We start from the raw sequence: 56,271 nt of genomic DNA, 5'->3' as shown, positions 1-56,271 counted from the left end.
CCAGCTCCGCGCCGCCGTGGACGAGCAGCGCCGGCACGCCGGCTTGGCGCCGCTCGCCGACGCCACGTGCGCCCGCGCTGCAGCCGAGCAGCGCGCCGACCTGCTGATCGGGCAGCGGCTGGAGCACGCGCCGCTCGACGACGTGCGGCAGGCCTGCCCGCAGGCGGTCGCGGTGCGGGAGAACCTCAGCCGTGCCGCCGAGCGCCCGGTCGCCGTGGTGACCACCTGGATGGCGTCCACACGGCAGCGTGCGGACATCCTCGACCGGACGATCACGGGGACCGCCGTGGCCTGCACGCACGACGGCGACCAGATGCTCTGCGTCCAGCTGCTGCTCGGCGGGAGCTGAGCAGCAGCCGGTCAGGGCCTGCCGAGCGCCCGGTAGGTCCAGCCCGCCGCGCGCCACCGCGCGGGGTCCAGCACGTTCCGCCCGTCGAGGATCCGCTTGTGCGCCACCACCGCACCGAGCTCGTCCGGGTCGAGGTCGCGGTACTCCGCCCACTCCGTCGCCAGCAGCACCACGTCGGCCTCGGCGGCCGCCTCGAGCGGGTCGGCGGCGAACCGCAGGTCCGGCCACTTGGCCCGGGCGTTCTCGATGGCCTGCGGGTCGGTCACGGTGACGTGCGCACCCTGCAGCTGCATCTGCGCCGCGACGCTCAGCGCCGGTGAGTCCCGCACGTCGTCGGAGTCGGGCTTGAAGGCGGCACCCAGCACCGCGACCGTCCGGCCGACGATCGAGCCGTGGCAGACCTCGCGTGCGAGGTCCACCACGCGCACCCGGCGGCGCATGTTGATCGAGTCGATCTCGCGGAGGAAGCCCAGCGCGTCGGACACGCCCAGCTCACCGGCGCGCGCCATGAAGGCACGGATGTCCTTGGGCAGGCAGCCACCGCCGAAGCCGAGGCCTGCGTTGAGGAACTTCCGGCCGATCCGGGGGTCGTAGCCGATCGCGTCGGCCAGCCGAGTGACGTCGGCACCCGTCGCCTCGCACAGCTCGGCCATCGCGTTGATGAAGCTGATCTTGGTGGCGAGGAACGAGTTGGCCGCCACCTTGACCAGCTGGGCGGTGGCCAGGTCGGTCACCACCAGCGGGGTGCCGTCCGCCAGGGGCTTCGCGTAGACCTCGTCGAGCACCGCGCGCGCCTTCTCCCCCGCGGCGGTGGCGACGCCCTCGTCGTCCGTCGGCAGGCCGTAGACCAGGCGGTCCGGGTGCAGCGTGTCCTGCACCGCGAAACCCTCCCGCAGGAACTCCGGGTTCCAGACGAGCACGGCGCCGGACGGTGCCAGCACGCGAGCCACCCGTTCCGCGGTCCCGACGGGGACCGTGGACTTGCCGGCGACCACGTCGCCCGCCCGCAGGTAGGGCGCCAGCGCGGTGACGGCGGCGTCGACGTAGGTGAGGTCGGCCCGGAACTCGCCGTGCATCTGCGGCGTGCCCACGCAGATGAAGTGCACGTCGGCGCCGGACGCGTCGGACATCGACGTGCTGAACGTCAGCCTGCCCGTGCCCTCCGCCTGCGCGAGCAGCTCGGGCAGACCGGGCTCGAAGAAGGGTGCGCGACCGGCCCGCAGCGCCTCGACCTTGGCCTCGTCGACGTCGATGCCCACCACCTCGTGGCCGAGCACGGTCATGCACGCGGCGTGCACCGCGCCCAGGTAGCCGCAGCCGATGACACTGATGCGCACGCCGGTCTCCTTGCTCGTCAGGGGCTCCTCACCCTAACCAGCGGGCTGTCGGCCGCATCGCGGGAAAGCGGGCGAAACGCCCCGGCGCGCAGTGGCACGACGGGGTGGCACGACGGGGTGGCACGACGGGGCGGCACGACGCGGCGGCACGACGCGGCGGCACCACGGCACCCGGACGGCGAGACGCCACGGGCCGGACCCCCTCGAGGGAGTCCGGCCCGTGGGTGGAGCAGGTGCGGTCAGCCGATCCAGGTCTGGAGCGGCCCGCGGATGAAGTACAGGACGAACAGCACCGTGATCAGCCACATCAGCGGGTGGATCTTGCGGGCCTTGCCCACCACCGCCTGCAGGATCACGTACATGATCACGCCCGCGCCGATGCCCGCGGTGATCGAGTAGGTGAACGGCATCAGGATCATCGTGAAGAACGCCGGGATGGCGACCTCGAAGGACTTCCAGTCGATGTCGAGCACCTGCGTCACCATGAGGAAGCCGACGACGACGAGCGCCGGGGCGGCAGCCTCCGACGGGATAACCGCGACCAGGGGCGCGAGGAACGTCGACAGCAGGAACGCGATGCCGGTGACGATCGCCGCCAGCCCGGTGCGTGCACCGTCACCGACGCCGGACGCCGACTCGATGTAGGCCGTGTTGCTCGAGACGCCGCCCATGCCACCGGCGACGGCGGCGAGGGAGTCGACGATCAGGATCTCGCGGGTCTTCGGCGGGTTGCCGTTCTCGTCGTTCAGGCCGGCCTCCGCGCCGATGGCCACCATCGTGCCCATGGTGTCGAAGAAGTCAGACAGCAGCAGGGAGAACACCAGGACGATCGCCGTGATGGCGCCGATCTTGGTGAACGCCCCGAACAGCGAGAAGTGGCCCAGCAGCGAGAAGTTGGGCGCGTCGACGATCGTCTTGGGGAACGACGGGACCGTCGACTTCCAGCCGCCGGGGTTCTTGTCGGTGCCGAAGCCGAGCTTGGCGACGGCCTCGACGACGATCGCCAGCACCGTGGTGCCGAGGATCGAGATGAGGATGGCGCCGCGCACCTTCTTCACCAGCAGGATCACCATCGCCACCAGGCCGATGACGAACACCAGGACCGGCCACGTCGACAGGGAGCCGAACTGGCCGAGCTCCACGGGGGTGGCCGCACCCGGCGGGACGCGGACGAAGCCGGAGTCCACGACGCCGATGAAGGCGATGAACAGGCCGATGCCCACGCTGATGGCCGTCTTCAGCCACGTCGGCACCGCGTTGAACACGGCCTGCCGGAACCCGGTGAGCACCAGGACCGTGATGATGATGCCCTCGAGGACGACGATGCCCATCGCGTCCTGCCAGGCCATCTTCGGCAGCACCGCGATGGAGAAGGCCACCACGGCGTTGATGCCGAGGCCCGTGGCCAGGGCCAGCGGGAAGTTGGCCCACACGCCCATGAGGATGGTCATGACGCCGGCCACCAGGGCCGTCGTCGCCGCGATGGTGGCCGGAGCGGCCAGTGCCTGACCCGTGGCGTCCTTGCCACCGAGGATGATCGGGTTGAGCACGATGATGTAGGCCATCGTGAAGAAGGTCACCAGACCGCCGCGGATCTCGGTGCCGATGGTCGAGCCGCGCTCCGTGATGTGGAAGAAGCGGTCGAGGGGGTTGAGGGGCTTCTCGCTACGCGTCGGCGCCTCGTCGGTGGTACGGGGGGATGCCATGGGCGAAGTGTGGCAGAAGTGTGCGCACCGTCCCGTGGGTGTCCGAGAGGGTTCACGCAGCCGTAACACGAGCACGGCGGCATAGGGTCGGACGGTGCCGACCGAGCAGCCCGCGCAGCCTGTGCACCCGTCGGCGCCGACCCGGCCGCTCGAGGTGGACCTCGCCCGGGTGGCGCTCGGCGGGATGGTGCTGTGGGCGGCCGGGCTGCTGGTCACCCTCGTGCTCGCCGTCCTCGGGCGCACCGGGTGGACGCCGGTCGCAGTGTGCGTCACGGGGCTGGTGCTCGGCGTGGCCGGCCGGGCGTGGGCCGGGCGGCACGACGCGCTGGGCCGGCGGATGCGGCGCGAGCAGGGCTGATCCGGCCGGGCGGAGGGCCCCGGTCGTCAGGCCGGGTCCGACTCCGACGCCTCGCCGAGGCGCACCTCGGCCGCCCGTCCCGGTTCGGTCAGCACGGTCTCCAGCGCCCATCGCCGTGACCACCGGCCGCTGGCCTGCGCCAGCGCGGCGGCCAGACCGGCCAGCGTGGTCGCGTGCAGACCGCCGTCGGCGTCCACCCACCAGTCCACCGCCGCACCGTCGACGCGCAGGTCCTCGTGCTCCCACCACGTGGTGGGCCCGTCCACCAGCGCCCGCGCCGCGACGGGGACGGGCTGCTCGACCGCGTCGTCCCGGTCCACGTCCCCGGGGGTCAGGTCCGAGGCGAGCGGCAGGTCCAGCAGGCCGGCCAGCGCCAGGGCCTGGGTCGGCGGGACCGGGACCATCGCGGCGACGTCCACCCGCTGCAGCCACTGCGGCGAGTCCGCCACGGCGGCGTCCTCGACGTGGACGGCCGCCACCCGGTCGGCCGCCACCAGTGCCGGCACCCGTTCCGGTGCCACGGGCGGCCCGTCGGCCTCGGCGAGTGCCGCGAGCGCCCGCCACACCGCCACGGCGACCGCCGGGTCGACCCCACGACCGCTCGGCAGGCCGTCGAGCACCGTCACCCAGCCGTCGGCGTCGAGCTCGGCGAGGGCGGCCACCCCGCCGAGCACGCGGAGCACGGCGGTGTCCACCTCGGCCAGCGCCTCCGGGACCGGTGGGAGCAGCGTGCGCACCGCGTCCTCGACCGCGGTGGCCGACGGTGCCGACGGTCCGGTGCCGTCCGGCTCGAGGCTCGTCGCCGCCGTGCCCTCGTCGGCGCCCGACGGCAGCGCGAACGGGCCGCCGGTTACCAGCCCGCTGCGCGTCCGCAGCCACCAGGCGGTGTAGGGCTCTGCGCGGCGGCCGTGCTCGTCCCGCACCGGGTCGAGCAGCGCCGCGCGCAGCGCCGGTTCGCCGGCGAGGCGGTCCAGCACCGCCGGCCAGGAGTCGTCGGCGACCGCGTCGAGATCGGCCACGGCCACCAGGTCGCCCACGTACGCGCCCGGACCCAGGTTCTCGCCCAGGTGCGCGAGGTAGTCGGGCCAGGCGTCCAGCGACTGGGCGGCGAGGGTCGCCGCGTCCGTCGCCTCGGGGTCGAGCGCGGCGGGATCGGCCAGCACGCCGTCGACCGGGACCAGCACCAGGTCGGCACGGACACCGACCGCGGTGAGGACCTCCGCGCCCCAGCGCTCGACCGTCGCCACGGCGACCGGGGCCAGCACGCGGTCGTCGAGCAGGCGCGCCGCCGTCGAGCCCGGCAGCACCAGGCCGTGGGCGGGGGTCGGCTCACCGTCGGCGGCGGGCAGCGTCAGCAGGCCGAGCCACGGGGCCGTCGGCGGGCGGCCACCGTCGGCCAGCACCGCGCCGACCAGGTCGAGCACGGCGTCGGTCACCTCGTCCGCGACGTCGAGGTCGTCGTCGTCGGCCTGCGCCAGCACCGCCAGCCGAACGGCGTCGTGCGCCAGGAGACCTGCCAGGTCCGGCGCGGCGGCGCCGAGGCGCTCGAGCAGCGGATGCGCAGCGGCGGGATCCACCACGCGCAGGCCCCAGCGCGCCAGCGACTCCAGCGTGGTCGGCTCCAGCCGGTCGGCCGCCCCGGCGGGCAGCAGCACCGCACCGCGGGCGCCCCGCACGACTCGCCCGTCGGCCAGCGGCACCGGCAGCCCTGCGAGCGCCTCCCGCGTCCGGCCGTCCGACGCCACGGCGTCCAGGCCGGTGTACACCGCCGCCCAGTCGGCGTCGCGCAGCGCCGGTAGCCCCTCGACCAGGTCGGACAGCGGCACGACGTCCACACCGAGGGTCCGCGCCTGGGCCGCCAGCCCGACGGGCACGGTCACCAGGCCGGGCACCAGCCGCCCGAGCGCCGTCTCCACGCCCGGCGGCCCGTCGACCGCGACGGCGGAGTCCGGCGCCACCAGTCGCGTGCCACCCGCCGAACGCAGCAGCGGGGTGCCGGTCAGCCGGGCCACCAGGTGCTGGTGCAGGCCGGAGTCGAGCGCACCGGCGGGCAGGCCGACCGGTACCAGCGCCAGCGGCTCGTGACCGTCCTGCGCGAGCAGCTCGGCGAGCCGGGCGTAGGCGTCGGCGGCGTGCTCGAGGACCGCGTCGGCGAGCGGCCCCAGCGCGACGTGCCGACGGGTCGGGTCCAGCGGCAGGGTGGCGACCAGCAGCGCCGGCACGGTGATCGGATCGTCCGTCGCGGTCGGTGCATGCACCACGTGCCGCCATGTCACCGACCGCTGCGGACCGCCGGAGCCGGCGGCGCGCGGCACCCCCCACGTCACCCGCCACGACCGTGCCGACCGCTCCTCGACCGGCCGGTCGGCCACCAGCGCGAGCGGCACCTCGCCCTCGGCGCTCGACAGCACCCACCGGTCCGTCACGTCCGCGATGCGCCGCGGGGCGGCGTCCGGCACCTCGACGAGGATCTCGACGAGCCCCGGCAGGGCGATCAGCAGGGCGTCGTCCACCTCGTCCAGCCGGCCACGCACCTCGTCGGCCGCGACCTCGTCACGCAGGTGCAGCACCACCGCCGTGTCGTAGCCGAGCGGCGGACGGCCCTCCGCCGGCCACGGCAGCCGCAGCGCGGGCAGCGACCCGTCCCGACGACGGACCTCCTGCGCCAGCTCGGGCAGCGCCTGCGCCGCGGTGGTCAGCGCCGAGCGCGTGTCGGCCAACGAGAACCGGACGCCGCCGCTGGTGGACAGCACGTCCACGTCGTCGGACACCGCCCGCACCGCGGCGAATCCCACACCGAACCGTCCGACCACCCCGGTGTGCGCGAGACCGGCCTCCGGACGTTTGGCCGACGCGCGCATCGAGGACAGGGACGCGACACCGGCGGCGTCCAGCGGAGCGCCCGTGTTGGCCGCGACCAGCACCGCCGTGCCGTCGTCCGCGTGGTCGAGCCGCAGCAGCAGCCGGCCCGGCACGCCCGCGCGCGTCGCGGCGTCCGCCGCGTTCTGCGCCAGCTCGACGACGACGCGGTCGCGGTAGTAGCCGCGGGCGTGGTCCTCCTCGGTGTTGGCGTCCTCCCGCAGACGGGCCGGTGAGGAGCGCCACGCGCTGAGCACCGCCGCCCGCAGGCGCGCGGTGTCGAAGGCGTCGACGGTCATGACGAGGACGCCGGGGCGGTCAGGACTCGGGCTCGGTCACCGGCTCCGGGTCCGTGACGGGCTCGGGCGGCGTCGCCGGCTCGGGCTCCGTCTCCGGTTCCGGCTCGGTCACGGGTGCGGGCTCGGGCTCGGGCTCGGGCTCGGGCTCGGGCTCGGGCTCGGGCTCGGGCTCGGGCTCGGGGCCAGGCTCCGGCTCCGGCACGACCGCAGCCTGCGGCGCTGCGACGGGCGTGCGCACCAGCTCCATGACCTCGAGCGCCGACTCGTCGATGAGCGGGTCCGGCGCCGGCCACTCGCTCGGCGGCTGCTCCACATCCGTCTCCGAGTGGGCACCGCAGCCGTGGTCGAGGCTGACGACGCGCCCGTCGTCGGGCGACCACTCGTTGGCGCAGACGGCGAACACCTGACCGAGCGCACCCTGCACCGGCACCATGAACCCGCAGGTCGCGCAGGCTGCCGCCGAGGCGAGCGCACCCGGTGACGTCGGTCCGCGGCTGCCGCGGTACCACCGCTCGGCGGCCTCCTCGCGGCCCATCGGCGAGAGGACCCGCACGCGGGCCAGCGCCAGCTCGTCGATCGCGACGCCGTCCTGCTCGTCGTCACCCGTGGGAGTCCACCCGGGCTCCAGCCGCGGGTCGTCCGGCCGGAAGGGCAGCACGTCACCCGGGCCGACGTCGCCGGGACGCAGCCGCTGCGACCACGGCACCCACGCCTTGGCCAGGATCGCGTCGGCACCCGGCAGGAGCTCCGCCTCGCACACCGTCGCCACCCGGCCGCGCGGCACGCGTGCCACGGTGACCGTCCACTCCCAGCCGCGGTAGCCGCGCGCCAGGCTGGCGAACCGGTGCGCGACGAGGCGTTCCGCCTCGTGCACCGCGCCGAGGTACTCGCCGACGTCTGCCGGGTCCTCCGCGAGCTCGACCGCGACCTCGCGCGCGAGGTCGACCGCGCGCTCGAGGACGGCGTCCTTGGTGGCCGCCACGTCAGGCCTCGAGGTCGTCGGCGACCGCCCGGAGCAGCTGCGCGTACTTCGTGGCGCGCTCCTTCTCGGGATAACGGCCGCGGCGCAGGTCGTTGCCGACCTTGTCGAGCACCTTGATCAGGTCCTCGACCACCACGGCCATCTCGTCGGCCGGCCGACGCCGGGCCTTGACCACGGACGGGACCGGGTCGAGCAGCGTCACGGACAGGGCCTGCGGGCCACGACGCCCGTCGGCCACGCCGAAGTCCACCTTGGTGCCGGGCTTGGGTGCGGTGACACCCGCGGGCAGCGCGGAGGCGTGCAGGAACACCTCACCGCCGTCATCGCTGGCGATGAAACCGAAACCACGCTCGGCGTCGAACCACTTGACCTTGCCGGTGGGCACGGAACACCCCTTGCCTCGTAAGAACACAGACGAGCTCAGGCTACCGGCCGCACCCCAGGGTTTTCGCCTGGGGCCGTGACCAGGCTCGCCGGAGCCGCCGGCACGGGCACCGACGGTGGCGGCGTGCTGTGCTGGGTCGATGAGCACGCCGACGGGTCGGGGCTGGTCCAGCGCCGAGGCGCGGGGTCGGCTGCTCGCGCTCCGCGGCGCCGTCGAGGCGCGGCTGGCCGGGGTGACGACGAGCCGGTCCGACGTGGTTGATGCCGCGCGCGGCGCGAACGTCGACGACGAGCACGACCCCGAAGGCGCGACGATCGCGTTCGAACGAGCGCAGCTCGAGGCGCTGGCCGGCGACGCCCGGGTCGCCCTGGCCGAGGTCGATGCCGCGCTGGCGCGGCTGGACGACGGCACCTACGGCATCTGCGCGGTCGGCGGTGAGCCGATCCAGGCCGAGCGGCTGGCCGTGCGGCCCACCGCCACGACGTGCGTGCAGCACGCCGGCCGCTGAGCGGCCCTACCCGTCAGCCCTGCGCCAGGCGGTCCATCGCCAGCGCGGCCAGGATCGCCGGGCCGACGGCGAGCGCCGCGTCGTCGAACCGGGCCTGCGGCGAGTGGTTGTAGGGAGCCGTCACCGGGTCGACGCCGCGGGGTGTCGCGCCCAGGCCGAGGAACGCCCCCGGCACCTGCTCCAGCACGTAGGAGAAGTCCTCCGACCCCGGGATGGGCTGCGGTGCGACCGCGAACCCGGCATCGCCGACCAGCCCGCGCGCCAGCTCGGACGCCCGGTCGAACTCCAGCGGGTCGTTGATGGTCACCGGGTAGCCGGCCAGCCACTCGACGCGTGCGGTCATGCCGTGCGCGGCGGCCACGTGCTCGCACAGCCGCCGGATCGACTCCTCGGCACGCGCGCGGCTGACGGTGGAGAAGGAGCGCACGGTCGCCGCGATCGTCGCCGTGTCGGGGATGACGTTGTTCACCATGCCGGCCTCGAGGCGACCGACGCTGAGCACCACCGGGTCGAACACGTCGAACTGCCGGGTCACCATCGCCTGCAGGCCCAGCACCAGCTCGGCGGCGACGGGCACCGGATCGGCGGCCAGGTGCGGCATCGAGCCGTGACCGCCGCGGCCCAGCACGGTGATCCGGACCTCGTCGGCGGCCGCCAGGATCGGCCCGGGTCGGCTGACCAGCCCGCCCGCCGGCACCAACGACGCCATCACGTGCAGGCCGTAGGCGCCCACCACCCGCGGGCCCGCGGCGTCGAGCACGCCCTCCTCGATCATGATCCGCGCGCCGCCGTCGCCCTCCTCCCCCGGCTGGAACATCAGCACCACGCTCCCGGGGAGGTCCGCGCGGCGGGCGGCCAGCAGGCGTGCGGCCCCGACCAGGCCGGCGACGTGCAGGTCGTGGCCGCAGGCGTGCATCACCCCGGGATGCTGCGAGGTGAACTCCTCGCCGGTGTCCTCGGTCACCGGCAGCGCGTCCATGTCGCCGCGCAGCAGCACCGCCGGGCCCGGACGGCCGCCACGCAGCACCGCCACCACGGAGTCGAGGGCCGTGCCGGTGGTGATCTCCAGGTCAAGGCCGGCGAGCGCGTCGAGCACCAGCTGCTGCGTCTTCGGCAGGCGCAGCCCCAGCTCGGGGACGCGGTGCAGGGAGTGCCGCAGCGCGACGACGTCCGGCAGCTGGGCGGCCGCCTCGGTGCGCAGGGTGGTGAGGGTGGTCCTGTCGAGGGTCATGCCAGCTCCTCCGTCGTCGTCACCGGTGCCGTCGTCGGGCGCTGCTCCGCGCGCTCCCGCGCGAGCGTGCCCGCCAACGTGTCCACCGGGTACATCAGCCGCTCGTGCACCAGCCAGGAGCCGACCGCCGAGAGGGTCAGCCCGATCCCGGCGTACACCGGAACCCAGCCCAACGCGCCGTGGTCGATCAACCACTCGGCGACGTACAGGAACGTGCCGCCGAACAGGGCGATCGCGGTGCCGGCCGGCACGCCGAGCGCGACCGCCCGGATCGGCACGGGGAACAGCCGCGCGCCCGCCACCGGGGTCACACCCAGCTGAAGCCCGACCCCGGCCGTGAAGAGAGGTCCAGCCACGGCGTAGGGGACCCAGCCGTGGGCCAGCCCGAGCATGAGGGGCACGACGAGCACCGCGGCGGCCGTGAACCCGGCGCGGATCACGGGTAGCGGGCCGAACCGGTCGGCGAGGAACCCCGACGCGATCATCGCCAGCACCAGCGCCACCAGGGCGATGGGCTGCACGGCCGTGGCCTGGTCGGCCGTGTACCGGCCCGTGTGCTGAGCGAACTCCGGCAGGTACACCGATCCGAAGTAGACGCCCATGGTCGAGCCGATGGTGAGCATGAAGGCCAGCAGCATCCGCCCGCGGTGTGCCCGCAGCAGGGGACGCACCGGCACGGGGCCGGCGGCGCGGGCCTGCTCGAACACGGGCGTCTCCGGCACGCCGGTGCGGATCCACAGCGCCAGCAGCCCGCACGCGGCGGCCACGCCGAAGGCGATCCGCCACCCACCCGACTGCACGCCGGACACGCCGAGCGCCCCGACCAGCACCGCCAGCACGATGGTGCCGGCGAGCGTGCCGAACGCGTCACCGGAGTAGGCGAAGGCGCCGTAGCGGTGCCGCCGCTCGGGCGGTGCGGACTCGACGACGAAGGTCGCGGCGGTGGCCACCTCACCGCCCATCGCGATGCCCTGCAGCAGCCGGGCGGCGACGACGATCACCGCGGACCACGCACCGATCGCCGCGTGGGTGGGCACCAGCGCGATGACCGCCGAGCCGAGGGCGATCAGGGACACCGACGCGAGCAGACCCGCACGCCGGCCCCGGGTGTCCGTGATCCGCCCCATGAGGAAGGACCCGAGCGGGCGGGCGACGAACCCGGCCGCGAAGACGAGATAGGCCCCGAGCACCTGTGTCACGCGGTCGGCGCCCGGGAACACCTGGCCGGCGAAGTACGGCGCCAGCAACCCGTAGATGGTCCAGTCCAGCGACTCGACGAAGATCCCGGCGGTGCTGGCCACCACCACCCGCGTACGGCTCGCCGCCATGACGTCCTCCCGTGCCCGACCCTGCGGCGGAGCGGACGTCCACCCGTCGCCGATCATGCTCGACGCCGGGCTCCGACGGCAGGGGGCAGGGCCGTCGAGCGGCGGGTCCGGCCCCGTCCCGCGGCGACGGCCGGCCGACGGCCGACCACCACGACGTGCGTATCGTGGTGCGGATGTCCACGTTCACCGACCAGCTGCGCGCGCGCACCGACGACGAGCTCGTCACGCTGCTGCGCCTGCGGCCGGACCTGGGCAGCCCGTCACCGGCGACACTGGCGTCGCTGGCCGTGCGGGCCACCTCGCGCATGAGCCTGGAACGGGCGCTCGCCGCCGTCGACGCCGCGGTGCTGCAGGCGCTCGAGGCGGTCGTCGCGCTGGCGGCCGAGGAGCCGCCGACGCGGGACGAGGTGCTCACGGCGGTCGCGGGGCCGGCGGTCGCCTCATCGGTCGCGGGTCCGGCGCCGGCCGGGTCGGCTGTCACCGACGGTACGGAGGACGTCGTCGCGCCCGACTCCACCGCCTCCGCAGCGGCCGACCGCGCGCTCGTCGGACGCGCCCTGGACGACGCCGTCGCGCGCGCGCTCGTCTGGACCGACGACGCCGGCCGCCTGCACCCGAGCCCCGGGCTCGCCGAGGTGCTCGGTCCCTACCCCGCGGGCCTCGCCGCTCCCGCGGTGACGCCCACCCGTCCCGGCGTGCCTCCGCCGCCGGCGGACGTGCACGCGCTGCTCGCCGAGGCACCGGCCGGAGCACGCGCCGTCCTCGAGGCACTGACGTGGGGACCTCCGGTCGGGATCGCCCCCGAACCGTCGACGGCGGCGGGCCGCACCGTCGCGTGGCTGGTGCGGCGGGGCGCCCTCCGGGCGACGGACGCCCGGCACGTCGTCCTGCCGCGCACCGTCGCCCTCGCGCTGCGCGGCGGTCGGACGCACCCGGAGGTCGCGCGGGAGCCGATGCCCTCGGTGGGCCGCCGCTGGCCGGCGTCCCTGGTCGGAGCGGAGTCGGCAGCGGCCGCGGAGCGGACGGTGCGCCTGGTCGGGGCGCTGGTCGACGCGTGGGGCCGCACGCCCCCGGCGGTGCTGCGCGCCGGTGGCCTCGGCGTGCGCGACCTGCGTCGGCTGGCGCAGCGGCTCGAGGTGGACGAGGACGAGGCGGCGTTCGTCGCCGAGCTGGCGGCCGCGGCCGGCCTGGTGGTGGACGACGGCGGCGACCCACCGGCGTTCGTGCCGACCGACCTCGTCGACGGCTGGGCGGCGCGCAGCCTGCCCGAGCGGTGGGCCGCGCTCGCCACGGCCTGGCGGGACACGATGCGCACGCCGTGGCTGGTGGGGACCCGCGACGACCGTGGCGCCGTCCGGTCGGCCCTGGACCCCGAGCTGCACCGCCGGTGGGCGCCGCGCGTGCGGCGAACGGTGCTCGAGGTGCTGGCGTCGGCCCCGGAGGGGCTCGGTCCGGGCGCGGGCGGGGTGCTCGACGTGCTCCGCTGGCGGGCGCCGCGGTCGGTGCCCCCCGAGGCGGTGGTCCGCGGGCTGCTGACCGAGGCGGCGCGCCTGGGTGTCACCGGTGCCGGTGCGCTGTCCCCGGCGGGGCGGGCGCTGCTGACCGAGGACCCCGCGGCGCCGGCCGCCGCCCTCACCGCCGACCTGCCGGAGACGGTGGACGAGCTGGTGCTCCAGGCGGACCTGACCGGCATCGTGCCGGGACGGCCGTCGCCGAACCTCGAGGCACTGCTGGCCCGGACGGCGACCGTGGAGTCCCGCGGGGGCGCGCTGACCGTCCGATTCACCCCCGAGTCGCTGCGCGTGGGGCTGGACGCCGGCGCGACGGCCGACGACCTGCTCCGCGAGCTGGCCGCGGTGTCCCGCGGGCACGTGCCGCAGCCCCTGGAGTACCTGGTGCGGGACGCGGCCCGCCGGCACGGCCGCCTGCGGGCGGGCGCGGCGCTGGCCTACCTGCGCGCCGACGACCCCGCGCTGCTGGCAGGTCTGCCGGACGACCCCCGGTTCGCCTCGCTCGGCCTGGTGCTGCTGGCGCCGACCGTGCTCGCCGCGTCCGTGCCGCCCGCCGAGCTGGTGGAGGCGCTGCGCGAACGTGGGCTCGCGCCGGTGCTCGAGGGGCCGGACGGCTCCGTCGTGCACGCGCAGGCCGCACCGCTGCGGGTGCGGGTGCGGCCGTCGCGCGCGCAGGCGCAGCCGGCGTCCGACGACGAGCATTCGGCCCTCGCCCGCGCGACCGCCCTGGTCCCACGCCTGCGGAGGGCCGAGGAGGCCGTCCCGCAGCTCGCCGCCGACCTGCCGGCGCTCGAGCCGGCGAGCCCGGAGGTCGCCGCACCGCCGGCGCCGGCAGCGGGTGCGGCGAGGCCCGACGAGCCCGAGGCCGGCACCGCCGCACCGGTGCACGTGCGGACCGCCGCGCCGGTACCGGACCGCGCGGACGTGCCCGATGGAACAGCCGACCCGGCGCTGGCGTTGCTGCTGCTGCGCGAGGCGGCCGACGAGCGCACCCCGGTGTGGGTGGAGCTGGTCGGCGCCCGTGGCGAGCTGGACCGCCGGCTGCTGGTCCCGGTTCGGGTCGACGGGGGGCGCCTGCGCGCCGTGGACCCCGCCCGTGAGGCCGAGCTGACCGTGGCGGTGCACCGGATCGCCTCGGTGCACCGCGCCCGGCCGTCGGCCGCGCAGCACGCACCCGACGCAGCACCAGAAGCGGCACCCGAAGCCGCACCCGAAGGAGCGCAGTGACAGACGGCCCCCTGATCGTGCAGAGCGACAAGACGCTGCTGCTCGAGGTCGACCACGACCTCGCCGACGCCTGCCGTCGGGCCATCGCCCCGTTCGCGGAGCTGGAGCGCGCGCCGGAGCACGTGCACACCTACCGGCTGACGCCGCTCGGCCTGTGGAACGCGCGGGCCGCGGGCCACGACGCCGAGCAGGTGATCGACACCCTGCTGCTGTACAGCCGCTACCCGGTGCCGCACGCGCTCCTGGTCGACGTCGCCGAGACGATGTCCCGCTACGGCCGCCTGCAGCTGGTGTCCGACCCGGTGCACGGCCTGGTGCTGCACGCCCTGGACCGGGCGGTGCTGGCGGAGGTGATGCGGTCCAAGCGGACCGCCGGCCTGTTCGGCGCCCGGCTGGACGAGACCGACGTGGTGGTGCACGCCTCCGAGCGGGGTCACCTCAAGCAGGTGCTGGTCAAGCTCGGCTGGCCGGCGGAGGACCTCGCGGGGTACGTCGACGGCGAGAAGCACGACATCGGGCTGCTGGAGGACGACTGGTCGCTGCGGCCGTACCAGCAGCAGGCGATCGACGGGTTCTTCCACGGCGGGTCCGGCGTGGTGGTGCTGCCCTGCGGTGCCGGCAAGACGCTGGTCGGTGCCGGCGCGATGGCCCGGTCGTCGACCACGACGCTGATCCTGGTCACCAACACGGTCAGTGCGCGGCAGTGGCGCGACGAGCTGGTGGCCCGCACCACGCTGACCGAGGACGAGATCGGCGAGTACTCCGGCTCCCGCAAGGAGATCCGGCCCGTCACCATCGCCACCTACCAGGTGCTCACCACCAAGCGGAAGGGCGTCTACAGCCACCTCGAGCTGCTCGACGCCCGCGACTGGGGCCTGATCGTCTACGACGAGGTGCACCTGCTCCCGGCCCCGGTGTTCCGGATGACGGCGGACCTGCAGGCCCGTCGCCGCCTCGGCCTCACCGCCACCCTGGTGCGCGAGGACGGCCGCGAGGACGAGGTGTTCTCCCTGATCGGCCCCAAGCGGTTCGACGCGCCGTGGAAGGACATCGAGTCCCAGGGCTACATCGCCCCCGCCCTGTGCACCGAGGTCCGGCTGACCCTCCCCGACCACGAGCGGATGACCTACGCCACCGCCGAGCCGGAGGACAAGTACCGCCTCGCGGCGACCGCCGGCGGCAAGAACGGCGTCGTCGACCGCATCGTGCGCCGGCACGCGGGTGAGCAGACGCTCGTCATCGGCCAGTACCTGGACCAGCTGCACGAGCTGGCCGAGCACCTGGACGCCCCGCTGATCACCGGCGAGACGACCGTCCGCGAGCGCCAGCGGCTGTTCGGCGCCTTCCGCACCGGCGAGCTGTCCACGCTCGTCGTCAGCAAGGTGGCCAACTTCTCCATCGACCTGCCGGAGGCGTCCGTCGCCATCCAGGTGTCGGGGTCGTTCGGGTCCCGCCAGGAGGAGGCCCAGCGCCTCGGCCGGATCATGCGGCCCAAGGGCGACGGGCGCACCGCGCACTTCTACGCGGTCGTGGCGCGGGACACCGTGGACCAGGAGTTCGCCGCCCACCGCCAGCGGTTCCTGGCGGAGCAGGGCTACTCCTACACGATCGTCGACGCCGAGGACCTGGACCAGGCGCCCGACCCGGCCTGACCCTGCCCCCCCATCCACCGGCCGACCACCCGGCCCGCACCGCCACGCCGGCCGCGTTCGCGACGGGTGGAACCGTCCGTACCGTGAACTCGTTGCGGCGGTCGGACCTGTGAGAAAGGATCGTGTGGTGCGCAGGGTGGCGGCAGTGCTGGCGCGGGCAGGTGCGGCGATCGCCCTGGTGGGCGGGGTGATCCTGGCCGGTGGGCTGCCGGCGAGCGCCGAGGCGCCACCGACCCTGTCCGGCGAGATCACCGACCACTCCGGCGTGCTCGGCAACGACACGGCGACGGTGCAGGCGGCGCTCGACCGCCTCGCGAAGGACACCCCGTACCAGCTGTACGTCGTGTTCGTCCCCGACTTCTCCGGCACCGACCCGCTGACCTGGACGCAGCAGGCCGCCAAGCAGTCCGGCCTCGGCTCGCAGGACTTCGTCCTCGCGGTCGCCACCAGCGCCCGGCGCTACATCCTGGCGCCGTCCTCGTCCGGCGCGATCACCAGCACCGAGGTGCAGCAGGTCGCCTCGAAGGTCGAGGACCAGCTGCGCACCGACAGCTGGGCCCAGGCGGCGGTCACCGCCGCGGACGGCCTGCGCAGCGCCGCCGGCAGCGGCGGCGCCAGCACCGGTACGACGACCACCAGCAACGCCGCCGGCACGTTCGGGGCCCTGCTGGTGGTGGGGCTGATCGTCATCGTGGTGATCGCGATCATCGCGGGTGTCGTCAGCCGCAACCGCCGCCGTGCCCTCGCGGGCCCCATGGCGGACACCGCCGGGTCGACGCGTGTGGCGACGGCGGCCGACGAGTACGCCCAGCTGCCGACCGCGGAGCTGGACCGCCGGTCCGCCTCCGCCCTGGTGGGGCTCGACGACGCCCTGCGGTCCTCCGAGCAGGAGCTCGGGTTCGCCCAGGCGGAGTTCGGCCCGGACGCCACCCGCGCGTTCGAGAAGGTGCTCGCGGACGGCAAGCAGCAGATCACCGAGGCGTTCCGGCTGCGCCAGACGCTGGACGACGACGTCCCGGACACCGAGGCGCAGGTGCGCGCCACCTCGGCGCAGATCCTGCGGCTGTGCGCGCAGGTGTCCGCCGCGCTGAACGCCCAGAAGGACGACTTCGACCGCCTGCGCGACCTCGAGGCGCACGTGGGCGACGCCCTCGACGGCCACGAGCGCGCCGTCGCCACGCTGCGGTCCCGCATCGAACCGACCCGCACCACCCTCGCCGCCCTGGCCTCGCGCTACCCGGCGTCCGCCCTCGCTTCCGTCACGGCCAACCCCGACCAGGCGGCCCACCTGCTCGACGACGTCACGGGGACGCTCGCGGCGGGCCGCCAGGCCCTAGCCTCGGGCGACCGCGGCGCGGCCGTCGGCTACGCCCGCGCGGCGCAGACGGCCCTGGACCAGGCGACCACGCTGCTCGACGCCGTCGACTCGGCCGGGAACGACCTGGCTGCCGCGGGTTCGCGCCTGGACGCCGCGATCGCGTCCATCACGGGCGACCTCTCCGATGCCGCCCGCCTGGCCCCCGGCGACCCCCGCGTCGCGCCGGCCGCCACCGAGGCGAGCGCCGCGGTCTCCTCAGCCCAGGCCGCCCGGGCCGGCGACGGTGACCCCTTGGCCGCGCTGCGCCGCATCGCGGCCGCCGAGGCCACGCTCGACGCCGCGCTCGCGCCCTCGCGGGAGCACGACGAGGCGAACCGCCGCGCGCTCGGCCTGCTGGACCAGACCCTCGGCCGCCTCGACTCCGCGCTGCGCGCCACCACCGACTACGTGGACACGCGCCGCGGTGCCGTCGGGCCCGAGGCCCGCACCCGCCTCGCGGAGGGTCAGCGGCTGCGTGACCAGGCCGTCGCCCAGCGCCAGACCGACGTCCAGGGCGCGCTGGCCACCGCCCAGCGCGCCGAGCAGCTGGTCGCGGAGGCCGGCCGGATCGCCCAGGACGACGTGCAGCGGTCCGACGACCAGCGCGGCGGCCCCTGGGGCGGCGGCCGCGGTGGCGGCGGGAACCTCGGCGGCATGATCCTCGGCGGCATCCTGATCGACTCGATCCTGCGCGGCGGAGGTGGCTGGGGCCACGGTGGTGGCGGCTGGGGCGGGGACGGAGGCGGCTGGGGCGGCGGCGGTGACGGCGGCGGCTTCGGCGGCGGTGGCTTCGGCGGTGGCTTCGGCGGCGGCGGGGACGGTGGGGGCTTCTGATCCTCGGCAGGTGGTGGCAGCGACGTGGCAGTGACCGGCACATCGGCAGCACGAGCGGGACTCGACAGGAAGGCACGCGCATGACGGAGAAGCAGTCCATCTTCGGGCGGATCGCCCAGCTGGCGAAGGCGAACATCAACGCCCTGATCGACCAGGCGGAGGACCCGCAGAAGATGCTGGACCAGCTGGTCCGGGACTACACCAACGAGATCGCCGAGGCGGAGAAGGCGATCGCGCAGACCATCGGCAACCTCCGCCTGGCGGAGCAGGACTACAACGCCGACGTCGCGGCGGCCACCGACTGGGGCCGCAAGGCGGTCGCGGCCTCGAGCCGCGCAGACCAGTACCGCGCCGCCGGTGACGCGGCGAACGCCGACAAGTTCGACGCGCTCGCCAAGGTCGCCATCGGCCGGCAGATCACCGCCGAGAACGAGGTCAAGGAGGCCGAGCCGCTGCTCGCCTCGCAGCGCGACTCGGTGGACAAGCTGAAGACCGGCCTGGCGATGATGAAGGACAAGCTGGGCCAGCTGAGGTCCCGCCGCGACACGCTTGTCGCGCGGCAGAAGTCGGCGCAGGCGCAGCGTCAGGTGCAGGAGGCGATCGGCTCGATCAACGTCCTCGACCCGACCAGCGAGCTCGCCCGGTTCGAGGACCGGGTGCGGCACGAGGAGGCCTATGCGCAGGGGCAGGCGGAGCTCGCCGCCACCTCGTTGGACGCGCAGTTCGCCGAGCTCGAGTCGTCGGACTCGCAGATCGAGGTCGAGGCCCGCCTCGCCGCGCTGAAGGCGGGCGCCGAGCCCGCCCAGCTGCCGGCGACGCAGGTCACGCCGCAGATCGCCGCGGGGCCGCAGTCCTGAACCTGGTCGCGCACGCATGACGAAGGGCCCTCGGCACGCGCCGGGGGCCCTTCCTCGTGACGGGAGCGGTCGGATCAGGCCGGGACGAAGGAGCCCTCGTCGGCCCGCGCGCTGACCAGGGCCACGAGCCGCTCGGCGATGCCGCGGCTGAAGGCCGTCAGCGCCTCGTCCTGACCGGCCCACCCGGCCAGCACCGCGTCGGCGTCGTGGCCGGCCGTCACCGCCCACTCCCGCAGCGTCTCCTGCGAGGTCTCCGGGTGGAACTGCAGACCCCAGGCCGACCCGATCCGGAACGCGTGGTACGGGTACATCGCCGACGAGCCGAGCCACACGCCGCCGCGCGGCAGCTCCACCACCGCGTCGTCGTGCATCGCCGGCTGCGGCGTGAGCCGCCGGGCCTGCCACGGCTGCAGCAGCGGTCCGACGAGCGCGTCGGACTCCGCCTCCGGACGCCACCGGACGTTGACCACGCCGGCCTCGGGCCCGGGAGGGGCGGCCACCTGCACGCGGCCGCCGCGGGCGACGGCCAGGAGCTGGGCACCGAGGCAGATCGCCAGCGTGGGGACGCCGGTCGCGCTGGTCTCTGCGAGCAGGTCGCGCACGGCTGGCAGCCACGGCGCCCGCTCGTCGTCGTACACCGACAGCTCGGCGCCGAGCACCAGGAGGCCGTGCCCCACCTCGGCGGGGGTCGGCACCGGCTCGCCGAGGTCCGCACGCACCAGCTGCACGTCGACGTCACCGAGCCACTCGGCGAACCGGTCGAGACCGCAGCTCGGGGAGCTCTGCAGCACGGTCAGGCGCGCGCGGGGCGCGCCGATCGGGTCGAGGCGGTCGCCGGCCTCGATCTGGACAGTCGTCATGGAGCAGAAAGGTACAGGGCGACGCCGTGCGCCACGCCGCGCGCGCCCGCATCGATGTTATCGCTCACACGCGCGGACCACGGGCCGGGCCCCGCCACGACACCGCCCGGGCCTTCCGCGCGCGCAGGTGACGTCCAGCGCACTCCCAGACAGCAGTCGCACACTGGGTGGATGAACGCTGCGTCCGGTGCGCCCGAGGCTCGGCTGCTCGTCGTCGACGACGAGCCCAACATCCGTGAGCTGCTCGCCACGTCCCTGCGCTTCGCCGGTTTCGAGGTGAGCTCGGCGGCGGACGGCAGCTCCGCGCTGCGCCTGGCCAAGGAGGTGCAGCCGGACCTGGTGGTGCTGGACGTGATGCTGCCGGACATGGACGGCTTCACCGTCACCCGACGCCTGCGCGAGAAGGGTCAGCACGTGCCGGTGCTGTTCCTCACGGCGCGCGACGACACGGCCGACAAGGTGCAGGGCCTGACCGTCGGCGGCGACGACTACGTCACCAAGCCGTTCAGCCTCGAGGAGGTCGTCGCCCGCATCCGCGCGGTGCTGCGGCGGACCCAGCGGGTGGACGACGACTCGCAGGTGCTCCGCTACGCGGACCTCGAGCTGGACGACGACTCGCACGAGGTCCGCCGCGCCGGTCAGCTGATCGACCTGTCCCCCACCGAGTTCAAGCTGTTGCGCTACCTGATGCTCAACGCCGGCCGCGTGCTGTCCAAGGCGCAGATCCTCGACCACGTGTGGCAGTACGACTGGGGTGGCGACGCCAACATCGTCGAGTCCTACATCTCCTACCTGCGGCGCAAGGTCGACCAGCTGGACGACGAGCAGGGCCGGCGGCTGCCGCCGCTGATCCACACCAAGCGTGGCGTCGGCTACCTGCTGCGCGAGCAGTCGTGACGGCACTCCGTCTGCCGACGCGGTGGGCGGCGGCCTGGGACCGGGTGCCGCTGCGCGGCCGCCTGGTCGCCGTCGCCACCGTGCTGATCGCCGTCGGCCTGGTGCTGGCGGGGATCACCAGCACCGCCCTGCTGCAGCGCTCGCTGGTCGCGCAGATCGACGACAAGCTGCGCACCGAGGGGAAGGCCCTCGCGAACCAGCGGATCACGGCGCTCGTCAACGGGCTGCACCAGGCCTCCGGGCCGTCGGACTACTACGTGCGCCTGCAGGTGGAGGGCTCGCAGTCCTTCGTCTGGGGGTCGCAGAGCGTGGCGGACGCCTACGGCGAGCCCAACGTGCCGGACCTGACCGTGGCTCAGGCGGCGGCACTGGACGCCCGGCCCTTCACGGTGAAGTCGTCGGTCGCCGGTTCGCACTGGCGGGTGGTGGCCTTCACCACCACCGACGGGACCGGCACCGTTCTGGTGGCGCTGCCGCTCGGCGAGGCACGGGACACCACCAGCACGATGGTCTCGGTGCTGCTGCTGTCCGGCGTCGGCATCGTGCTGCTCGGCGGCCTCGCCGCCGGCTGGGCGGTGCGACGGTCCCTCGCGCCGCTGGGCCGCATCGAGGAGACGGCCGCGGCGATCGCCGCCGGCGACCTGTCCCGCCGCGTGCGCACCGCACCGGAGAGCACCGAGGTGGGTCGCCTCGGCGTCGCGCTGAACGGGATGCTGACGCAGATCGAGGCGGCGTTCGACGCCCGCACCGCCTCCGAGGCCCGGATGCGCCGGTTCGTCGCCGACGCGTCGCACGAGCTGCGCACCCCGCTGGCGACGATCCGCGGCTACGCCGAGCTGTACCGGATGGGCGCCCTGACCGGCGCCGACCAGGTGGACGACACGATGCGCCGCATCGAGGGCTCCGCCACCCGGATGGGCACGCTGGTGGAGGACCTGCTCGCCCTGGCCCGGCTCGACGAGGGACGGCCGATCGCGCACCAGCCGGTGGACCTCACGGTGCTGGCGGCCGACGCGATCAGCGACCTTCGCGCACTGGATCCCGACCGGCCGGCCCGCCTCGCAGCGCTCGACCCGAGCGGCACGGCCGGCGCCACGCTGGTGCTCGGCGACGATGCCCGTCTGCGACAGGTGGTCGCCAACCTGGTCGGCAACGTGGTGCAGCACACGCCCGCCGGCACGCCCGTCGAGATCGCCGTCGGCACCGCCCCTCGCGTCGGCATCATCGAGGTGCGGGACCACGGGCCCGGCATCGACCCGGAGCACGCCGCCCGGGTGTTCGAGCGGTTCTACCGGGTGGACGCCTCGCGCACGCGGGAGTCCGGCGGAGCAGGTCTGGGGATGGCGATCGTCGCGGCCATCGTCTCGGCGCACTCCGGTCAGGTGACGCTCGCACAGACGCCCGGCGGCGGCACGACGGTGCGCGTGGTGCTGCCCGCCGCACCCGCCGGTGCAGCCGCCGACGAGGTCGAGGAGCAGGACGAGGCCGACGTCCCGCCCGTGGCCGAGAACGCCGGCCCAGCCGATCGCGGCGCTGTGACCAGGCACGATGCGCCGGCCACCGAGCCGGCACCCGAGGGCGATCAGGCCGACCAGCCTCGAGAGGCCGCTGACAGGGCCTGAGGCTACGATGACTCGTCCTAGTAACCAGCCGTGAGGTCGATCCATGGGCGTCCATGACGCGCCACAGTGGTTGTTGTCCGCATTCGTCCGCAGTGTCCAGGCAGTCGGCGGTACCGCCGAGGCCGACGAGATCCGCAGGACCGGTGAGGCCCTCCTGGCCAGGTGGACCGCTCCGGAGCGGCACTTCCACAACCTCCGTCACCTGGTGGACGTCATCGCCCGGGTGGACGAGCTGACGGAGGAGACCTACGACCCCGAGGTGGTGCGGCTCGCCGCCTGGTACCACGGGGCGATCTTCGACTCGGCCGAGCGCGCGGCGTACGCCAACCGCGGCGGCGAGGACGAGGTGGCCAGCGCCCGCCTGGCGTACGACGAGCTGACCGCGCTCGGCGTCTCCGCCGAGAAGGCGCAGCGCGTGCACGACCTGGTGGTCCGCCTGGCGCGGCACAACCCGGACCCGGCCGACCCGGACAGCGCCGTCCTGTGCGACGCCGACCTGGCGATGCTGGCCACCGAGCCGCAGAAGTACCGCGCCTACCTCGAGGACCTGCGCGCCGAGTACGCCCACGTCCCGTTGGACAAGTTCCTCGCGGCCCGCGAGCACATCCTGCGCAAGCTCCTGGGCCGTCCGCGCCTGTTCGTCAGCCCGCTGTCCGAGCGCTGGGAGGAGCCGGCCCGGCAGAACCTGACCGCCGAGCTCGCCCGCGTGGAGAAGGAGCTCGCGAAGCTCGCTGCCGGGTCCGCCGGGACCGCGAGCGGGGCGACGGCTGCCGGGAACGGCGCAGGGACCTCCGCGTCGGGGAGCCCGGCGCCGTCGACGACGAGCACGCCCGCCTGAGTCCGACCTCATCCGTCCCCAGCCCGGCACGCGTCCGTGAGGTCGGGTGCCGGCGCCGTTCCACAGCCGTGCGTCCCTGTGGGATCCCTAGCGTCGGCCGCGCCCCGTCGTCGAGAGCTGCCCGCCCGGCAGCCCGGCGGGGCACGGGAGGTCCGATGAGTCGTTACGAGGTCGATGCAGCCGAGCTGGCGCGCGCAGCCGGTGGTGTCCAGGCACGGGTCGCCTCCATCCAGGCGGAGGTCGCGGCGATGAACCGCCAGCTGACCGAGCTGCAGGCCGGGTGGCGCGGTGCCGCTGCCGGCGCCTTCGCCGGTCTGGTCGCCGACTGGTCCGCCACGCAGGGCAAGGTGGAGCAGTCCCTCACCCAGATCAGCGCGGCGATGACCAGCGCGTCGCGCACCTATGCCGACGCGGAGGCCGCGGCGTCCCGGCTGTTCGCAGCGGGCTGACCAGGCCGTCCGCCCGGTCGAGGTGCCGCGCGGGAGTCCGACTGACGAGGCGGTTACCCTCGGCGGGATGACCGTCCTCGTCGACCCGCCTGCCTGGCCCCGGCACGGCACCGTGTGGTGCCACCTGGTGAGCGACGAGTCGTACGACGAGCTGCACGAGTTCGCGCAGCGCGCCGGCCTGCCGACCCGGGCGTTCGACCTGGATCACTACGACGTGCCGCAGCACCGGTACGAGGAGCTGGTGGCCCTCGGCGCCCAGGCGGTCGACGGGCACCAGCTGATCCGCCGGCTGATCGCCTCCGGTCTCCGGGTACCCGCCCGGGACCGGAGGCGATCAGCGCACCGGCACGGCTGACGTCGCGCGGCTCACTGCGTGCTTCGGTCGGTCAGCCGCGGGACCACGACCACAGCCATGACCACGGCTCGCCCCACGACCAGGAGCCGCCCGACGACGAGGGACCGCCCGACGACCACGGCCCGGCCGACCACCAAGCACCGCCCCACGGTCCGGTCCACGGCGCACCGTGCTGCTTCTGCTCCAGCACCACCACCGTCCGCGGCGGCACGGTGACCGTCCCCGTCGCGCTGTCCCACCGGGTCGTCTTCACCACGGGGTCGGACCCGTGCGCCTGGGCCTTCGACAGCGTCAGCGCGTGGCCGGTGAGCCCGGCGAGGTGCTCGCTGACCGAGGTGGTGCTCGCGTTGAACACGACCAGCACGCCGTCGCGGGCCTTGTCGACATCGGCACCGCGGGTGTCGTCGATCCACATCGCGATCACGCCGGGGTCCGTCGTCGGGAAGCTGACCTTCTGCTCGATCGCGGCGGCGTCGTCCAGCCGGAACAGCGGGCTGGACGCCTTGATGGTCAGCAGCGTCTGCGCCTGGGCGGTGGCGGCCGCCATGTCGGCCGCGGACGGCTTCAGCGCCGGGTCGGCGAGCAGCGGCGCCATCACCGGCCACTGGCCGGAGTTCTTCGCCGCCGGCGGCAGGCCGGAGCCCCACGTAGAGCTGGTGCCGGTCCAGTCGATCCGGTTGAACCAGTCGCCCGAGTCGTAGCTGTCGTTGTCCATCGACTTGCTGCGCAGCAGGTCGGTGCCGGCCAGCCACATCACCCGGCTCTGCGAGAGGGTCGCCGCGGCGAGCGAGAGCGTCTGCATCCGCACCCGGTCGGCCATCGTGGTCGCCTTCGGCAGCTTGAGCGCCAGCGCGTCGTACAGCGTCTGGTTGTCGTGCGCGTCGACGTAGTTGACCACCTCGTCCGGCTGGTCGGCGTAGCCGGCCGGCTGCCCGTTGTAGTCGATCTGGTCACCACGCTTCACGGTGCCGTCCGACGCGGTGAAGGTGAACGCCCGCAGGTTGCCGGCGAGGCCCACCTTGATCAGGTCCTCGGCATGGGCGAGTGCGGCCGCCTGCTGGGCGGGCGTGCCGTTGACCGCCACGCCGTTCGGGTCGGTGCCGAGCCCGCTGCCGTAGCCCTGCGCCTGCACCGAGGACGAGTCGACCGGGCTGCCGCCGCGGACGGCGTCCCGCAGCCGGTCGTTGAACGTCCCGATCCCGGTCCCACCGAGCTGACCCTGGACCGCCTGCGTGAACAGGGCGTTGTCGGCCACCTCGCCGAAGTTCCAGCCCTCGCCGTAGAGGGCCACCTTCGACCCGTCCACGCCGTCGCGCTTGAGCGTCAGCCTGTCGAGAGCCGCACGCACGTCCTTCATGTTCTGCACCGAGTGGAAGCCCATCAGGTCGAAGCGGAACCCGTCGACCTTGTACTGCTGGGCCCACAGCACCACGCCGTCCACCATCAGCTTGCCGGCCATGGCGTGCTCGGTGGCCACGTTGGAGCAGCACGTGGACGTCTGCACCGCACCCTTGGCGTCGAGCCGCTGGTAGTAGCCCGGCACCACGCGGTCGAGCACGGAGGCGTCCGACTGCCCGCTGGCGGAGGTGTGGTTGTACACCTGGTCGAGCACCACCTGCAGACCGGCCCGGTGCAGGGAGCCGACCATCGAGCGCACCTCCGCGGTGCGCGCCGGACCGTCGGTGCGCACGGCGTAGGAGCCGTCGGGAGCCAGCCAGTGCAGCGGGTCGTAGCCCCAGTTGAAGGCGTCCTTGGCGGCCACGGCCGAGGTGCACGCCTGCTGCTGGTCGGATGCGGGCGGCAGCGAGGCCAGGTCGCACGCCGGCTGCTGCCAGGTGGTCTTGTCCTCGTTGACGGTGGCGAAGTCGAAGACGGGCTGCAGCTGCACGGTGTTCAGACCCGCCTTGGCCAGGTCCTTCAGGTGTGTCATGCCAGCGCTGTCCTCGACGGTGAACGCGTCGTAGGTGCCGCGCAGGCCGGCCGGGACGGTGCCGTCCGTCGCCGAGAAGTCGCGCACGTGCAGCTCGTACGCGGTCCGGGCCGACTCGTTGGGGATCGTCGGCGCCTTGGCCGTCCGCCACACGTCCGGCTGGAGCGCGGGGTCGGACAGGTCGGCGACCACGGACCGGGTCGCGTTGGTGGTGAGCGCCACGGAGTAGGGGTCGGTGACGTCGTTGGTCACCACCCCGTCGGCGGTCGGCACCGTGAGGCTGTACAGGTAGCCGCGGTTCTTCCAGCTGCGGTCACCGGTGACCGTCCACGTGCCGTCGGGCTGCCGGGTGGCGTCCACGACGGTCGGTGTCCCACCTGCCGCAGCGGCGTCCAGCACCACCGAGACGTGCTGGGCGGTCGGTGCCCAGACGGCCAGGCTCGGCACCCCGCGGGCCCACGTCACACCCAGCTTCCGGCTCTGCGCCGAGACCGCGTCGAGGTCGTCCAGGACGCCGGGCACCTGCACCCCGGTGAACGCCGTCAGCGCGCCGGTGGCGTCCTGCTGCACCAGCCGCAGCTGGCCGGTCAGCGCTGTGGCGACCGCCGCACGGTCCGCGCCGACGTGCAGCGCGAGGTACCCGGTCAGGGCGGGGAACCGGTGCAGCTGGTCCGCGGTGAGGCCGCCGGTCACGACGGACAGCGGCAGCGCGGTCCCCGTGCCCGACAGTGCGCCGTCGGTCACGGCCAGGTCGCCGGCCTGCGACGACCGGAGCGTCCACGTCAGCGCAGCCGGGTCTGTCCCGGACGGCACGAGCGCCGGCGGCACCGCCACGGTGCCGGCGTCCACCCACTGCGCCAGCTCCTGCCCGGTGCCGGGCAGCGGCGGACTGCTGTTGACGATCGTGAGCACGTGCGTCGCCGCGGTGTAGGAGAACGTCACCTGCTTGCCGGTGGTCGCGGTGAAGTCGATGTTCGGGCCACCGGGCACGCCGCCGGCGCCGTAGTTCTCCGACCAGCTGAGCCCGACCGCGGCCTTCGCCTGGTAGGACCCGGACGGGATCGCCGACGTGGTGAACGTGTACACGCCGTCACCCTTGAGGTCCTCCAGCCATGACCCCATGCAGTCCGGCGCCCAGTCGCCGGAACACCCGATGGTCGACTGGTACGAGCCGGGTGCGGTGACGATCGGCCCCTGCGCGGTGTTCTGCGCGTAGTGCGTCGTCGCGTCGTAGTAGAAGGTCACCGGCCCGCCGGCGGTGGTGAACGCGATGTTCGCCCCGCCCGGCACGCCGCCGGCGCCGTAGTTCTCGTTCCAGCTGCCGCCGATCGCGATCTTGTACTCGTACGAGCCGGCGGGCAGCGTGAACGTGCCGGCGTACACGCCGTCGGCCCGCTTGGTCAGGGCGATCGCGGAGCAGTCGGGCGCCCAGTCACCGGCGCAGCCCACGGCCGCGTTGAAGCTGCCCGGCACGCTCACCTGCAGCGTGGTCCCCGTGCCGCCCCCGGCGACCACCCCGTCCACCCGGTTGCCCACCGAGGCGTAGGTGGAGGAGGCGACGTGGTCGCCCGCCGCGTCGACGGACACGGCGCGGTACTCCACCAGCGTGCCGGGCGCGAGCCCGGACACGTCGGCGAACACCCGCGGCGCACCGCTCTCCGCCGTACCGAGCCCGGTCCAGGTCCCCGACCCGACCACCCGGTACGCGAAGCTCGTCTCGCCCCACCCGTCGGTCGCGTCGGCCGCCACCGGCGTCAGCCCGGACACCCCGGCACCGGCGCTCGGCACGGACACCGACAGCGTGCGGGACGGCACCGCGGCCACCTGCCGGTCGGCCCGCAGCACCACGGCCGACAGCACCGGGACGGTCAGCGTCACCTTGCCGGACCCGTCGGCCGTCACGCCGGAGCCGCCGCCGTACAGCACGGCGTAGCTCGCGCCCGGCGTCAGGGTGGTGAACGTGACGGTCTGCGTCGACGCGGCGTTGTTCACCGCGACCAGGTTCTCCACCTTCTCGGTGCGGTCCACCCGCGAGAACGCGTACACCCCGGTGCCGTCCTGCGCGTACCGCTCGATCTGCGCACCGTGCGCCAGCGCCGGGTTGCCGGACCGCAGCGCGGACAGCGCGGCGATGTGCTGGTAGAGGGTCGAGGTGGTGTCGTACCGGTCCTTCGACCCGGCCGTCGTCCCGTCGACCAGCGGCTGGTCGGCGTACGACGCGGTCTGCGTCGCGAACATGTCCTGGCGGGCATCCTTGTCACCGCCGGTGCCGGCGAAGCCCTGCTCGTCGCCGTAGTAGACGATCGGCTGGCCGCGGGAGAAGAACATCAGGTCGTTGGCGAGCTCGTCGCGCGCCATCGGGTCGGGCTGCCCGGCGAGGAAGTAGCCGATGCGGCCCATGTCGTGGTTGCCGAGGAACGTCGGGAGCGCATCGGCCGAGGAGTGCGTGGTGGTGTACCGGTCGTCGGACGCGTACAGCGCCTGCAGCGACTTGGCGGACCCGCCCTTGGCGTAGCTGGTCGCGGCCGACTGGAAGGAGAAGTCGAGCACCGAGCTCATCGCCGTGTCCCGCACGTACGGCGCCGTCTTCGCCGAGTCGGCGTCGTACACCTCGCCGAACATGAAGAAGTCCGGCTTGCCGTGCGTGTGGGCGTAGTCGAGCACCGGCTGCGTCCACACCCTCCAGAACTCGAAGTTCACGTGCTTCGCGGTGTCGATGCGGAAGCCGTCGATGCCCAGGTCGATCCAGGACTCGTAGATCTGCTCCATGCCGCTGACGACCTTCGGGTTCTCGGTCATCAGGTCGTCGAGGCCGGAGAAGTCGCCGAGCGTCGTGGACTCGCCGGTGTAGGTCGAGTCACCGCGGTTGTGGTACAGCGTCACGTCGTTCAGCCAGGACGGGGCCTTGACGTTCGCATCGGCCGGCGCGACGACGGGTGTGTACGGGAACGACGTCGCGGCGTCGAAGGTCGGGAAGCTCGGCGAGTTCGCCAGCGCGCCGATGTCCGGGATCACCGTGCCGTCGGCCGCCTTGTACGGCTTGTCCGCCTGGCTGACGTACGTGTACTGGTTCTGGGCGTTCGAGATCACGTCCGCCGTGTGGTTGGTGATGATGTCGAAGTAGACCTTCATGCCCTTGGTGTGCGCGTCGGCGATCAGGGTCTTCATCTCGTCGTTGGTGCCCAGGTGCGGGTCGATCTGCGTGAAGTCCGTCGTCCAGTACCCGTGGTACCCGGCGGAGGCGTCCGCGCCCGTGCCCTGCACCGGCTTGTTCTTGAACGACGGCGTCAGCCAGATCGCCGACGTCCCGAGCCCGTGGATGTAGTCGAGCCTCGAGGTCAGGCCGGCCAGGTCACCACCGTGGTAGAAGCCCTTGTCGGTGGGGTCGAACCCGGACACCAGCCGGTCCGTCCCCAGCCCGGCCGTGTCGTTCGCCGTGCTGCCGTTGGCGAACCGGTCCGTCATCACGAAGTAGTACTGGTTCCCGCTGCCCGCCTCCCGCACCGGGCTCCCGACGAGGCCGTCGTCGGCCGACGTGTACCCCGCCGCCAGGCCGAGCGGCGTCACCGTGACGCGCTGCGTGCTGACGTCGTAGGAGAACCGCAGCTGCTCCGTCCCACCGGTGACCAGCGGGATGTTCGCCGCTCCCCCGTCGAGCCCGACGGCGCCGTCCCAGCCCCGGTCGAACGCGATCTTGTACTCGTACGAGCCGCCCGGCAGCGTGAGGTCCGCCGCGTACACGCCGGCCTTGCTGGTCGGGGCGAGGTCCGTCGCCGCGCAGCTCGGGTCCCAGTCGTTGGCGCAGCCCGCCTCGCTCTGCAGGCTGCCGACCAGGGTCACCACCCCGGGGGCGGCGGCGGCGGGTGCGCCGGGCGTCGCGACCAGCCCGGTGACGGTCAGGGCGGCCGCCGCCAGCAGGGCCAGCAGCGATCGGGACGTGCGGGAGCGTGCGCGAGCAGCAGTCATCGTCGACCTTCTGGTCCAGCACACGTCGGTGTGCGCAGATTCGGACGGATCGCACGGTATCCGGCAGCAAGTCCTTGCAGCAAGAGTCAGCAAGGATTTCAGTGGACACAGCCGTTCCACAGCCCGCACCTGGACAACCGACCAGGACCAGCGCAAACACACGAGGGGCCGGCCACCCGCAGGTGACCGACCCCTCGACGTTCAGCGGCGCACGCGCCGCCTGGTACTGCTCAACGAGCTCTCAGCGGATCAGAACCCGCCGCCGAAGTCCTCGCCACCGCCGGGGCCGGCCGGGGCCGACTTCTCCGGCTTGTCGGCGACGACAGCCTCCGTGGTGAGGAACAGCGCCGCGATGGACGCCGCGTTCTGCAGCGCGGAGCGCGTGACCTTCACCGGGTCGTTGACGCCGGCCGCCAGCAGGTCCTCGTACTGGTTGGTCGCGGCGTTCAGGCCGTGACCGGTCGGCAGGTTGCGGACCTTCTCCGCGACGACGCCGCCCTCGAGGCCGGCGTTGATCGCGATCTGCTTCAGCGGGGCCTCGATCGCCAGCCGGACGATCTGCGCACCGGTCGCCTCGTCACCCTCGAGCTCGAGCTTCTCGAACGCGAGCTTGCCGGCCTGGATGAGGGCCACGCCACCACCGGCGACGATGCCCTCCTCGACGGCCGCCTTGGCGTTGCGCACGGCGTCCTCGATGCGGTGCTTGCGCTCCTTGAGCTCCACCTCGGTGGCCGCACCCGCCTTGATGACGGCCACGCCGCCGGCGAGCTTGGCGAGGCGCTCCTGCAGCTTCTCGCGGTCGTAGTCGGAGTCCGAGTTCTCGATCTCGGCACGGATCTGGGTCACGCGACCCTGGATCTGCGCCGCGTCGCCGGCACCCTCGACGATCGTCGTCTCGTCCTTCGTCACGACGATCTTGCGGGCCTGGCCCAGCACCTCGAGGCCGACCGTGTCGAGCTTGAGACCCACGGTCTCGGACACGACCTGGCCACCGGTGAGGATCGCCATGTCCTGCAGCATCGCCTTGCGGCGGTCGCCGAAGCCCGGGGCCTTGACGGCGACGGACTTGAAGGTGCCGCGGATCTTGTTGACGACGAGCGTGGCCAGGGCCTCGCCCTCGACGTCCTCGGCGACGATGAACAGCGGCTTGCCGGCCTGGATGACCTTCTCCAGCAGCGGCAGCAGGTCCTTGACGTTCGAGATCTTCGACTCGACGAGCAGGACGTACGCGTCCTCCAGGACGGCCTCCTGGCGCTCCGGGTCGGTGACGAAGTACGCCGACAGGAAGCCCTTGTCGAACCGCATGCCCTCGGTGAGCTCGAGCTCGAGACCGAGCGCGTTGGACTCCTCGACGGTGATGACGCCTTCCTTGCCCACCTTGTCCAGGGCCTCGGCGATCAGGTCGCCGATCGCCTGGTCGCCGGCGGAGATGGCGGCCGTGGCGGCGATCTCCTCCTTGGTCTCCACCTCCTTGGCCTGGGCCAGGAGCTGGGTCGTGACGGCCTCGACGGCCTTCTCGATTCCGCGCTTCAGCGCGATCGGGTTGGCGCCGGCCGCGACGTTGCGCAGGCCCTCGCGCACGAGCGCCTGGGCCAGGACGGTGGCGGTGGTGGTGCCGTCACCCGCGACGTCGTCGGTCTTCTTGGCGACCTCCTTGACGAGCTCGGCGCCGATCTTCTCGAAGGGGTCCTCGAGGTCGATCTCCTTGGCGATGGAGACGCCGTCGTTGGTGATGGTCGGCGCGCCCCACTTCTTGTCGAGCACGACGTTGCGGCCCTTGGGGCCGAGGGTGACCTTGACGGTGTCGGCGAGGATGTTCAGGCCGCGCTCCATGGAGCGACGGGCCTCCTCGTCGAAGGCGATGATCTTGGCCATGGGGCTATCGATCCTTCTGCTGGGTTCTGGGGGTGGTCGTCCGATGCCCGCGACGGACGGGCCCGCCGTCCGCAGTCACGTCCCGCGGCTGACGGCCCTCATCTGACGGCCGGTACTTCTGTCACTCTCACCAGGAGAGTGCTAGCCCAATGGTTAGCACTCGACCCTGGAGAGTGCAAGCCGCTGACGGTCGTCAGCGGCACTGCGAGGACTCCGTCGAGAGCCCCGCAGCGGCTGCTAGCCCAGCACCACCGTGATGCCCGTGCCGGCCTGCGCCGCCGACAGCGTGACCGTGCTGATGCCCAGCGTCGACGCCGCGAGCGCGGCCGTCTGCTGCTGAGCCGCGGTGGCGTAGTAGACGACGCTCTGCTTGGTGCTGGTCGGGCTGTTGCCCGTGGTGACCGAGGTGAACCCGGCCTTGGTCAGCTTGGTGGCGGCGGTTGCGGCGGCACCCGAGAGGCCCGAGGCGTTCAGCACCTTCACAGGGGTTGCCTTGTCGACCGTGCCGGACGACGACGCCGGGGGGCTGGCCGGCGCGCTGCTCGGCGCCGTGGACGCGGGCGCGCCAGCGGTGGCGGCACCGGACTCGGCGGCCGAGGGGGACTCGGCGGGGGTCTCGCTCACGGCCGGGACGGCGAGGTTGGGCAGACCGCCGTGGTTGGACATCCACGTGACGGCGCCCCAGGCGAGGAGCGGCACCAGGACGATCACCAGCAGGAAGGGCCACCAGCGGCTCCATACCGAGCGGGGAGCGCGGTGCACGCCGCGGGGTGCGCCCGCATCCGGCTGCGCGTCGAACTCGTCGGCGGGGTACGGGTAGGCGGCCTTGCTCACGGCGAGAAGGCTAACGGCTCAGTCCGTGAACCCCGTGCGCCCCGCGCTCACGCGTCGGCGCTGAGCCGACGGGCCGTGCGGGCCCGCTGGCGGGACGAGCGCAGCCGACGGAGCCGCTTGACCAGCATCGGGTCGAACGCGAGCGCCGCCGGGTCGTCCAGCAACCCGTTGAGCACCTGGTAGTACCGCGTCGCCGACATGTCGAACAGCTCGCGGACCGCCTGCTCCTTGGCACCGGCGTACTTCCACCACTGCCGCTCGAACGTGAGGACCTGCTGGTCCCGCTCGCTGAGGCCCGTCGAGCCCTCGGCCGGCTCCGACAGCTCCACGGTGAGGCTGCGCGCTGCTGCGACGTCCATGCCGGTCCCCTCTCGTCGTACCGGCGCCCAGCGTACGGCCCGAACGACACCGGTGTCATTCGCCTCGCGGCCGCGGCTCGCGCGGGCACGCGCGTGCCTGCGTGCGGTACTGGGTACCGTGCAGACCGTGGCACCCGCGGCGCTCGACCAGCTGATCGACCCGGGATGGGCGGCGGCCCTCGCACCCGTCGAGCCGCAGATCCGTGCGGCCGGCGACTTCCTGCGCGCCGAGCTCGCCGCCGGCCGCACCTACCTGCCGGCCGGCGAAGCCGTGCTGCGGGCGTTCACGCGGCCGCTGGACCAGGTGCGCGTGCTGGTCGTCGGGCAGGACCCGTACCCCACGCCGGGCCACCCGATGGGCCTGTCGTTCTCGGTGCAGCCCGACGTGCGACCGCTGCCCCGCTCGCTGGACAACATCTTCCGGGAGCTGGTCGACGACCTGGGCGTGCCACGGCCGAGCTGCGGCGATCTCAGCCCGTGGGCCGACCGCGGGGTGATGCTGCTCAACAGGGTGCTCACCGTGCGGGCCGGCGCCCCGGCCTCGCACCGCGGCAAGGGCTGGGAGGCGGTGACCGACCGGGCGATCGCGGCCCTCGTCGAGCGTGGCGGGCCGCTGGTCGCCGTGCTGTGGGGCCGGGACGCGCAGACCCTGGCGCCGGCGCTCGGCGACGTGCCGACCGTCGCCAGCGCGCACCCCAGTCCGCTGTCCGCGCACGGCGGCTTCTTCGGCTCGTGTCCGTTCTCCCGGGTCAACGAGCTACTGGTGGCCCAGGGCGCCGACCCCGTGGACTGGCAGCTGCCCTGAGCCGACCGGAGCGCCGGAGGCCTGCACGGCGTCGGTACGCGTGTGCAAGATGTCCCGGTGCGCGACCACCTTCCCCCCTGGACCCGGTACGTCGCCATGGGCGACTCGTTCACCGAGGGCCTGTGGGACAGCCCGGCAGGTCCCGACGCCCCGCAGCGCGGCTGGGCCGACGTGCTGGCGTCCCGGCTGTCCGAGCGGCGGACGGCCGCGGGTGAGCAGCCGCTGGAGTACGCGAACCTCGCGGTGCGCGGCCGGCTGCTGCGCCCGATCCTGCGGGAGCAGGTGCCGGTGGCCCTCGACCTCAAGCCGGACCTGGTGAGCCTGGTCGGCGGCGGCAACGACCTGCTCCGCCCCACCGGCGACCCGGACCGGCTGGCCCACGACCTCGAGCACGCCGTGCGCAAGCTGCGGTCCGCCGGCATCGAGGTGCTGCTGGGCACCGGGTACGACACCAGGGAGAGCCCGCTGGTGCGCCGGATCCGGCCGCGCGTGGGCGTCTACAACACGCACATCTGGTCGATCGCACGCCGGAACGGTGCGCACGTGGTGGACCTGTGGGGCATGCGCTCCCTGGCGGACTGGCGGATGTGGGCCGACGACCGCATCCACCTGACCACCGACGGGCACGCGCGGGTGGCGCAGGCGGCTCTGGTCGCCCTCGGGCTGCCGCCGGACCGGGACGACTGGGACGACCCGCTGGCACCGTTGCCGCCGGTCCCCCGCGTGGAGCAGCTGCGAGCCGATGCCCGCTGGCTGCGGGTGCACGCCTACCCGTGGGCGACACGGCGGTTGCGGCGGTCGTCGAGCGGGGACGCCCGCAGGCCGAAGCGTCCGCAGCCGGCGCCGATCGTCCCGCAGGAGCGGGCCGCGGAGGACTGAGGCCCGCAGCGACGACGCCCGGCTGGACACCGCCGCCCCGGCGGTGGACCCTCCCCCGGTGACCACGCCCGTCCCCGCCCGCCCGACGCTCGGCGCCGAACGACGGGCCGTGCTGCACCGTCGGGTCCGTCGGATCGTCGCCACCACCATCACGTACAACGTGCTCGAGGCGGCGGTGGCGATCGGCGCCGGGGCGGCCGCGTCGTCGGCGGCACTGCTCGGGTTCGGGCTGGACTCCGTGGTCGAGGTGCTGTCCGCCGTCGCCGTCGCCTGGCAGTTCAGCAGGCGCGACCCCGAACGGTGGGACGCGCTGACCGCCCGGCTGGTCGCGGTGGCGTTCTTCCTGCTCGCGGCCTACGTCACGGTCGAGTCGGTGCTCACGCTCACGGGCGTGCAGCGCGTGGAGCACAGCACCGTCGGCATCGGGATCGCGGCGCTCAGCCTGGTGACGATGCCCGCGCTGGCGTGGCTGGAGCGGCGCACCGGCCGCGAGCTCGGGTCGGCGAGCGTCGTCGCCGACTCCCGCCAGCTGCTGGTGTGCATGCAGCTGTCGGGCACCGTGCTGATGGGCCTGCTGGCGAACAGCCTGCTGCACTGGCAGTGGGCGGACTCGGTGGCGGCGCTGGTGGTGGCGGCGCTGGCGGTGCGGGAAGGCGTCGAGGCGTGGCGGGGCGAGGTGGAGTCGCCGTTCGAGGTCCTCGAGGAGCTCGAGGCGGACGACGACGCGGTGGCGGACTAGCCGACGCGGCCCGGGCGGTCAGTCGGAGGCGGGGGCGCCGAAGCGGAGGCCGTCGACGACGAGGTCGAGCAGCTTGCGCACCTGCGGCGCCCAGCTGTCGCCGTCCGGGACCATCCAGACGGCCGACATCGCACACATCACGTCCTCGGCGGTGACGTCCGGGCGGACGGAGCCGTCGGTCTGGCCGGCGGCGAGGAGCACGCCGATCGCGTCGACGATCCGGCCGCGCGTCTCGCCGAACAGGGGCGAGTCGGAGCCGACCGCCGCGCGCAGCGCCGCGCCCATGCCGCGCTTGGCGGCGGCGTAGCGGACGAAGCGCCCCATCCACTCGCGCAGCGCGTCGACGCCGGACCGGTCGGGGGTGAGCAGGGCCGGCGCCGCGTCGCACAGCTGCTGGACCTCCTGCCGGTAGGCCGCCTCGACCAGCGCGTTCCGGTTGGGGAAGTGCCGGTAGAGGGTCCCGATGCCGACCCCGGCCTGCTCGGCGATGGCCTCGAGGGGCACGTCGCCGTCGTGCGAGAGCGCCGTGGCGGCGCACACCAGCAGCTTCTCGCGGTTGCGCTGCGCGTCCGCGCGCTGCGGCCGGGCTGCTGCGGTGCTCACGGGTGCTGCTCCTTCGTCGTCGTGCTGCGTCGTCGCCCTGCGGGTCGTCGTCCTGCGTGCTCGGCGGGCAATTGCCCTTGCGTACCGGAGGAACCTCCGCTTATGGTGATGACCACAAACGATAGTCGCCTCCGTTACAGGGTACGCGCGCCTGGCCGGAGCGTCGACAGCCGGTCCCCGCTCGGCCACCGGCAGCCCGTCGCAGCCCGCAGCCCGCACCCCGTGCTCACCGGCGCAGCGTCGGCGTCTTTCGAAGGGAACCACCATGAAGACCTGGTTCATCACCGGCACGTCCCGCGGCTTCGGCCGCGCGTGGGCGGTCGCCGCCCTGCGGCGCGGCGACCGCGTCGCCGCCACCGCCCGTGACGTCTCCAGCCTCGACGACCTGGTCGAGCGCTTCGGCGACGCCGTGCTGCCGCTGCAGCTCGACGTGACCGACCGCGCGGCCGACCTCGCGGCGGTCGCGCAGGCCCACCAGCACTTCGGCCGCCTCGACGTCGTCGTGAACAACGCCGGGTACGGGCAGTTCGGCTTCATCGAGGAGCTGTCCGAGGCAGAGCTGCGCGACCAGCTCGAGACCAACGTGTTCGGCGCCTTCTGGGTGACGCAGGCGGCACTGCCGTACCTGCGCGAGCAGGGCGGCGGTCACATCGTCCAGGTGTCGTCGATCGGCGGGATCACCGCTGCCCCCGGCATCGGGGCGTACCACGCCTCCAAGTGGGCGCTCGAGGGGTTCAGCGAGTCGCTGGCCCGGGAGGTCGCGGGCTTCGGCATCCACGTGACGCTCGTCGAGCCCGGCGGGTTCGCCACGGACTTCGCCGGCCCGTCGGCCCGGCAGGCCGCTGCACTGCCGGCCTACGCGGAGGCTCACGCCCAGGCGGCGGCCTGGCGCGCGACCCAGGCCGCCGATCGTGGCAACCCGACGGCCACCGCGGAGGCGCTGCTCCGGGTGGTCGACGCCGAGAAACCGCCGCTGCGCGTCTTCTTCGGCGCGGCACCGCTCGGCATGGCCACCGCCGACTACGACGAGCGCCTGGCCACCTGGCGCGACTGGCAGCCGGTGTCGCTGCTCGCGCAGTTCGGGGCCGGCGCCTGACCCGTCTCGGTGGCGGCGGGGCACGTTCCCCGCGACCACCCTCCCCCACCGCCCATCCCACCGTGAGGAGATCCCCATGGCCACCTTCCGTGGACTGACCTTCGACGCCTACGACGCGCAGTCGACCGCCCTGTTCTGGGCCGCCGCACTGGGTCGCGACGTCGCCCCCGGCGCCTCCTCGGCGCACGCCGAGCTGCTCGACGACGCTGCGCAGGGCCTCCCGCGCATCGTCTTCGAGCAGGTCACCGACGGCCGACCGGCCCGCAACGCCCTGCACCTCGACCTGGTGACGGCCGACCTGCTGCGTGAGTCCGAGCGGCTGGTGCGGCTCGGGGCCCGCCGCCTCGGCGGCGTCAGCGCCGGCAGCGGGTGGGTCACGCTGACCGACCCCGAGGGGAACGCGTTCGACCTGATCGCGGCCTGATCGGCCTGATCGCAGCACGAGCAGCATCGAGCCCGGCGAGGCCCGGTCGTCCACGGAGGGTGGACGACCGGGCCTCGTTCCTCCGTCCGGGCGCGACGTCCGCGCCGGACCGACCGGAGCACGGTTACCGTCTGCGCCATGCGGCCTGGGGTGGCGAGCGCTGGACCGACCGACCGCGCACTGGCGTGGGCGACGGACCGGCTGCTCGAGCTCGGCACGGCGCCCACCGGCAGGCCGGAGCTGGTCAAACGTCGACCCTGGTCGGCGGTGCACCGGCTACCGGTGGACCGCGGGGTGGTGTGGGTCAAGGCGTGCGGCGGCCGGACCCGCTACGAGGCGCCGCTGAACCAGGCCCTCGCGGAGTGGGTCCCGGACCGGGTGCTCACCCCGTTGGCGACGGACGACGACGAGGGCTGGCTGCTGCTGCCGGACGGTGGGACGCCGCTGCGTGAGCGTGCCGACGGGGCGGGTCCGGCGGCATGGAGCCGGTTCGTGCGGGAGTACGCGGGCCTGCAGCGGGCGGTGGCGGCGCACACGCCGGAGCTGCTGGCTCTCGGCGTCCCCGACCAGCGACCCACGGCACTGCCCGCGCTGCTCGACGAGCTGCTGGACGACCCGCAGGTGCCGCTGGACGGCGCTGTTCGCGGGGCCCTGGTGCGGCTGCGACCGGCGTTCGCGGACGCCTGTGCCGAGCTCGCGGCCGGCGGTGGCGCGCTCGGGCCCGAGCCGGTCAGCGTGCAGCACGACGACCTGCATGCCGGCAACGTGCTGCCCGCCGACCGACCGGGCCGCCCCGACCGGTTCTTCGACTGGGGTGACGCGTCTGCCGCGCACCCCTTCACCAGCCTCCTGGTCACGCTGCGCAGCATGGCCGCCACGTCGGGGCTGCCCGCCGACCACCCCGCGCTGCGCGCGACGCGCGACGCCTACCTGTCCGGGTGGGAGGTCGAGGGGCCCGAGGGGGTGCGGCTGGCCGGGCTCGCGGCGTGGACAGGGTGCGTCGGGCGCGCGCTGGCATGGCGACGGGCGCTGCACGGCGCACCACCGCAGGAGGCGGCCGAGTGGTCCGACGCGGTGCCCGGTTGGCTCGCGGAGCTGCTCGAACCGACGCCCGCCTGGTTCGAGGACGGTACGGCCGGCGGCTGAGGTGGTGTGTCGGTGGTCGGCGCGATGCTGGCTCGGCGGCGCACCCGTCGGGCGCGCGACGACATCGGGGAGTGGTCGAGATGGCGGACGACGAGCTGACCGGGCTGATGCGATCGCTGGAGCACCGGTTCTGGGACGCGATGGTGGAGCGGGATGCCGCGGCGGCCGCCGCGCTGTGCGACGAGCCGACCATGGTGGCCGGGGCCAGCGGCGCCGCGACGATCGACCGGGCGATGTTCACGTCGATGCTGATGTCGGACGGCTGGGTGCTGCGCTCGTACGAGATCACGGACGTGGTGGCGCACAGGGTGACGGACGACGTCGCCGTCGTCGCGTACCGGGTGCACGAGGACCTCGAGGTGGACGGCGAGGACGTCGCGCTCGACGCCGCGGACACCTCGACGTGGGTCCGGCGGGACGGGACGTGGGTGTGCGCGCTGCACACCGAGTCGATCCTCGGCGACGCCTACGGACGGGATCGCGCGACGAGCTGACCGCACCGCGGGACACGGTGTCCCGAGCAGCGAGATTCGCGCCCGACCCGGCCGGTCATGAGTCATAGGCCTTAACGCCCATGACATCATGGTGGCGTCCCGCGACCATGGGACACGTCGGCAACCCCGGCACCCGTCGCCACGCACCCACAAGGAGCGCACCACCATGACCACGCTGTCCCCGGCGCGCGTCGAGCCCCAGCTCGCCCGCCGTGCCGCCGTTCGCATCCGCGACCTCGGCGAGCAGATCTACTTCGGCCGTACCCCCAGCTACGGCCCCGACCGGGCCGGACGGCTCGCCTTCGTCGGCTACGTCGTCGGCAGCGTGGTGGCGTGGTCGCTCGCCACCCTGCTGGTCACCGGGGTGCTGGCCGCCGTCCTGCGCTGACGCAGCAGGCACCAGTCACAACGAGACGCCCCGGACCGTTCGATGGTCCAGGGCGTCTCGCCGTCTGACGCGGGGTGCGACCTAGCGGCTGTTCACCAGCAGCCCCAGGTCGGCGCCCCAGCGCTCGGCGCGCTCCAGCTCCCCGTCCTTGAGCGGACCGGTGCTGTCCTTCACCCAGAACGTCTCCGGGTCGGACACCTCGGGGAAGGACAGGCGCTGCAGCGCCTTGGCGACCTTGTGGGCGGCGGAGCCGGGCAGCGGCGCCCGGACACGCGTGTCGAAGGCGGCGACCATCGTGCCGACGCCACCCGGGTGCACCGTCTCCAGCCACTCGCGGACGCCCCGGCCGGTCGAGACGATCGTGCCGCCCGGCGCCTGCTTGACGGCATCGGCGCGGGTGCTGGCGCGGCTCATGCCGAAGGCGTGCGTCGGCGCACCGACCACGAGCAGGTCCAGCTCGGCGGAGATCTCGTCGGGCGCCAGGCCCACCTCCGTCACCTCGACCTCGACGTGCTTGCCGAGACCGGCCGCCACGGCCTGCGCGATCTGCTGGGTGTTGCCGAACATCGACTCGTACACCACGAGTGCCTTCATCGCCCGTCCTCCGAACGCTCCGTTGCGGTCTGATGACCCCTCCAGCGTTTCTCGCTGGTCAGACGGCCGCCAGGGCCGAAGGGCCCTCCCGCGGGCGGCCCGCGCGCACCGGGCGTCACGCCTGCGTGCTTCACCCCGACGGGGTGGTGGGAACGCTTGTCGGCGCCCGCCGGCACTCCTAGCGTCGGCACTGAGGGCGGGCGACCGGCCGGGTCGTCCGGACCCGCGTCGAGAGGGACGACGATGTCTCCTGCAGCTGCACTGGTACCCGGTCGGTTCGAGGGCCGGACGGTGATCGTCACCGGGGCCGGCTCCGGCATCGGCAAGGCGACGGCGCTCCGGCTGGCCCGTGAGGGGGCCACGGTGGTGGCGACCGACGTCGTGGAGAGCCGGCTGACCGAGCTGGTCGAGGAGAACCCGGGGCTGACGTTCGTCACGGTGCCGGGCGACATCTCCGCGCAGGAGGTGGTGGACCGGGTGGTCGCCGCGGCCGGTGGGCGCGTGGACGGCCTGGCCAACGTCGCCGGGATCATGGACGCGTTCCTGCCACCCGCCGAGGTTGACGACGAGACGTGGGAGCGGGTGCTGCGGATCAACCTGACCGCCCCGATGCGCACCACCCGGGCGGTCCTGCCGCTGATGCTCGCGGCGGGCAAGGGTGCGATCGTCAACGTGTCCTCGGAGGCGAGCCTGCGGGCCTCGGCGTCCGGCGTCGCGTACACCGCCTCGAAGCATGCGGTGAACGGGCTGACCAAGGCGACGGCCGTCTTCTACAAGGGCGACGGGGTGCGGTGCAACGCCGTGGCGCCCGGCGCGGTGGCGACCAACATCGAGGCTCCGTTCCACTCGGCGCACGCCGGTGCGGTGCTCGGCCCCTTCATGCAGGCGATGGTCACCTCGGTGGCGCAGCCGGACGAGCTCGCGGCGCTGATCGCGTGGCTGCTGTCCGACGACGCGAGCAACGTCAACGGTGCGGTGATCCCGTGCGACGGCGGGTGGTCGGCGATCTGATCGCCGCGCGAGGCACGGTCCCGGCAGCGGTGGGGAGCTGATCGAAGCGAACCGGTTCTCCGCATGTGGGTGCCGGGAGGCAACCCGGGCGGATGAGTTCGCGACAACGAGGGCGTCAGTCCTTGGCGGCCTCGTCGAGACATCACAGCAGGTCAGTGGCCCTATCGCCGTCGGACGGTCCGCCCGGGCGTCGCCATCCGGCGTGACGGGCGCCACATTGGTGCTTGCCTGACTCCCTCGCGCGTGCGTAATCTGCGAACCGGTTCGCTGCCGCACCGTGAGGATGGACGATGACGACGATCGGGGACGTGGCCCGCCTCGCGGGCGTCTCCCGCAGCACGGCCTCGAACGTGCTGTCCGGGAAGAAGTCGACGTCGTCGGAGATCCAGGAGCGCGTCCGCCGCGCCGTCGAGGAGCTGGGCTACACGCCCAACGCCGGCGCACGTGCGCTGGCGACGGCGCAGACGCAGGTGATCGGCCTGCTCGCGCAGTTCTTCGAGGACGAGTTCGCCCCCGCGATGCTGCAGTACATCCTCGGCGTCTCCAACACCGCCCGGGAGCTGGGCTACGACATCCTGCTGGTGTCCGAGCCGGACGGCGCCCGGGCCCTGAAGCGGATCACGGACTCGCGGATGGTCGACGGCGTGGTGCTGCTCAACGTCGCCGACCGCGACGACCGGCTCGAGGTGCTGCGGGACGCCGAGCAGCCCGGCGCGCTCGTCGGGCTCCCCGCCGACCCCCGGCACCTCGACGTGTTCGACCTCGACTTCGCCGAGGCCGGCCGGCTGATGGTCGAGCACCTGGCCCGGCTGGGGCACCGCGAGCTGCTGCTGGTGTCGCAGCCGGAGCACGTCGTCGAGCGCGGCGGCGCCTACGTCTGGCGCCTGGCGGACGCGGCGGCGGAGGAGGCCGAGCTGCGCGACGTCAGGTTGCACGCGATCTTCGGCTCCTCGCACCAGCCGGACGTCGGGCGGGACCTGCACGCGGCGCTGGACGCCCACCCGGGCGTGACCGGCCTGCTGGTGAACAACGAGGCGGCGGCCGCCGCGCTGCCCGCGGTGCTGCGCGAGCGCGGCCTCAGCTCCCCCCAGGACATGTCCGTCATCGGGCGCTACTCCGACGAGTTCGCCCGCACCTTCTCGCTGCCGTTCTCCTCGATCGAGAGCGCACCCGACCGCCTGGGGCAGATGGCCGTGCGCCAGCTGGTCCGGCGGATCGAGTCGGCGGCGGGACGCACAGAGCCGCACGTGGTCCGGTTCATCTCGCCGGAGCTCGTGGACAGGGGGAGCACAGCGGCGCCGCCCACCGGCGCCCGCTGACCGTCATGCGCCGGCGGCCCACCCACCGGCGCAGCTGCACTCATCACTGATTCAAGGAGGAACACCGTGATGCGCATCTCCACCCACCGGCGCGCCCTCGGCGCGCTGGGCATCGCCGTGACGGTCGCCAGCCTGGCGGCCTGCTCGTCGAGCGCCGGCACGGCCGGCGGCGCGACCGCCAGCGCGGCCGGCGGCAGCAAGACCTACACCTGGTGGGACCCGTACCCCCAGCACGACGCGTCGTCCAGCTGGGCGAAGCGAGTCCAGTCCTGCGGCGACGCGGCGGGCGTCACCGTGCAGCGCACGGCGTACGACACCACCGCCCTGACCAACCAGGCGCTGCTCGCCGCGCAGGAGGGCACCGCACCGGACGTGATCCTGCTGGACAACCCGGCGGTCTCCACGCTCGCGGACACCGGCATGCTCACCACCACCGACGAGTTCGGCCTCGACACCTCGAAGATCGACCCGAACCTGCTCGCGGCCGGCCAGATGAACGGCAAGACCTACGGCATCCCGATCGGCGCCAACACGCTCGCCCTCTACTACAACAAGACGATCCTCGACGCGGCCGGCATCGACCCGACGTCCATCAAGGACTGGGACAGCCTGACCGCCGCGCTGCAGAAGGTGAAGGCCGCCGGCCACAAGGGCATCACGTTCGCGGGCATCGGCACCGAGGAGGGCTCCTTCCAGTTCCTCCCCTGGTTCTGGGGGGCCGGCGCGAAGCTGACGCAGCTGGACTCGCCGGAGGCCACCTCGGCGCTGCAGCTGTGGACCGACTGGGTCAAGCAGGGCCTTGCCCCGAACTCCGTCATCCAGAACTCGCAGAACACCACGTGGGAGGAGTTCCTCACCGGCGACTTCGCCTTCGGTGAGAACGGCACCTGGCAGGTGGACGCCGCGAAGAAGGCGAAGTTCCCGACCGGCGTGATCACGATCCCGGCGAAGACGGGCGGCGCCGCGCCGGCCCCGACCGGTGGCGAGTTCATCGAGATGCCCGTGCAGAAGGACACCAAGCGGTACGCGACCACCAAGAAGATCGTCGACTGCATGACCAGCACCGACGGCATGGTGCAGACGGCGACCACCTTCGCGTACTACATCCCGCCGACGGCCGACGGGCAGACCGCCCTGCTGGCCAAGGACTCCTCGCTGCAGCCGTGGGTCGACGCGGTCAAGGCCGCCAAGGGCCGCACCAGCGACAACCTCGGCACCAAGTACCCGAAGATCTCCGAGCAGCTGTGGACCGCCGTGCAGAACGCGCTGTCCGGCTCGGCGACACCGGCCGACGCCCTCAAGGCGGCCCAGCAGAAGGCCGCTGCGGCCACCAAGTGACGCCCGGTCACGGCTGACCAGGCACGACACAAGGACTGTCCTCATGGAATCCCTGACCACCACGGTCGGGACGACGCGACGGACGGCAGGTGCGACCCGCACGGGCGCACCTGCCGTCCGGCCGGACCGTCGGCCCGCCGCCAGCACCCGGTGGGCGGCGTTCGCGTTCATCGCCCCGCTGATCGCGTACCTGCTGGTGTTCTACGCGTACCCGCTGTACCGGAACATCGACCTGAGCCTGCACGACTACACGCCGCGGGCCTTCGTCCAGGGCAACGCCGCCTGGGTGGGGCTGAAGAACTACACGGACATCGTGGCGTCGACGACGTTCTCCAAGGCCGCGCTGAACACGGCCGCGTTCGTGCTGATCTCGATCGTGTTCCAGTACGCGATCGGCCTGGCGCTGGCGGTGTTCTTCCGCACCAGCTTCCGGCTGAACGGCGTGCTGCGCGGCATGTTCCTGGTGCCGTGGCTGCTGCCGCTGATCGTCTCCGGCTCGTCGTGGGCGTGGATGCTGAACAGCGACAACGGCATCGTCAACTCGGTGCTGCGGACGTTCGGGGTCACCCCGATCAACTGGCTCACCAGCCCGCACTGGGTGCTGTGGTCGGTGATCATCGCGAACATCTGGCTGGGGATCCCGTTCAACCTGGTGATCCTGTACTCGGGCCTGCAGAACATCCCCGGGGAGCTGTACGAGGCGGCGGCGCTGGACGGTGCCAACGGCCGGCAGCAGTTCCGGCGGATCACGTTCCCCCTGCTGCGCCCCGTCTCCGCGGTGACGATCCTGCTCGGCCTGATCTACACGCTGAAAGTCGTCGACATCATCTGGATCATGACCAAGGGCGGTCCGGGCGACGCCTCGACCACCTTCGCGACGTGGTCCTACCGGGAGGCCTTCGGCACCGGGCAGCCGGACTTCTCCCCCGCCGCCGCCGTCGGCAACCTGCTCATCGTGATCGCGCTGGTGTTCGGGTTCGTGTACCTGCACCTGCAGCGCCGACAGGAGTCGTGATGACCCACCACAGCCGCTGGCGGACGGCGATCGGCGTCGTGCTGACCGCGATCATGCTGTTCCCCGTCTACTGGATGGTGAACGTGTCGTTCACCAAGACGTCGGACATGCGCGCCGACCCCCCGCACTGGTTCCCGTGGGACCCGACGTTCGAGGGGTACCAGGCCGTGTTCCGCCAGCAGCTGCCCGCGCTGGGGACCAGCCTGATCATCGGGCTGGGGACCGTGGTGCTCACCGTGCTGATCGCGGCGCCGGCGGGTTACTCCCTGGCCAAGCTGCGGCCGCGCGGCGCGGGGACGCTGAACTTCGTCCTGCTGGTGGTGCAGATGATCCCGGCCGTGGTGATGGCGATGGGGTTCTACGCCATCTACCTCAAGGCGGGGCTGCTGAACACGGTGTGGGGGCTGATCGTCGCGGACTCCACGGTGGCGGTTCCGTTCGGCGTGCTGCTGTTCACCGCGTTCATGAGCGGCATCCCCAACGAGCTCATGCAGGCCGCGCGGATCGACGGCGCGGGGACGTGGCGGGTGTTCCGCTCGATCGTCATGCCGATCAGCCGCAACTCGGCGATCACGGTGTCGCTGTTCGCGTTCCTGTGGGCCTGGTCGGACTTCATCTTCGCCTCGACGCTGAACCGCAACGGCGCCCTGATCCCGATCACCCTGGGCATCTACAAGTACATCGGCAACAACACCACCGAGTGGAACTCGATCATGGCCACCGCGGTGATCGCCTCGATCCCGGCCGCGATCCTCCTGGTGGTCGCCCAGCGGTACGTCGCCGCGGGCGTGGTCGCCGGCGCCATCAAGGACTGACCGACGCGCGGGGGCGCCCGGCCGCGCCGGGCCTGCCCAGCCGTGCCCTCATCTCGACAACGGAGCTCTGCACCCATGACCTCGGACCTCGTCGACGCCGACCGCGCCGGCCTCAGCGGGCGGCTCGACCCCACGGGCGGCCGACCGGTGGTGCCCGCCCGTGGGGCGCTGCGTCCGCTCGGCCTGCACGAGGTGGCCCTGACCGACGGCTTCTGGGCCGGGCTGCAGCGGACCAACGCCGACGCGACGCTCGAGCACTGCGAGCGCTGGATGGAGCGCCTGGGCTGGCTCGCCAACTTCGACCGGGTCGCCGCGGGCGCCACCGCCGGGGCGGACCGGCCCGGCTGGCAGTTCTCCGACTCCGAGGTCTACAAGCTGCTCGAGGCGCTCGCCTGGGAGTCCGGCCGTACCGGTGACGAGCGGGCGGAGGCGGCGTTCCGGCGCCTGACCGCACGAGTGGTCGCCGCGCAGGACGACGACGGGTACCTGAACACCTGCTTCGGGCACGCCGGCCAGCCGCCGCGGTACTCCGACCTGGAGATGGGTCACGAGCTGTACTGCACCGGCCACCTGCTGCAGGCCGCGGTCGCCCGGGTGCGGACCCGCGGCGTGGACGCCCTGGTCGAGGCGGCGCGGCGCGCTGCGGACCACGTGTGCACGACGTTCGGCGCCGACGGTGTGCAGGGCATCTGCGGCCACCCGGAGATAGAGGTGGGGCTGGCCGAGCTGGGCCGGGCGCTGGACGAGCCGCGGTACACCGAGCAAGCGCGGCTGTTCCTCGACCGGCGCGGGCACGGCACCCTCGCCGACATCCCGCTGGGCCGGGCGTACTTCCAGGACGACGTGCCGATCCGCGAGGCCGACGTCTGGCGCGGGCACGCGGTCCGGGCGCTCTACCTGTCGGCAGCGGCGGTCGACGTCGGCGTCGACACCGCCGACGACGAGCTGGTCGACGCCGTCGTCCGGCAGTGGGAGCGCTCCGTGGCCCGGCGGACCTACCTGACCGGCGGCATGGGCAGCCGGCACCAGGACGAGGGCTTCGGCGAGGACTGGGAGCTGTCGCCGGACCGCGCCTACTGCGAGACCTGTGCGGGGATCGCGTCGACGATGGTGTCGTGGCGACTGTTCCTGGCCACCGGTGACATGCGGTACGCCGACCTGATCGAGCGCACGTCGTACAACGTCGTCGCCACCTCCCCGCGCTCGGACGGGCGGGCCTTCTTCTACGCCAACCCGCTGCACCTACGGGCGGCGGGCCAGCCGTCCGACGACGACCAGGTCAGCCCCCGCGCCGAGGGCGGCAGCCGCGCGGCGTGGTTCGACGTGTCGTGCTGCCCCACCAACGTCGCCCGGACGCTCGCGAGCTGGCACACCTACGCCGCGGCCGTCCGCGGCCAGGAGCTGGTGCTGCTGCAGTACGCCGGCGGCCGCATCCGCACGACCCTCGCGGACGGGAGCGTGCTGGCGCTCGACGTCGAGACGTCCTACCCGGACGACGGTGCCGTGGTGGTGCGGGTGCTCGAGGCGCCGGCCACGCCGGTCACCCTGACGTTCCGCGTGCCGGCGTGGAGCCCGGACGCCGTGCTGGGCACGCCCGACGGGCCGCTGGGTGCCGAGGGTGGGCGGTCGGTCTCCGTCGTGCGCGTGCTGCAGGCCGGTGACGAGCTGACGCTCCGGCTCGACGTGTCGCCCCGGCTGACCTGGCCCGACCGGCGGATCGACGCCGTCCGCGGCTGCGTCGCGGTCGAGGCCGGGCCGCTGGTGCTGTGCGCCGAGCAGACCGACGTGCCGGCCGGGATCGACCTCGCGGACCTCGTCGTCGACGCCTCCGTCGCACCCGTCCGTCGGGACGGCCGGGTCACCGTCGCCGCCACCGCCGTCCCGCCGGCCGGCCGCACCTGGCCGTACGACGGTACGCAGGCCGGTGACCAGGGCGAACGCCTCGACCTGCCGTTGATCGCCTACCACCGGTGGGCCGAACGTGAACCCGGTGAGATGCGCGTCTGGCTGCCGGTCCGATGAGCGCCGCGACGAGCCCCGCGGTCGCGGGGGTGTCCGCCGGGCCGCTGTTCGACGTGCAGGAGGTGCCGTTCAGCCGGCGCGGCTCCTGGCTCGACCTGTCCCCGGTGATCGGGCTGCACCAGCGGGCCGACGACGTGCACCTGGTGTCCCACCAGACCGGCATGCACCCGGTGCTGCGGCTGGTGCCGGCGCTGGCCGGCGAGCCGGTCGCCACCACGCTGACCGCGACGCCGGGCGTGCTGACGTGGACGGCGGAGGAGGACGCGGTCCGAACCATCGAGGCCGCCTTCGAGTCGGTCGACGCGGTGCGGCTGCGAGGTAGCGGCCTCGGCCTGGTGCTCGCCGACCCGACCTCGTCGTTGACCCCGTTCACCGGCCTGTACCTGTTCCGCGACCCGATCGACGGGTCGGCGGTGCTGACGTCGTACGAGACGGGGCGCCGCTACCGCATCACGGCGCTGACCGGCGAGCTGGACGTGCTCGGTGCCGAGGCGCTGGGCGAGGCGACCCGCACCGTCACCGTGGTCGGCGACGAGTGGGAGCTCGTCGTCGAGGAGCTGGAGACGGCCCGACCCCCCTACCGGCGGCGGCGGGCGTTCGACGACGTCGTCACGACGAGCGCCCACGACTTCGCCACCTACCTCGACCAGGTGGCGCCGTGGCGCGACGGCTCGACGCCCGCCGCCGCCCTCGCCGCGTACGTGATGTGGTCCGCCACCGTGCGGCCCGCCGGCTTCCTGGGCCGCGAGGCCGTGCTGATGTCCAAGCACTGGATGGACAAGGTGTGGAGCTGGGACCACTGCTTCAACGCGCTGGCCCTCGCGCCGGGCCGACCGGCGGAGGCGCTCGACCAGCTGCTGCTGCCGTTCGACCACCAGGACGCCACGGGCGCGCTGCCGGACTCGGTGACGCACTCCGAGGTGCTGCACAACTTCGTCAAGCCGCCGATCCACGGCTGGGCCGTCGCGCGGCTGCGCGCCTCGCTCGACGAGCCGCTGGACGCCGCGACGCTGCGCGTGCTGTACGACGCGCTGGTCCGGTGGACGGAGTTCTGGCTGACGTCCCGACGCGTGCCCGGGCACGTGCTGCCGCACTACCAGCACGGCAACGACAGCGGCTGGGACAACGCGACGATGTTCGACGCCGACCGGGTGGTGGAGGCGCCTGACCTCGCGGCGTTCCTGGTGGTGCAGCTGGACGTGCTGGCCGGGCTGGCCGACGAGCTGGGGTCGGGGGCCGAGACCGGCACGGACCCGACGGCCGACGGTGCGCCCCGGCGGACCGCCGCGGACTGGGCGGCGCTGCGCAACCATCTCGCCGCGGCGCTGGTGGACCAGCTGTGGACCGGCTCGGCCCTGGTGGCCCGGAGCCCCGTGTCGGGTCGCGCCAGCACCACCACCAGCCTGCTCCCCCACCTCGCGCTGCTGGCCGCCGAGCACCTGCCGGCGGACGTCGTCGACGCCCTGGTCGAGCAGCTGGACGGGTTCCTCACGCCGTGGGGACCGGCCACCGAGCAGCCGGACTCACCGCAGTACGAGCCCGACGGGTACTGGCGCGGCCCCATCTGGGCGCCGTCGACGATGCTCCTGGTGGACGGCCTGCGCCGGGCCGGCCGGGACGGGCTGGCGGACGAGGTCAGCACGCGGTTCCGGCGGCTGTGCGAGGCGCACGGGTTCGCGGAGAACTTCGACGCGCTGACCGGCGAGGGGCTGCGGGACCGCGCGTACACGTGGACGGCCAGCTGCTACCTGGTGCTGGCGCGCGAGGCGGTCCGCTGAGCGCCGACGTCAGCCGCGGTGGTCGATCGCGTACTGCAGCGACTGCTGGTAGCCGGCGGACGTGTAGGACGCCCCGGACACCGCCGCGATGTTCGCCGAGCCGGCGGCGACCGCCTCGCGGGACAGCACCGGGATGGAGAACGAGCTGACCTGGCTGCTGTACCCGCCGGACGGCGCCTGCAGCGCCTGCGCCGCGGTGATCGCGGTGCCGGTGAACGTCACCTGGACCTGCACGGGTCCGTACCGGGTCTGCACGGTGGAGCCGACCACCACGGTGGTGACCGGTGCGGGGGGTGGCGGTGCCGGAGCGGCGGGCTTCGGCGCGGGTGCCGTGGTCCGGGTCGCGGTCGGGGTCGCGGTCGGGGACGGTCGCTGCGTCGGGACCGTCGGCGTGCGCGACGGGGTCGGCGACGGTGTTGCCGACGGGTGCGGCCCGCGGCCCCAGCTGAGGCTGCTGCCGGTCGCCGTCGGGGTGGACGACGGTGTGGCGACGGCCGCCGCCGCTACCGGTGCACCCGTGGCGGCGCCCTGCGCAGCGGCCGCGTGCAGGTCCGGCGTCGTGGTGAAGAACCGGACCCCGGCCGCCGCACCGATGGTGACCAGCGTGGCCGCGTACAGGGCGGAGCCGCGGGACGGCGGCGTCATCGGACGGTCGCCGGGCGCGCTGCGCCGGTCGGGGTCGGCGCGCTCGTCGTCATGGGGCCCACGGCACCAGCCGATTCTCAGAGGATTCTGAGAACGAGCGTGGCGCCGCCGTCGGCGTGTCGCGACGACGGCGCCGTGTGGTTCGCCCCGCGTGGTTCGGCCCGGGCGGGCGTCCCGGGCCGCCGGTCAGGTCAGCGACGCGTCGTAGATCGCCTGGATGGAGCCGTCGAGCACCGCGTCGAACTCGTCGTCAGACTGCTGCGCCGTCAGGCCCTCGGTCAGTGCGCGCGAGAAGCTGGCGATCACGCCGGGCTGCCGCGCCAGCCGCAGCACCGCCTCGGCACGGGTGTACCCGCCGGACAGGGCGGCGACGCGGAGCACGTGCGGGTGCTCGACGAGCGGCGTCCACCAGCCGTCCTGCTCGGGCAGCGTCAGCTTGAGCATCACCCGGGCGTGGCCGGGCAGCCGGTCGAGCCCGTCGTGCAGCGCAGAGCGGAGCATGTCCTCCGCCTGACCCTTGGTGGGGCTGTGGATGTCCACCTCCGGCTCGACGATCGGCATCAGCCCGGCCGCGAGGATCCGCTGCGCCAGCTCCAGCTGCTGGTCGACGACCGCCGCGACCCCCGCCTTGTCCGCCTGCACCACCAGCGACCGCATCTTGGTGCCGAACACCCCGTGCCCGTTCGCCCTGCTCAGCGCGTCGTCGAGGTCAGTGATCGGCTTCATCAGCCGCACCCCGTCGGCCTCGTCGAGCAGCCCCTTGTCCACCTTGAGGAACGGCGCGACGTGCTTGACCTGCCACAGGTACTCGGCGGCGCCCATGCCGTCGATCTGGCTCTCCATGGTCCGGTCGAACAGGATCGCGCCGACGATGCGGTCGCCGCCGAACACCCGGCTGGTGATGATCCGCGAGCGCATCGCGTGCACCAGCTCGAACATCTGGGCGTCGTCGGCCCACGTCTCGATGCCGTACCGCTTGAGCGCACCGGGGGTGGAGCCGCCGCTCTGGTCCAGCGCGGCGATGAAGCCGCGGCCCGTGGCCATCTGCTGGAGCTGTTCCGTGCTCATGACCCTCCGTCCACCGTGCCCGTCCGGCGGCGCTGCCCGAGGACACCGGCGACCCGCTCCCCGGTGAGGTGGCGCCTGCCGCCAGTCTTCTGCGGCCGTCGCACCCGGGCCAGTGCTGCCGCGACGGGGCCGCGGGACTCCGTGAGGTACCTCACCATGTGGGACTACACTGGTCCCGGAGAGGCGGTCCGTGGAGACGACAGACCTGGCTGACGAGCTCGTGGAGTGCGTCACGCGCATCCGCCGCGTGCTCGACTCGCGGCTGCAGGTGCACGGCGTCTCGGTGGCTCGCACCCGCGTGCTCGGCGCGCTGGCGGACGGTCCCGCACGGCAGGCGGTGCTCGCGGAGACGCTCGAGCTGGCGCCGCGCACCATCACCGAGGCGGTCGACGCGCTGGAGCGCGACGGGCTGGTGCGCCGCGCCGCCGATCCGGACGACCGGCGTGCCTGGCTGGTGCACCTCACCACCGCCGGTCGACGCACCTACCAAGCCGCGCTGACCACCCGTCGTCAGGCCGTCGACCAGGTGTTCGCCGACCTGACCTCGGAGCAGCAGGCGGCCCTGTCCACCCAGCTCCACCGGCTCCGCGAGCGGGCCGCCACCATGACCGTCCCGTCCCCCACCCAACCCCACAGAACGGTGTGACCCATGTCGCTGAACGGCGCCGACCGCGCACAGGCCAGCCAGGAGCTGATGGCGAGCTACAACCTCGCCGGCCTGAGCCGGGACGATATCCAGCGCGACCTCGGGCTCACGCTGCACCAGCTGGAGCGCGAGCTCGCGGTGCGCCCCACGTCGGACCCGGTGCAGATGTGGCTGCTGCGGGACTACCTCGACCGGACCATCCGCGAGCGTGGGCGCAAGCCGGCCGCGTACACGGTGCTCACCGACACCGCACGGGCCGCCGCCGCCCAGCGGCTGCGGCTGCGACCGGCACCTGTCGCGACGCGTCGGGGCTGACCGCCGCTCGCCGCTCAGCCGAGAGCCGCCCGGCCGCGAGACCGGGCGGCGTCCGTCGCACGCCGAGGGGCGCCCCCGGCAGCGGCGGCGCCCCTCGGCTCGAACGGTACGGCGTCAGTCGAGGATGCGGCCGAGCAGCCCCTTCGACACCTGGGTGGGCCGCTGCATCTCGCCCTGCTGGGCGCCGAGCACGATGATCGTGCCGACCAGCGCCGGGGTGACCCACTGCAGGATGCGCTCCTGCCGCTGGGCCGCGGCCACCTCGTCGGACGTGCTGGACGACGGCGTGACGCCGCTGTGCGCGGGCTCGGACGAGCCCTTGGCGATCTTGGTGCCGAGCATGCCGCTCCAGGCGGTGGTGCCGAGGGCCGCGATCGTCAGCGCCGTCTTGACGACGGTGTTGGCCGTGACGCCCTCCTGGGCCTGGACGCGGCCGCGGTTGGCCAGCAGCAGGCCGGCACCGCCGACCAGGTGCGCGCCGATGGCCAGGGCGTTCACCGGCGCCCACTTCGCCCAGCCCATGGACGCGGTGTGCACGCGCTGACGCGGGTCCTCGACCTCCTCGGAGGCGCCGTTGAGGCCGATGGCGCCCATCAGGCCGCCACCGAACCAGGCGGCGGCACCGAGGTCGTGCAGGGATCGGACGAAGGTGTTGGAGCTCATGGGGTGGGTCCCTCCGGTCGCTGTCGAGACCACCACCATCCGTCGATCCGGCCGCGAGCGCCCGTCGAGAGCGCGTCCCGCGGGGCGGTCCGGCGCCTCAGCCCTTGCCGACGCCCGCCAGCGGGCTGGTGCTGTGCTGCCACACCGCGCGGGCCCCGGAGTCACCGACGCGGTACACCTGCCAGCCCGTGGCCAGGCTCGCGACCACGGACAGGACCGCCGTTCCCGGCGCCCGCGATCTGGCGGCCCTTGGGCGGCGACCGGCACGTCCTCGACCCGCTGCACCGAGGCTCTTCCGCGTCGGCCGCAACCGATCAGCGGCACCACCCCGCGAGCGCACGGCGTTCAGCCTCGCCGTCACGTCCCTGATCGCGGCCGCGAAGGTCGCCGAGGCGGAGGAGCGGTTGCGGCCCTGCTGGTCCGGCTCGGCGGACGTCACCGTCTCGTAAGGACCGGAACCCTTGTCCGGCGCCGGGGGCGGTCCGCACAGTGGACGCATCCGGTTCACCGGCGAACGCCCTGGTCAGGGGCGCGCGGTGGGCCTGCGTCCGCTCCCTGGAGGTTCCGATGTCCCGTCTGCACGCCCTCGTCCGCCGACGCACGGTGCTCGCTGCCGTCGGTGCCGCCGCCGCTCTGGCCCTCGTGCCCCTCGGCGCCTCCGGGGCACTCGCCTCGGACGGCGCCGACGGCGGTCCCGACGGCCACGGCGCGCCCGGAGCCGTCTTCGTCCAGCTCAACGGCACCACCGGCAACACCGTCGCGGTCTACACCCGGCACGTCGACGGCACGCTGACCGCGGCCGGGCGCTACGCCACCGGCGGGCTGGGCGGCACGCAGGTCGGCGCACCGCTCGACGCGCTGGCCTCCCAGGGCTCGCTGGTGCTGGACGAGCGCGACGACGTGCTCCTCGCGGTGAACGCCGGCAGCGACTCGCTGACGGCGTTCACCGTGCACGGCGCCGCGCTCGGCACCCCGCGGACGGCCCCGTCGGGCGGCCACTTCCCCACCAGCATCGCCGTGCACGGTGACCTGGTGTACGTGCTCGACGCCGGCGGTGACGGTGCTGTCTCCGGCTTCCGGCTGATGCACGGCGCGCTCGTGCCGATCCCGGGGTCCACCCGCTCGCTGGGCCTGGGCGGAAGCAACCCGCCCGTGTTCATCGCCTCACCGGGGCAGATCGGCTTCGCCGCCGACGGGCACGCCCTGGTGGTGACCACCAAGAACCACAACGAGCTGCTCAGCTTCCCGATCGACGACGCGGGCCTGCCCGCCGCCACCCCGGTGGCCACGCCGTCGGCCGGACCGGTGCCGTTCTCGTTCGTCGTCGACCGGCACGGCCGGCTGCAGGTGACGGAGGCCGGCACGGGCCGGACCAGCACGTACACGGCCGCGCGTGACGGGTCGCTGCACCTGGTCGGCTCCTCCGCATCGGACGGCGGCGCGGCGCTGTGCTGGAACGTCTTGGCGGGACGCACGCTGCTCGGCGCCAACGCCGGCTCCGCGACGCTGTCCGCGTGGGCCGCGCCGTGGTTCGGTCCCGCGGTGCTGACGGCGCCGGTCGCGGCGTCCACCAACGCCGGGCCGATCGACCTCGCTGCCTCCCACGACGGTCGCTTCGTCTACGCGCAGGAGTCCGTCGCCGGAACGGTCGGCGCCTATGCGGTCTCCCCTGGCGGCAGCCTGACGCGGATCCAGACGGTGTCCGGCCTGCCGGCCTTCACCACGACCGGCATGGAGGGCATCGCGGCCCGGTGACGGCCCGTGACGCCGCGCTGACTCAGGGGTGATCATCAGGACGGCCCGGCACCGCGGTGCCGGGCCGTCCCCCGGCGTTCGGGAAGGGACCGACGTGACGCACGTCCTCGTCGTCGACGACGACGCCACCGTCCGCGAGGTCGTCGCGTCGTACCTGCGCGCGAGCGGGCACGACGTGGTCGAGGTAGCGGACGGCGAGCAGGCGCTGGACGCGATGCGGCGCACGCGCGCCGACCTGGTGGTGCTGGACCTCATGCTGCCCGGCATCGACGGTCTCGAGGTGTGCCGCCGGCTGCGGCAGGACGGTGACGTGCCGGTGATCATGCTGACCGCGCTGGGCGCCGAGACCGATCGGATCATGGGGCTCGCGCTGGGTGCCGACGACTACGTCACCAAGCCGTTCAGCCCCCGCGAGCTGGCGCTGCGGGTCGACTCGGTGCTGCGCCGCGCCGGCCAGCAGGCCGCGCCGGAGGCCGAGGTGCTGACCGACGGGGACCTGGTGGTCGAGCCGGCCAAGCGATCGGCGACCCTCGGCGGACGGCCGCTCGCGCTGACCGCCCGCGAGCTGGACCTGCTGCGGTTCCTCGTGGCGCGCGCGGGGCCTGTCTGGTCCCGCGACGACCTGCTGCGAGAGGTGTGGGGCTGGTCGTTCGGCGACCGGTCCACCGTGACGGTGCACGTGCGGCGGCTGCGCGAGAAGGTCGAGGCCGACCCGACCCACCCGGTCCGGCTGCTCACCGTCTGGGGCGCGGGCTACCGCTGGGAGGCCGCGCGATGAACGTGGTGCAGGTGGCCTTGGTCGCGGTCTCGTGGTCAGCCGGGGTGGTGCTGGCCGGGGTGGTGGCGGCGGCTCTGCTGCGGCGGGCATCGCTGCGGTGGTCGACCGCGGTGGTCGCCCTCGTGTCGGTGGGCGGCGTGGCGGCCGGCGTCCTGGGGACGGCTCACGCGATGTTCCTGTCCCAGCACGACCTGCACGTGGTGATCACGGTGTGCGTCGTCTCGGGCCTGGTCTCGGTGGCCGTCGCGCTGTGGCTCGGGGAACGACTCGTGGCCTCGGCGCGCCGGCTGCGCGACGCGGCGACGCGGTTCGGGGACGGTGGACGCTTCGAGGCACCCTCCGCCGGCCCGCGCGAGCTCACCGACGTCGCGGGCGAGCTGAGCCGCAGCGCCGAGCGCCTCCACGAGGCCGACGAGCGGGAGCGCCGGCTGGAACGCTCGCGCCGCGAGCTGGTCGCGTGGGTCTCGCACGACCTGCGCTCGCCGCTCGCGGGCATCCGGGCGATGTCCGAGGCGCTCGAGGACGGTCTCGCCCCCGACCCCGCCCGCTACCGCGCGCAGATGCGCACGGAGGTGGACCGGATGGTGCGCATGGTCGACGACCTGTTCGAGCTGTCCCGCATCCACGCCGGCACCCTGCAGCTGGCCCCGCAGACGGTCCAGCTCGCGGACGTCGTGAGCGAGGCGATCGCCGCCGCCGACCCGGTCGCGCGCGCCAAGGGGGTGCGCGTCGGCGGTGCCGTCGCCGGGGACGTGCTGGTGCGGGCGGACCCGGACGCGCTGGCACGGGTGGTGGCCAACCTGGTGATGAACGCCGTGCGGCACACCCCCTCCGACGGGTCGGTGGTGATCACCGGCCAGGCCGACGGGCCCACCGTGACCGTCGCCGTGGCGGACGCCTGCGGCGGCATCCCGGCCGACGACCTCGGCCGGGTGTTCGACGTCGGCTGGCGCGGCGGGAGCGCGCGCACCCCGGACCCCGACGCGGGAGCCGGGCTCGGGCTCGCGATCGTGCGCGGGCTGGTCGAGGCGCACCACGGCCGTGTCGCCGTGCAGAACCAGGCACCGGGCTGCCGGTTCGTGGTCACCATCCCGGCCTGACGAGCGGGGCTTGACCGGCCGCCGATCGCTCAATCATCATTGACTCAATGAGCGACGACCAGAGCTGGGG

Annotated in this window: 50 protein-coding genes (2 of these 50 running past the window's edge); 33 read left to right on the top strand and 17 right to left on the bottom strand. The window is 73.8% G+C overall.

Annotation, left to right across the window (positions count from 1 at the left end):
* Positions 1-349, top strand: partial view of a CAP domain-containing protein gene (locus tag ACFQTY_RS09705; protein WP_378099809.1) — the 3' portion only. The gene continues 185 nt to the left of window position 1, outside the view; the window shows 349 of its 534 coding nt (coding positions 186-534); its start codon lies off the left edge, out of view; its stop codon occupies positions 347-349.
* Between the two features lie 11 nt (positions 350-360).
* Here the strand turns inward: ACFQTY_RS09705 and ACFQTY_RS09700 are convergent, their stop codons facing one another.
* A complete protein-coding gene (locus ACFQTY_RS09700) occupies positions 361-1,686 on the bottom strand; it encodes a UDP-glucose dehydrogenase family protein (protein ID WP_378099807.1) in 1,326 nt (441 codons plus the stop codon).
* 239 nt (positions 1,687-1,925) lie between these two features.
* The gene (locus ACFQTY_RS09695) at positions 1,926-3,392 is read right to left on the bottom strand and encodes an NCS2 family permease (RefSeq protein WP_378099805.1); all 1,467 of its coding nucleotides are present in this window, start codon (positions 3,390-3,392) and stop codon (positions 1,926-1,928) included.
* A gap of 94 nt (positions 3,393-3,486) precedes the next feature.
* Here ACFQTY_RS09695 and ACFQTY_RS09690 point away from each other — a divergent pair, with 94 nt between their 5' ends.
* Complete coding sequence (locus ACFQTY_RS09690) at positions 3,487-3,750, top strand: DUF2530 domain-containing protein (RefSeq protein ID WP_378099803.1); 264 nt, start codon at positions 3,487-3,489, stop codon at positions 3,748-3,750.
* Positions 3,751-3,776: 26 nt separating this feature from the next.
* Here the strand turns inward: ACFQTY_RS09690 and ACFQTY_RS09685 are convergent, their stop codons facing one another.
* From ACFQTY_RS09685 to ACFQTY_RS09675, 3 genes are read right to left on the bottom strand one after another with little or no spacing between them, the layout of a single operon-like run.
* On the bottom strand, positions 3,777-6,908 hold the full coding sequence (locus tag ACFQTY_RS09685) for a sacsin N-terminal ATP-binding-like domain-containing protein (RefSeq protein ID WP_378099801.1): 3,132 nt from the start codon (positions 6,906-6,908) through the stop codon (positions 3,777-3,779).
* Positions 6,909-6,927: 19 nt separating this feature from the next.
* Complete coding sequence (locus ACFQTY_RS09680) at positions 6,928-7,890, bottom strand: DUF3027 domain-containing protein (protein ID WP_378099799.1); 963 nt, start codon at positions 7,888-7,890, stop codon at positions 6,928-6,930.
* A gap of 1 nt (position 7,891) precedes the next feature.
* A complete protein-coding gene (locus tag ACFQTY_RS09675) occupies positions 7,892-8,275 on the bottom strand; it encodes a cold-shock protein (RefSeq protein ID WP_263731584.1) in 384 nt (127 codons plus the stop codon).
* Between the two features lie 139 nt (positions 8,276-8,414).
* Between ACFQTY_RS09675 and ACFQTY_RS09670 the strand changes: the two genes are divergently transcribed.
* Positions 8,415-8,783: a TraR/DksA family transcriptional regulator gene (locus ACFQTY_RS09670; protein WP_378099796.1), complete on the top strand. Its 369-nt coding sequence runs from the start codon at positions 8,415-8,417 to the stop codon at positions 8,781-8,783.
* A gap of 13 nt (positions 8,784-8,796) precedes the next feature.
* On the opposite strand, the gene ACFQTY_RS09665 is transcribed toward ACFQTY_RS09670, so the two are convergent.
* Positions 8,797-10,014, bottom strand: coding sequence for a M20 family metallopeptidase (locus tag ACFQTY_RS09665; RefSeq protein WP_378099794.1), 1,218 nt, complete (start codon positions 10,012-10,014; stop codon positions 8,797-8,799).
* Positions 10,011-11,342, bottom strand: coding sequence for an MFS transporter (locus tag ACFQTY_RS09660; RefSeq protein ID WP_378099792.1), 1,332 nt, complete (start codon positions 11,340-11,342; stop codon positions 10,011-10,013). The genes ACFQTY_RS09665 and ACFQTY_RS09660 overlap by 4 nt, the downstream gene beginning before the upstream one ends.
* A gap of 173 nt (positions 11,343-11,515) precedes the next feature.
* Between ACFQTY_RS09660 and ACFQTY_RS09655 the strand changes: the two genes are divergently transcribed.
* The 4 genes from ACFQTY_RS09655 (at position 11,516) to ACFQTY_RS09640 (ending at position 18,780) form a co-directional block, all read left to right on the top strand.
* Positions 11,516-14,080, top strand: a complete 2,565-nt coding sequence (locus ACFQTY_RS09655) for a helicase-associated domain-containing protein (protein WP_378099790.1) — start codon at positions 11,516-11,518, stop codon at positions 14,078-14,080.
* Positions 14,077-15,732, top strand: coding sequence for a DNA repair helicase XPB (locus tag ACFQTY_RS09650; RefSeq protein ID WP_378099788.1), 1,656 nt, complete (start codon positions 14,077-14,079; stop codon positions 15,730-15,732). The genes ACFQTY_RS09655 and ACFQTY_RS09650 overlap by 4 nt, the downstream gene beginning before the upstream one ends.
* A gap of 136 nt (positions 15,733-15,868) precedes the next feature.
* Positions 15,869-17,923, top strand: coding sequence for a TPM domain-containing protein (locus ACFQTY_RS09645; RefSeq protein ID WP_378099786.1), 2,055 nt, complete (start codon positions 15,869-15,871; stop codon positions 17,921-17,923).
* An 80-nt stretch (positions 17,924-18,003) separates the two neighbouring features.
* Positions 18,004-18,780: a PspA/IM30 family protein gene (locus ACFQTY_RS09640; protein ID WP_378099784.1), complete on the top strand. Its 777-nt coding sequence runs from the start codon at positions 18,004-18,006 to the stop codon at positions 18,778-18,780.
* 74 nt (positions 18,781-18,854) lie between these two features.
* Here ACFQTY_RS09640 and ACFQTY_RS09635 read toward each other — a convergent pair whose 3' ends face one another.
* Positions 18,855-19,640: a type 1 glutamine amidotransferase gene (locus ACFQTY_RS09635; protein ID WP_378099782.1), complete on the bottom strand. Its 786-nt coding sequence runs from the start codon at positions 19,638-19,640 to the stop codon at positions 18,855-18,857.
* A 171-nt stretch (positions 19,641-19,811) separates the two neighbouring features.
* On the opposite strand from ACFQTY_RS09635, the gene ACFQTY_RS09630 reads away from it, so the two are divergent.
* The 5 genes from ACFQTY_RS09630 to ACFQTY_RS09610 all read left to right on the top strand — a co-directional run bounded on the left by ACFQTY_RS09630 (position 19,812) and on the right by ACFQTY_RS09610 (position 23,801).
* Complete coding sequence (locus ACFQTY_RS09630; protein ID WP_378099780.1) at positions 19,812-20,537, top strand: response regulator transcription factor; 726 nt, start codon at positions 19,812-19,814, stop codon at positions 20,535-20,537.
* Positions 20,534-22,159 carry a sensor histidine kinase gene (locus tag ACFQTY_RS09625; RefSeq protein WP_378099778.1) on the top strand — a complete coding sequence of 542 codons (1,626 nt, stop codon included), beginning with the start codon at positions 20,534-20,536 and terminating at the stop codon, positions 22,157-22,159. The genes ACFQTY_RS09630 and ACFQTY_RS09625 overlap by 4 nt, the downstream gene beginning before the upstream one ends.
* A 43-nt stretch (positions 22,160-22,202) precedes the next feature.
* Complete coding sequence (locus ACFQTY_RS09620; protein WP_378099776.1) at positions 22,203-22,997, top strand: hypothetical protein; 795 nt, start codon at positions 22,203-22,205, stop codon at positions 22,995-22,997.
* 155 nt (positions 22,998-23,152) lie between these two features.
* Positions 23,153-23,446: a WXG100 family type VII secretion target gene (locus ACFQTY_RS09615; RefSeq protein ID WP_291764015.1), complete on the top strand. Its 294-nt coding sequence runs from the start codon at positions 23,153-23,155 to the stop codon at positions 23,444-23,446.
* Between the two features lie 67 nt (positions 23,447-23,513).
* Positions 23,514-23,801 (top strand): DUF4031 domain-containing protein, encoded by a 288-nt coding sequence (locus ACFQTY_RS09610; RefSeq protein ID WP_378099773.1) that lies wholly within the window; start codon positions 23,514-23,516, stop codon positions 23,799-23,801.
* A gap of 31 nt (positions 23,802-23,832) precedes the next feature.
* Here ACFQTY_RS09610 and pulA read toward each other — a convergent pair whose 3' ends face one another.
* The 4 genes from pulA to ACFQTY_RS09590 form a co-directional block, all read right to left on the bottom strand.
* Positions 23,833-29,697, bottom strand: a complete 5,865-nt coding sequence (gene pulA / locus ACFQTY_RS09605; protein ID WP_378099771.1) for a pullulanase-type alpha-1,6-glucosidase — start codon at positions 29,695-29,697, stop codon at positions 23,833-23,835.
* Positions 29,698-29,946: 249 nt separating this feature from the next.
* Positions 29,947-31,572, bottom strand: a complete 1,626-nt coding sequence (gene groL, locus ACFQTY_RS09600; RefSeq protein ID WP_378099769.1) for a chaperonin GroEL — start codon at positions 31,570-31,572, stop codon at positions 29,947-29,949.
* 237 nt (positions 31,573-31,809) lie between these two features.
* Positions 31,810-32,406 carry a LytR C-terminal domain-containing protein gene (locus ACFQTY_RS09595; RefSeq protein ID WP_378099767.1) on the bottom strand — a complete coding sequence of 199 codons (597 nt, stop codon included), beginning with the start codon at positions 32,404-32,406 and terminating at the stop codon, positions 31,810-31,812.
* 47 nt (positions 32,407-32,453) lie between these two features.
* Entirely contained in the window at positions 32,454-32,765 is a 312-nt protein-coding gene (locus tag ACFQTY_RS09590; RefSeq protein ID WP_291761503.1) for a DUF3263 domain-containing protein, read from the bottom strand.
* A 127-nt stretch (positions 32,766-32,892) separates the two neighbouring features.
* On the opposite strand from ACFQTY_RS09590, the gene ACFQTY_RS09585 reads away from it, so the two are divergent.
* The 3 genes from ACFQTY_RS09585 to ACFQTY_RS09575 all read left to right on the top strand — a co-directional run bounded on the left by ACFQTY_RS09585 (position 32,893) and on the right by ACFQTY_RS09575 (position 35,188).
* Complete coding sequence (locus tag ACFQTY_RS09585) at positions 32,893-33,570, top strand: uracil-DNA glycosylase (protein WP_378099765.1); 678 nt, start codon at positions 32,893-32,895, stop codon at positions 33,568-33,570.
* 96 nt (positions 33,571-33,666) lie between these two features.
* Positions 33,667-34,449: an SGNH/GDSL hydrolase family protein gene (locus ACFQTY_RS09580; protein ID WP_378100716.1), complete on the top strand. Its 783-nt coding sequence runs from the start codon at positions 33,667-33,669 to the stop codon at positions 34,447-34,449.
* Between the two features lie 58 nt (positions 34,450-34,507).
* A complete protein-coding gene (locus ACFQTY_RS09575) occupies positions 34,508-35,188 on the top strand; it encodes a cation transporter (protein ID WP_378099763.1) in 681 nt (226 codons plus the stop codon).
* 18 nt (positions 35,189-35,206) lie between these two features.
* Here ACFQTY_RS09575 and ACFQTY_RS09570 read toward each other — a convergent pair whose 3' ends face one another.
* Positions 35,207-35,791 (bottom strand): TetR/AcrR family transcriptional regulator, encoded by a 585-nt coding sequence (locus ACFQTY_RS09570; protein WP_378099761.1) that lies wholly within the window; start codon positions 35,789-35,791, stop codon positions 35,207-35,209.
* A gap of 265 nt (positions 35,792-36,056) precedes the next feature.
* Here ACFQTY_RS09570 and ACFQTY_RS09565 point away from each other — a divergent pair, with 265 nt between their 5' ends.
* From ACFQTY_RS09565 to ACFQTY_RS09545, 5 genes are all read left to right on the top strand, one after another.
* On the top strand, positions 36,057-36,887 hold the full coding sequence (locus tag ACFQTY_RS09565; RefSeq protein WP_378099759.1) for an SDR family NAD(P)-dependent oxidoreductase: 831 nt from the start codon (positions 36,057-36,059) through the stop codon (positions 36,885-36,887).
* Between the two features lie 76 nt (positions 36,888-36,963).
* Positions 36,964-37,311, top strand: coding sequence for a VOC family protein (locus ACFQTY_RS09560; RefSeq protein ID WP_291761493.1), 348 nt, complete (start codon positions 36,964-36,966; stop codon positions 37,309-37,311).
* Positions 37,312-37,449: 138 nt separating this feature from the next.
* Positions 37,450-38,457: a hypothetical protein gene (locus ACFQTY_RS09555; RefSeq protein WP_378099756.1), complete on the top strand. Its 1,008-nt coding sequence runs from the start codon at positions 37,450-37,452 to the stop codon at positions 38,455-38,457.
* A gap of 80 nt (positions 38,458-38,537) precedes the next feature.
* Positions 38,538-38,951: a nuclear transport factor 2 family protein gene (locus tag ACFQTY_RS09550; RefSeq protein WP_378099754.1), complete on the top strand. Its 414-nt coding sequence runs from the start codon at positions 38,538-38,540 to the stop codon at positions 38,949-38,951.
* 166 nt (positions 38,952-39,117) lie between these two features.
* Positions 39,118-39,339 carry a hypothetical protein gene (locus tag ACFQTY_RS09545; protein ID WP_378099752.1) on the top strand — a complete coding sequence of 74 codons (222 nt, stop codon included), beginning with the start codon at positions 39,118-39,120 and terminating at the stop codon, positions 39,337-39,339.
* Positions 39,340-39,420: 81 nt separating this feature from the next.
* Here the strand turns inward: ACFQTY_RS09545 and ACFQTY_RS09540 are convergent, their stop codons facing one another.
* On the bottom strand, positions 39,421-39,933 hold the full coding sequence (locus ACFQTY_RS09540) for a flavodoxin family protein (RefSeq protein ID WP_378099750.1): 513 nt from the start codon (positions 39,931-39,933) through the stop codon (positions 39,421-39,423).
* A 243-nt stretch (positions 39,934-40,176) separates the two neighbouring features.
* Here ACFQTY_RS09540 and ACFQTY_RS09535 point away from each other — a divergent pair, with 243 nt between their 5' ends.
* From ACFQTY_RS09535 to ACFQTY_RS09505, 7 genes are all read left to right on the top strand, one after another.
* Positions 40,177-40,944, top strand: coding sequence for an SDR family NAD(P)-dependent oxidoreductase (locus ACFQTY_RS09535; protein WP_378099748.1), 768 nt, complete (start codon positions 40,177-40,179; stop codon positions 40,942-40,944).
* A 290-nt stretch (positions 40,945-41,234) separates the two neighbouring features.
* A complete protein-coding gene (locus ACFQTY_RS09530) occupies positions 41,235-42,263 on the top strand; it encodes a LacI family DNA-binding transcriptional regulator (RefSeq protein WP_378099746.1) in 1,029 nt (342 codons plus the stop codon).
* A 69-nt stretch (positions 42,264-42,332) separates the two neighbouring features.
* On the top strand, positions 42,333-43,601 hold the full coding sequence (locus ACFQTY_RS09525) for an extracellular solute-binding protein (RefSeq protein ID WP_378099744.1): 1,269 nt from the start codon (positions 42,333-42,335) through the stop codon (positions 43,599-43,601).
* A 43-nt stretch (positions 43,602-43,644) separates the two neighbouring features.
* The gene (locus tag ACFQTY_RS09520; protein WP_291761480.1) at positions 43,645-44,616 is read left to right on the top strand and encodes a carbohydrate ABC transporter permease; all 972 of its coding nucleotides are present in this window, start codon (positions 43,645-43,647) and stop codon (positions 44,614-44,616) included.
* A complete protein-coding gene (locus ACFQTY_RS09515) occupies positions 44,616-45,431 on the top strand; it encodes a carbohydrate ABC transporter permease (RefSeq protein ID WP_378099742.1) in 816 nt (271 codons plus the stop codon). The genes ACFQTY_RS09520 and ACFQTY_RS09515 overlap by 1 nt, the downstream gene beginning before the upstream one ends.
* A gap of 75 nt (positions 45,432-45,506) precedes the next feature.
* On the top strand, positions 45,507-47,453 hold the full coding sequence (locus ACFQTY_RS09510) for a glycoside hydrolase family 127 protein (RefSeq protein ID WP_378099740.1): 1,947 nt from the start codon (positions 45,507-45,509) through the stop codon (positions 47,451-47,453).
* On the top strand, positions 47,450-49,231 hold the full coding sequence (locus ACFQTY_RS09505) for an amylo-alpha-1,6-glucosidase (protein ID WP_378099738.1): 1,782 nt from the start codon (positions 47,450-47,452) through the stop codon (positions 49,229-49,231). The genes ACFQTY_RS09510 and ACFQTY_RS09505 overlap by 4 nt, the downstream gene beginning before the upstream one ends.
* Positions 49,232-49,240: 9 nt before the next feature.
* Here ACFQTY_RS09505 and ACFQTY_RS09500 read toward each other — a convergent pair whose 3' ends face one another.
* Together ACFQTY_RS09500 and ACFQTY_RS09495 are read right to left on the bottom strand one after the other, a co-directional pair.
* The gene (locus ACFQTY_RS09500; RefSeq protein ID WP_378099736.1) at positions 49,241-49,876 is read right to left on the bottom strand and encodes an FMN-binding protein; all 636 of its coding nucleotides are present in this window, start codon (positions 49,874-49,876) and stop codon (positions 49,241-49,243) included.
* Positions 49,877-50,062: 186 nt separating this feature from the next.
* Positions 50,063-50,944 (bottom strand): fructose bisphosphate aldolase, encoded by an 882-nt coding sequence (locus ACFQTY_RS09495; RefSeq protein WP_378099734.1) that lies wholly within the window; start codon positions 50,942-50,944, stop codon positions 50,063-50,065.
* Positions 50,945-51,134: 190 nt separating this feature from the next.
* Between ACFQTY_RS09495 and ACFQTY_RS09490 the strand changes: the two genes are divergently transcribed.
* Positions 51,135-51,590, top strand: coding sequence for a MarR family winged helix-turn-helix transcriptional regulator (locus ACFQTY_RS09490; protein WP_378099733.1), 456 nt, complete (start codon positions 51,135-51,137; stop codon positions 51,588-51,590).
* 3 nt (positions 51,591-51,593) lie between these two features.
* Complete coding sequence (locus ACFQTY_RS09485; protein ID WP_378099731.1) at positions 51,594-51,905, top strand: DUF2316 family protein; 312 nt, start codon at positions 51,594-51,596, stop codon at positions 51,903-51,905.
* Between the two features lie 114 nt (positions 51,906-52,019).
* Here ACFQTY_RS09485 and ACFQTY_RS09480 read toward each other — a convergent pair whose 3' ends face one another.
* The gene (locus tag ACFQTY_RS09480) at positions 52,020-52,568 is read right to left on the bottom strand and encodes a hypothetical protein (RefSeq protein WP_291761465.1); all 549 of its coding nucleotides are present in this window, start codon (positions 52,566-52,568) and stop codon (positions 52,020-52,022) included.
* A gap of 567 nt (positions 52,569-53,135) precedes the next feature.
* On the opposite strand from ACFQTY_RS09480, the gene ACFQTY_RS09475 reads away from it, so the two are divergent.
* From ACFQTY_RS09475 to ACFQTY_RS09460, 4 genes are all read left to right on the top strand, one after another.
* Positions 53,136-54,323 carry a lactonase family protein gene (locus ACFQTY_RS09475; protein ID WP_378099728.1) on the top strand — a complete coding sequence of 396 codons (1,188 nt, stop codon included), beginning with the start codon at positions 53,136-53,138 and terminating at the stop codon, positions 54,321-54,323.
* A gap of 94 nt (positions 54,324-54,417) precedes the next feature.
* Entirely contained in the window at positions 54,418-55,101 is a 684-nt protein-coding gene (locus tag ACFQTY_RS09470; protein ID WP_378099726.1) for a response regulator transcription factor, read from the top strand.
* On the top strand, positions 55,098-56,201 hold the full coding sequence (locus ACFQTY_RS09465) for a sensor histidine kinase (RefSeq protein ID WP_378099724.1): 1,104 nt from the start codon (positions 55,098-55,100) through the stop codon (positions 56,199-56,201). Before ACFQTY_RS09470 ends, ACFQTY_RS09465 begins: the two co-directional genes overlap by 4 nt.
* Positions 56,202-56,248: 47 nt before the next feature.
* Positions 56,249-56,271, top strand: partial view of a metalloregulator ArsR/SmtB family transcription factor gene (locus ACFQTY_RS09460; RefSeq protein WP_378099722.1) — the 5' end (the start) only. The gene runs 652 nt beyond the window's last position; the window shows 23 of its 675 coding nt (coding positions 1-23); the start codon lies at positions 56,249-56,251; the stop codon falls past the right edge of the window.

The organism is Cellulomonas sp. T2.31MG-18 (assembly GCF_964266755.1).
In the GTDB taxonomy this organism is placed as follows: Bacteria; Actinomycetota; Actinomycetes; order Actinomycetales; family Cellulomonadaceae; genus Cellulomonas.
Note: the sequence above shows the minus strand (reverse complement) of the source record. Positions and strands in the feature narration are given on the sequence as shown.

What these genes read in the sequence shown, in the direction of transcription:
- ACFQTY_RS09525 (WP_378099744.1), top strand. Translation starts at nt 42,333, where the DNA reads ATGCGCATCTCCACCCACCGGCGCGCCCTCGGCGCGCTGGGCATCGCC.
- ACFQTY_RS09550 (WP_378099754.1), top strand. Translation starts at nt 38,538, where the DNA reads ATGGCGGACGACGAGCTGACCGGGCTGATGCGATCGCTGGAGCACCGG.
- ACFQTY_RS09695 (WP_378099805.1), bottom strand. Translation starts at nt 3,392, where the DNA reads ATGGCATCCCCCCGTACCACCGACGAGGCGCCGACGCGTAGCGAGAAG.
- ACFQTY_RS09560 (WP_291761493.1), top strand. Translation starts at nt 36,964, where the DNA reads ATGGCCACCTTCCGTGGACTGACCTTCGACGCCTACGACGCGCAGTCG.
- ACFQTY_RS09610 (WP_378099773.1), top strand. Translation starts at nt 23,514, where the DNA reads ATGACCGTCCTCGTCGACCCGCCTGCCTGGCCCCGGCACGGCACCGTG.
- ACFQTY_RS09655 (WP_378099790.1), top strand. Translation starts at nt 11,516, where the DNA reads ATGTCCACGTTCACCGACCAGCTGCGCGCGCGCACCGACGACGAGCTC.
- ACFQTY_RS09615 (WP_291764015.1), top strand. Translation starts at nt 23,153, where the DNA reads ATGAGTCGTTACGAGGTCGATGCAGCCGAGCTGGCGCGCGCAGCCGGT.
- ACFQTY_RS09540 (WP_378099750.1), bottom strand. Translation starts at nt 39,933, where the DNA reads ATGAAGGCACTCGTGGTGTACGAGTCGATGTTCGGCAACACCCAGCAG.
- ACFQTY_RS09670 (WP_378099796.1), top strand. Translation starts at nt 8,415, where the DNA reads ATGAGCACGCCGACGGGTCGGGGCTGGTCCAGCGCCGAGGCGCGGGGT.
- ACFQTY_RS09635 (WP_378099782.1), bottom strand. Translation starts at nt 19,640, where the DNA reads ATGACGACTGTCCAGATCGAGGCCGGCGACCGCCTCGACCCGATCGGC.
- ACFQTY_RS09580 (WP_378100716.1), top strand. Translation starts at nt 33,667, where the DNA reads ATGGGCGACTCGTTCACCGAGGGCCTGTGGGACAGCCCGGCAGGTCCC.
- ACFQTY_RS09515 (WP_378099742.1), top strand. Translation starts at nt 44,616, where the DNA reads ATGACCCACCACAGCCGCTGGCGGACGGCGATCGGCGTCGTGCTGACC.
- ACFQTY_RS09660 (WP_378099792.1), bottom strand. Translation starts at nt 11,342, where the DNA reads ATGGCGGCGAGCCGTACGCGGGTGGTGGTGGCCAGCACCGCCGGGATC.
- ACFQTY_RS09465 (WP_378099724.1), top strand. Translation starts at nt 55,098, where the DNA reads ATGAACGTGGTGCAGGTGGCCTTGGTCGCGGTCTCGTGGTCAGCCGGG.
- ACFQTY_RS09480 (WP_291761465.1), bottom strand. Translation starts at nt 52,568, where the DNA reads ATGAGCTCCAACACCTTCGTCCGATCCCTGCACGACCTCGGTGCCGCC.
- ACFQTY_RS09640 (WP_378099784.1), top strand. Translation starts at nt 18,004, where the DNA reads ATGACGGAGAAGCAGTCCATCTTCGGGCGGATCGCCCAGCTGGCGAAG.
- ACFQTY_RS09475 (WP_378099728.1), top strand. Translation starts at nt 53,136, where the DNA reads ATGTCCCGTCTGCACGCCCTCGTCCGCCGACGCACGGTGCTCGCTGCC.
- ACFQTY_RS09535 (WP_378099748.1), top strand. Translation starts at nt 40,177, where the DNA reads ATGTCTCCTGCAGCTGCACTGGTACCCGGTCGGTTCGAGGGCCGGACG.
- ACFQTY_RS09620 (WP_378099776.1), top strand. Translation starts at nt 22,203, where the DNA reads ATGGGCGTCCATGACGCGCCACAGTGGTTGTTGTCCGCATTCGTCCGC.
- groL (WP_378099769.1), bottom strand. Translation starts at nt 31,572, where the DNA reads ATGGCCAAGATCATCGCCTTCGACGAGGAGGCCCGTCGCTCCATGGAG.
- ACFQTY_RS09665 (WP_378099794.1), bottom strand. Translation starts at nt 10,014, where the DNA reads ATGACCCTCGACAGGACCACCCTCACCACCCTGCGCACCGAGGCGGCC.
- ACFQTY_RS09590 (WP_291761503.1), bottom strand. Translation starts at nt 32,765, where the DNA reads ATGGACGTCGCAGCAGCGCGCAGCCTCACCGTGGAGCTGTCGGAGCCG.
- pulA (WP_378099771.1), bottom strand. Translation starts at nt 29,697, where the DNA reads ATGACTGCTGCTCGCGCACGCTCCCGCACGTCCCGATCGCTGCTGGCC.
- ACFQTY_RS09630 (WP_378099780.1), top strand. Translation starts at nt 19,812, where the DNA reads ATGAACGCTGCGTCCGGTGCGCCCGAGGCTCGGCTGCTCGTCGTCGAC.
- ACFQTY_RS09685 (WP_378099801.1), bottom strand. Translation starts at nt 6,908, where the DNA reads ATGACCGTCGACGCCTTCGACACCGCGCGCCTGCGGGCGGCGGTGCTC.
- ACFQTY_RS09565 (WP_378099759.1), top strand. Translation starts at nt 36,057, where the DNA reads ATGAAGACCTGGTTCATCACCGGCACGTCCCGCGGCTTCGGCCGCGCG.
- ACFQTY_RS09495 (WP_378099734.1), bottom strand. Translation starts at nt 50,944, where the DNA reads ATGAGCACGGAACAGCTCCAGCAGATGGCCACGGGCCGCGGCTTCATC.
- ACFQTY_RS09510 (WP_378099740.1), top strand. Translation starts at nt 45,507, where the DNA reads ATGACCTCGGACCTCGTCGACGCCGACCGCGCCGGCCTCAGCGGGCGG.
- ACFQTY_RS09500 (WP_378099736.1), bottom strand. Translation starts at nt 49,876, where the DNA reads ATGACGCCGCCGTCCCGCGGCTCCGCCCTGTACGCGGCCACGCTGGTC.
- ACFQTY_RS09485 (WP_378099731.1), top strand. Translation starts at nt 51,594, where the DNA reads ATGTCGCTGAACGGCGCCGACCGCGCACAGGCCAGCCAGGAGCTGATG.
- ACFQTY_RS09505 (WP_378099738.1), top strand. Translation starts at nt 47,450, where the DNA reads ATGAGCGCCGCGACGAGCCCCGCGGTCGCGGGGGTGTCCGCCGGGCCG.
- ACFQTY_RS09520 (WP_291761480.1), top strand. Translation starts at nt 43,645, where the DNA reads ATGGAATCCCTGACCACCACGGTCGGGACGACGCGACGGACGGCAGGT.
- ACFQTY_RS09545 (WP_378099752.1), top strand. Translation starts at nt 39,118, where the DNA reads ATGACCACGCTGTCCCCGGCGCGCGTCGAGCCCCAGCTCGCCCGCCGT.
- ACFQTY_RS09530 (WP_378099746.1), top strand. Translation starts at nt 41,235, where the DNA reads ATGACGACGATCGGGGACGTGGCCCGCCTCGCGGGCGTCTCCCGCAGC.
- ACFQTY_RS09555 (WP_378099756.1), top strand. Translation starts at nt 37,450, where the DNA reads ATGCGGCCTGGGGTGGCGAGCGCTGGACCGACCGACCGCGCACTGGCG.